Here is a 54,948-nt window from a genome sequence, read left to right as displayed (position 1 = left end):
GCGGCACCAGTGCGACGCCCATGCCGGCCGACACGAGGCTGACGATCGTCTGCATCTGGATCGCCTCCTGGCCGATGCGTGGGGTTTCGCCCGCCGCGCCGTAGCAGCCCGTAATGATGTCATAAAAGCCGGGCGCCAAACGACGCGGAAAGATCACGAGCGGCAACGCGACGACATCGGCGAGATGCACGGGTTCGTCTTCCGGTGCATCGGACGCCGCGGCCGGCATCGCGACCACCAGCGGCTCGCGCACGACGGGCAGGTATGACAGCCCGACCGCGTGACGCGGCGGCACGGGCGGAATGACGAGCCCCGCGTCGATGCGGCCTGCGACGAGTTCGTCGATCTGAACGTCGCTCGTCGCCTCGGCGAGTTGCAGGCGCACCTGCGGATAGCGCGCGCCGAACGCGCGCAGCAGCGACGGCAGCAGCCCGTAATCGGCGGTCGACACGAACGCAAGCGACAGCGAGCCGGCCTCGCCGCGCGCGAGCCGCCGTGCGAGCGGCGGCAGCGCATCGGCCGACGCAAGCAGCCGGCGCACGTCGGGCAACAGCGCCGCGCCGACCGCCGTCAGCGCCACCGACCGCTTGGTGCGGACGAACAGCGCGACGCCGAGCGCATCCTCGAGCGCCCGGATCGCCTGCGACAGCGGCGGTTGCGTCATCGACAGGCGCTCGGCCGCGCGGCCGAAATGGCGCTCGTCGGCGACGGTCGCGAAATAGCGCCACTGGCGCAGGTCGGGTGTCGGATCGGCCATGCTGCACTCATTCGGAGAACAACTTAATAAGGGACAAATAATATACTGGACATCCCAATCCGGAAACTCCATTCTTGTTTCATCCGAACCGGTGCGCCGCTCCCGGGCGTGCCCAGACAACGATGGAGTCCCCCATGCCGTACAACCGTCGCTCGAAGCACATCACGCAAGGCGTGGCCCGTTCGCCGAACCGCTCGATGTATTACGCACTCGGCTACCAGAAGGACGATTTCGACAAGCCGATGGTCGGCATCGCGAACGGCCACTCGACCATCACGCCATGCAATTCCGGCCTGCAGCGCCTGTCGGACGCGGCCGTCGCGGCCGTGAAGGCGTCCGGCGCGAACCCCCAGATCTTCGGCACGCCGACGATTTCGGACGGCATGTCGATGGGCACCGAAGGCATGAAGTATTCGCTCGTGTCGCGCGAGGTGATCGCCGACTGCATCGAGACCTGCGTGCAGGGGCAATGGATGGACGGCGTGGTTGTGGTCGGCGGCTGCGACAAGAACATGCCCGGCGGCATGATCGCGCTCGCGCGGCTGAACGTGCCGGGCATCTACGTGTACGGCGGCACGATCCGCCCCGGCCACTGGAAAGGCCAGGACCTGACGATCGTGTCGTCGTTCGAGGCCGTCGGCGAATTCACCGCGGGCCGGATGTCGCAGGAGGATTTCGAAGGCGTCGAGCAGAACGCGTGCCCGACGTCGGGTTCGTGCGGCGGCATGTACACCGCGAACACGATGAGTTCGTCGTTCGAGGCGCTCGGGATGTCGCTGCTGTACTCGTCGACGATGGCGAACCCGGACCAGGAGAAAGTCGACTCGGCCGCCGAATCGGCGCGCGTGCTCGTCGAGGCGGTGAAGCGCGACCTGAAGCCGCGCGACATCATCACGAAGGCGTCGATCGAGAACGCGGTGTCGGTGATCATGGCGACGGGCGGCTCGACCAACGCGGTGCTGCACTATCTCGCGATCGCACACGCGGCCGAGGTCGACTGGACGATCGACGACTTCGAGCGCATCCGCAAGCGCGTGCCCGTGATCTGCGACCTGAAGCCGTCGGGCCGGTACGTCGCGACCGACCTGCACCAGGCCGGCGGGATTCCGCAGGTGCTGAAGATCCTGCTCGATGCGGGGCTGCTGCACGGCGACTGCATGACGATCACTGGCCGCACGATCGCCGACGAACTGAAGGACGTGCCGAGCGTGCCGCGCGCCGACCAGGACGTGATCTTCCCGATCGACCACGCGCTGTACAAGGAAGGCCACCTTGCGATCCTGAAAGGCAATCTCGCGGAAGACGGCGCGGTCGCGAAGATCTCCGGCCTGAAGAACCCGGTGATCACGGGCCCGGCGCGCGTGTTCGACGACGAGCAGAGCGCGATGGACGCGATCCTCGGCGACCGGATCCGCGCGGGCGACATACTCGTGCTGCGTTACCTCGGCCCGCAAGGCGGCCCCGGTATGCCGGAAATGCTCGCGCCGACGTCCGCGATCATCGGCAAGGGGCTCGGCGAATCGGTCGGTTTCATTACCGACGGGCGCTTCTCGGGCGGCACCTGGGGCATGGTGGTCGGCCACGTCGCGCCCGAAGCGTTCGTCGGCGGCACGATCGCGCTCGTGCAGGAAGGCGACTCGATCACGATCGATGCGCACCGGCTGCTGCTGCAGGTGAACGTCGACGATGCGGAGCTCGCGCGCCGCCGCGCCGCGTGGCGACAGCCGGCGCCACGCTACACGCGTGGCGTGCTCGCGAAATTCGCGGCCCTCGCCCGGCCCGCGAACAAGGGCGCCGTCACGGGTTGAGGCTGGTTCCCGGCAAAATGCGACCCCAATATATAGGGCCGCCGGGGGAACGCCCAAAACGTGCTTTCCCTTTGCTTTTATAATGCGCGGACCATGAAGCCGGCCGTCCCCGCCGGTGGAGAACCGCATGAAACAGACGATATTGCGCGCCCTGCTCGTGACGCTGCTGACCGGCAGCGCGGCGGCGGCGCGCGCCGACCAGGCCGACGGGCTCGCGCTGGCGCAGCGCAAGAACTGCATGGCCTGCCACGCGGTCGGCAAACCGCTGATGGGTCCGTCGTTCCGCGACATCGCCGGCAAGTATGCGGCGCGCGGCGACGCCGTCGATTACCTGGCCCAATCGATCGTGAAAGGCAGTGTCGGCGTCTGGGGCAGCGTGCCGATGCCCGCCAATACGCAACTGACGAACGCGGAAGCCCATACGCTCGCGCAATGGGTGCTGTCGCTGCGCTGAACCGGATGCCCTGAACGGGGATAACCGCCGTCTCGGGCTCCGCAGACGCAGACAGGCGGGCCCGCAACGGCTGACCGGTTCCTCACCGGCAGCCTCGCCGGCACTTGCCGGAACCGCACCCTATTTTTCGTTGGAACGGCCGCGCGTTCAGCCAGAATGACCGGCGCGACGGCGCGCGATCTCTTCATCGACCGCGTCGCGCACCCAATCCATGACCTCGGTTTCCAGCGCCAGCGCCACTTCGCGCGTGATCTGGCCGACGAGCCAGGCCGAATGCTCATGCAGCGCGTCGCGACAGCGCGCCTCGATGGCCTCGCGCCCTGCTCCGGTCAGATAGTTCGTCAGGCGATTGCGCAGGCGCTCGGCGATATGCTGCGCATCTTCCGGCGTCAGTCCGGCGGCTGCCGGCACTTCCAGCCGCGACGCTACGGCCGGTACGACTGCGTGCGGCATCGCCGTTTCAGACGCCAGCCCGGCCGCTTCGCGCGCAACCGCGGCGAACACGTGCTGCGGCACCTCGTCGCCGGCCAGCGACGACCGTAGCGGCGCGCTCATCGCCGCCGCATCTTCAGCGACCACATGCTCCGCGGCACCGGGTTCGGCCGGCGCATCGGTCTCGCCTGCAGCAGCCGCACCCTCAGCCACATCACCCGACAGCTCGAACGTCGGCACATGCAGTGTCGGCACGGGTTCGATCACGACGAATTCAGGGTCGGCTTCGGTGTTCGCGGGATCGGCCGACGCCGCGCTCGCGGTGCCCGGCGCAATCACGTCGGCCAGCATCGGAATCGCCGCGCTGTCGGGCGGCTGCGACACGTCGGGCGCGGGCGAACGCGCCGGCACCGGCTTGCCCGGCACCAGCACGTCGGTGAGGGTCGGAATCGAGGATGAATCGGCTTGTGTCACGGGAACACTCCGTCGACGGTTGCGGCTAGCTGCCCTGCTTGTAATTGTTCAGCGCGTATCCGCGGTCGCGGTAGAACCGGTAGCGGTCGCGGCCCGCGGCCAGCTCGTCCGGCGCATTGCCGACCACTTCGAGCAGGCGCTCGAAGCGGGCGAACTGCGCGGGCACGGCCGCGCCGAGGTTCAGCAGCACGTGATGATGCGGCGCTTTGTCGAGATCGGCAGCCAGCACGATCGGCGTACCGGCCGCATGCTCGCTGTCGACGCCGCAATGCGGGATGAAATCGAGCGGCGAGAACGTCCAGAGCCGCTCGTCGAGCGCGCGCAGGCGCGCGGGCTCGGCGAGCACGACGACCGGCTGCCCGGCCTGGTAGGCCTTGCGCAGCAACCGGCACGCGTACGCTAGCGAATCGCCGACGTTCGAATGGAAATCGATCCGCGTCATTGCCCGCGTACCCGCATCGTCGTTCGCTCAGCCATCACTGGCCGGCGCGGTCGATCAGGAACTGCGCGAGCAGCGGCACCGGACGGCCCGTCGCCCCCTTCGCGGCGCCACCCTTCCACGCGGTGCCCGCGATGTCGAGGTGAGCCCACGGATAGCTGTCGGTGAAGCGCGACAGGAAGCACGCGGCCGTCACGGCGCCCGCCGGGCGCCCGCCGATGTTCGCGATGTCCGCGAAGTTCGACTTCAGTTGATCCTGGTACTCGTCGTCGAGCGGCATGCGCCACGCCGGGTCGTTCGCCTCGCGCGACGCGTCGAGCAGTTCGCCCGCGAGCGCGTCGTCCTTCGAGAACAGGCCGCTGTTGTGGCCGCCGAGCGCGATCACGCACGCGCCCGTCAGCGTCGCGACGTCGATCACGGCGGCCGGCTTGAAGCGCTCGGCATACGTGAGCGCGTCGCACAGGATCAGGCGGCCTTCGGCGTCGGTGTTCAGCACCTCGATCGTCAGGCCCTTCATGCTGGTGACGACGTCGCCCGGCTTCGTCGCGTTGCCGCCCGGCATGTTCTCGCAGGTCGGCACGATCGCGACGACGTTGATCTTCAGGCCCATCTCGGCGACCGCACGGATCGTGCCGAGCACGGAACCGGCACCGCACATGTCGTACTTCATCTCGTCCATGCCCTCGCCCGGCTTCAGCGAGATGCCGCCCGTATCGAACGTGATGCCCTTGCCGACCAGCACGACCGGCGCGGCCTTCGCGGCGGCGCCCTGGTAGTGCAGCACGATGAACTGCGGCGGCTCGACCGACGCGCGCGCAACCGACAGGAACGAGCCCATCTTCAGCGCCTGGATCTGCTTGAGCCCGAGGACTTCCGCCTTCAGGCCCCAATCCTTCGCGATCTTCTTCGCGGTGTTGCCGAGATAGGTCGGCGTGCAGACGTTGCCGGGCAGATTGCCGAGGTCGCGGGTGAGATCCATCCCGTTCGCGAGCGCGACGGCCTGCTTGACCGCGACCTTCGCGGCCTTTTCGTCGGACGGATCGACGCTGAACACGACACGCTTGAGCGTGTGCGACGCCGGCTCCGGCTTGCTCTTCATCTGCGTGAAGCGATAGGTCTCGTTGCGCAGTGCCAGAATGGCCGCGCGCACACCCCAGTCGGAGCTGCGTTCGTCGACCGGCAGTTGCGCGAGCGTGAACGTGACCTGGACGACCTTGGTCGCCAGCAGCGCGCGCCAGGCGGCCGTGACCGCGTCGTTATAGGCCTTCTGGTTGAACGCATCCTGCTTGCCGAGACCGACGAGCAGCACGCGCGACGCGCCGATGCCCGATACTTCGTGCAGGAACAGCGTCTTGCCGCGCTTGCCGTCCATGTCGCCGGCCTTCACCACGCGCGAGATCAGCCCCTTGGTGGCCGTGTCGATGTCGAGCGCCGCGCCGGAAAGCGTTTGCGCCTCGAAGATGCCGAGCACGATGCAGTCGGATTTCCCGGTCAGGAACCCCTTGGCCTCGCCTTTGCTCCAATCACAGCCTTTTATGCTAAAGTCCATCGCGCTTGTCCTCGGATAAAATCTGGGCTAAGGATGAAAGCCGCAATTATCCGCTATTTTTCCCGTGGCGGCGCGAGCGCTCCACCACGCGTGCGCAGCCTCCCGCCCTCTTCTCATCAAGAATGATCTTCGAACGCTCCCTCCAGCGCGAGCTTGCGTATACGGCTGGCGCCGTGTTCATGGTGCTGCTCACGATCATGCTCACGACGATGATGATCCGCATCGTCGGCTATGCCGCGTCCGGTGAAATCGATCCGCGGGACGTGCTCGTGCTGATCGGCCTGACCGTGATCGGCTACCTCGCCGTGATGCTCGTCGTCACGTTGTTCGTGTCGATCCTGTTCGTGCTGACCCGGTGGTACCGGGACTCCGAAATGGTGGTATGGCTCGCGTCTGGCGTGAGCCTCACGCGCCTCATCAAGCCGATCGGCGTGTTCGCCACGCCGATCATCCTGCTGATCGCCTTCTTCGCCTTCGTCGGCTGGCCGTGGTCGAACCAGCAGAGCAAGATGATCAGGGCACGCTTCCAGCAGCGCGACGAAATCTCGCTGCTCGCACCGGGCCAGTTCCGCGAGTCGGCCACGAACCACCGCGTGTTCTTCATCGAGAAGATGACGCCCGACCAGAGCAAGGTGCAAAACGTGTTCGTCACGTCGACCGAGAACGGCAAGGTCAACGTCGTCGTGTCGCAGACGGGTCACACGGAAACGCGGGACGGCAGCCGTTTCGTCGTCCTGGAAAACGGCCGCCGCTACGACGGCACGCCCGGCCAGCCGAACTTCAAGATCATGGAGTTCGAGCGCTACGGCGTGAAGATCACCAGCACGCCCGTCGTCAACGTGCCGACCACCAACAGCATGCCGACGCTCGACCTGCTTCGTAACCCGACGCGCGACAACCTCGCGGAATTCGCGTGGCGCGCGGGGCTGCCGCTGATCGCGCTCAACCTGATGGTGCTCGGCATCCCGCTCGCATACCAGAACCCGCGCCGCAGCCGCACGATCAACCTCGTGATGGCCGTGCTGATCTACCTCACGTACTCGAACCTGCTGAACGTCGTGCAGGCGCAGATCGAGCAGGGCAAGATGTCGTTCGGCGTCGGCCTGATCGGCCTGCATGCGCTCGTCGCGGTGATCGTCGCCGTCATCTTCTGGTTGCGCGTGCGCAATCGTCCGCTGTTTACACGCGCGCTGTTCGGCCGCTCGGGAGCATGATCGATGCGGCTCTATGAAAAATACTTCGCGCGACAGATCTACGTCACGTTCGTCTTCATCCTGTTCGCATTCTCGGGCCTGTTCTTCTTCTTCGACCTGATCAGCGAACTGAACTCGGTCGGGCACGGCAACTACAAGTTCGGTTACGCGGTGCTGCGCGTCGCGCTGCAGACCCCGTCGCGCTTCTACGAGATCATCCCGGTCGCCGCGCTGATCAGCGCGATCTACGTGTTCGCGCAGATGGCCGCGAACTCGGAATTCACGATCTTCCGTGTGTCGGGCCTCGCGACCAACCAGGCGTTGCGCTCGCTGCTGAAGATCGGCATACCGCTCGTGATCATCACCTACCTGATCGGCGAATTCGTCGGCCCATACGCCGACCAGCTGTCCGAACGCGTGCGGCTGCAGGCGCTCGGCGCGTCGGTGTCGTCGAACTTCCAGTCGGGCGTGTGGGTGAAGGACACGCTCGCGGCCCGCGATAACGGCGAGCAGGTCACGCGCTTCGTCAACGTCGGCAGCCTGTCGCCCGACTCGACGATCAGCAACGTGCGCATCTACGAGTTCGATTCGAAATTCCAGCTGCAGAACGTGCGGATCGCAAAGACGGGCCGCTACGAGCCGCCCGGCCACTGGCTGCTGACCGACGTCACCGAGACCGAACTGACGCCGATCAAGCCGATCAGCGGCCAGCCGCCCGACGCGCTGAACCCCGTCTACCGGTCGCAGCAGGTTTCGCTACCCGAATACCGGCTGCGTTCGGACCTGACGCCGCAGATCCTGTCGGTGCTGCTCGTGTCGCCGGAGCGCATGTCGATCATCAACCTGTTCCGCTACATCCAGCACTTGCGTGAAAACCAGCAGGACACGCAGCGCTACGACATCGCGCTGTGGCGCAAGCTGCTGTATCCGTTCGCGGTGTTCGTGATGCTCGTGCTGTCGCTGCCGTTCGCGTACCTGCACACGCGTGCGGGCGTGGTCGGCGTGAAGGTGTTCGGCGGCATCATGCTCGGCATGAGCTTCCAGCTGCTCAATACGCTGTTCTCGCACATCGGCACGCTGAACACGTGGCCCGCGCCGCTGACGGCCGCGACACCGGGCCTCATCTATCTCGCGCTCGGCCTGTTCGCGCTCAAGTGGGTCGACCGGCACTGAGTGCCGCGTCATGACGGAGGCTTCGACATGAGTTCGCACGGCATCGTCCTGTTCGGCCACGGCGCCCGCGACCCGCGCTGGGCCGAGCCGTTCGAGCGGCTCGCCGCGCGGCTGCGCGCGGCCGGCTCCCCTGCCGCGCACGTGTCGCTCGCGTTCCTCGAACTGATGACGCCGTCGCTCGGTGAAGCCGTCGCCGCGCAGGTCGCGGCCGGCTGCACGCACATCACCGTGGTGCCCGTGTTCTTCGGCCAGGGCGGCCATGTCCGCCGCGACCTGCCGCAGCTCGTCGATGCATGCCGCGCCGCGCATCCCGGCGTCGAGATCCGCTGCGCGACGGCCGTCGGCGAAGACGACGGCGTGCTCGACGCGATCGCACGTTATTGCGTCGACCAGATCGGCGGCGACGCGTAAGCAACGCGTTCAAGGCACACAAAGAAAAAGCGCCGGCTTCCGCCAGCGCTTTTTTCATTTCGGACTGCGGTGGAATCCCGCTCAGGCGGCATCCCGCAACGGATCGCCCGCGTTCGCCTGCCGTGCGCGCTCGGCGAACGCGTCGCCGATCATCAGCAGGCTCGGTTCCGCGGGATCGAGCCACGCCTGCGCGTCGCCGGCCGCCATCTGCGCGAGCGTCAGCGTCAGCGAGCGCTCACGCGCGGTGCTGCACGCCTCGACAATCGCCACCGGCGTCGCCGGCGCACGGCCGGCGTCGATCAGTTCCTGCGCGATGCCGGGCGCGCTGTCGCGGCCCATGTAGTAGACGATCGAATCGGCGCGCGCGGCTTCGCGAATCTCGTCGCTGCCCGGCGCTCGGCTGTGGGTCGCGAACGCGACGCTGCGCGACACGCCGCGCAACGTCAGCGAACGCTTCAGCGTCGCCGCGCCGGCCAGCGCCGCGGTGATGCCCGGCACGACCTCGTAGTCGATGCCGGCCGCCTCGAGCGCGCGCATTTCCTCTTCCGCGCGGCCGAACAGCATCGGGTCGCCGCCCTTCAGCCGCACGACGCACGCGTGCTCGCGCGCCGCGTCGACGATCTGCTTGTTGATGAAGTGCTGCGCGGTCGAGCGCTGCCCGCAGCGCTTGCCGACCGCGATCCGGCGCGCGTTCGGCGCATAGTCGAGCATCGCGGGCTCGACGAGAGCGTCGTGCAGCACGACATCGGCCTGCGCGAGCAGCCGCGCGCCGCGCACCGTGATGAGGTCGGCCGCGCCCGGCCCTGCTCCGATCAGATACACCTTGCCCATGATTGTCACTTCGCTTGTCCTGCGGACGGCGGCGACCGGCCCGCGCCGCCGTGGGGCGGCGCGGTGCGCCGCGCGGTTTGCCGATTACGCCGAAAACGCCCGGATCATGCCTGCGGCGACCGTGTGGTGCGTCGCCTCGTCGATCAGCACGAACGCGCCCGTACCCGGATGCGCGTCGTACGTGTCGCAGACGATCGGCTTCTGCAGCGTCAGCGCGACGCGGCCGATGTCGTTCATCTTCAGCTCGTGACGGTCGGTCGCATGCGACAGCGTATGCACGTCGAGCACCTGCTTGACCGCGCCGATCTTCGCGAACACCGTGCTGGTGGTCTGCTTCAGCAAGTACTTGCGCTGCGGCGACAGCGGCGTTTCGTCGAACCAGCACAGGTCGGCCTCGAGCTTCTTGGCCGGCTCGACGGGTTCGGCGGTCGTGACGAACATGTCGCCGCGCGACACGTCGACATCTTCCTCGAGACGGATCGTCACCGCCTGGCCCGCGAACGCGTGCGCGACGGACGCGGTACCGCCCGGCACCGGCGCGACGATCTCGGCGACCGTTGCGGTACGGTTCGACGGCAGCACGACGATCTCGTCGCCGACCTTCACCTCGCCCGACTCGATACGGCCCATGTAGCCGCGGAAATCGTCGGCCGAGCTGCCGTCCTGGCGCGCGACCCACTGCACCGGGAAGCGCAGCGCGTCATGCGCCTGCGTCTCGACCGGCAGCGACTCGAGCACGTCGAGGAGCGGCTCGCCCGCGTACCACGGCATGCGCTCGCTCGCGCCGACGATGTTGTCGCCCTTCAGCGCCGACACCGGCACGAAGCGCACGTCGGTGAGGTTGAGCTGCTTCGCGAGTGCGACGTACGCGTCGCGGATCTCGTTGAAGCGCGCTTCGCTGTAATCGACGAGGTCCATCTTGTTGATCGCGACGATCACGTGCTGCAGGCCGAGCAGCTTGACGATCGCGCTGTGGCGCTTGGTTTGCGGCAGCAGTTGCACGACGCCGTTCTCGACCGTGATGCGCGTCGCATCGATCAGGACGATCGCCGCGTGCGCGGTCGACGCGCCCGTCACCATGTTGCGCGTGTACTGCTCGTGGCCCGGCGTGTCGGCGATGATGAACTTGCGCTTCGCGGTCGCGAAGTAGCGGTACGCGACGTCGATCGTGATGCCCTGCTCGCGCTCGGCCTCGAGGCCGTCGGTCAGCAGCGCGAGGTCGAGCTCGTCGCCGACCGTGCGCTTGTTCTTCGCGCGCGACAGCGCGGACAACTGGTCGGACAGCACGGCCTTGCTGTCGTACAGCAGGCGGCCGATCAGCGTACTCTTGCCGTCGTCGACGCTGCCTGCGGTGATGAAACGCAACACGCCGAGGTCTTCGGTATTTTCGATGATGCTCATGATGTGAATGTCCTCGTGTGCTTCAGAAATAACCTTGCTTCTTGCGCGTTTCCATCGCGGCTTCCGACGCCTGGTCGTCCATCCGGGTCGCGCCGCGCTCGGTGATCTCGGTCACCGCCGTCTCGGCGATGATCTTCTCGAGGTCGTCCGCGTCGCTCTCGACCGGGCACGTGCAACTGATGTCGCCGACCGTACGGAAGCGCACCTGCGCGAGCTCGCTCGTCTCGCCCTCGCGCATCGGCGTGAGCGGCGTGACGGGCACCAGCAGCCCGTTGCGGCGCACGATCTCGCGCTCGTGTGCGTAGTAGATCGACGGCAGTTCGAGGTTCTCGCGCGCGATGTACTGCCACACGTCGAGTTCCGTCCAGTTCGAGATCGGGAACACGCGCAGGTGCTCGCCCTTGTGCAGGCGTGCGTTGTACAGGCTCCACAGTTCCGGGCGCTGCGCCTTCGGGTCCCACTGGCCGAATTCGTCGCGGAACGAGAAGATGCGTTCCTTCGCGCGCGCCTTCTCTTCGTCGCGGCGTGCGCCGCCGATCATCGCGGTGTAGCCGTATTGCTCGATCGTCTCGAGCAGCGTGACGGCTTGCGCGGCGTTGCGCGAATCGGTCTCGCGGCGCAGCACGACGGTGCCGCGCTTGATCGAATCCTCGACGTGGCCGACCACCAGCTCGGCGCCGAGCTCTTGCGCGCGGCGGTCGCGGAAGTCGATCACTTCGTCGTAGTTGTGACCCGTGTCGATGTGCACGAGCGGGAACGGCAGCGTCGTCTTGCGGTTCGCGCCGAGGCCGAACGCCTTCAGTGCGAGGTGCAGCACGACGACCGAATCCTTGCCGCCCGAGAACAACAGCGCCGGCTTGCTGCATTCGGCGACCAGTTCGCGCAGGATGTGGATCGACTCGGCTTCGAGCCAGTCGAGGTGGCCCATGCGGCTGTCGGCACCGGTGGGCGGGGCAAAGGCGGATTGCTCGAGCGTCGTGCTCATGATTTCAGTCCTTCTCTTCTGGGTTCGTGCCGCCCGCTGTCGCAGGCGGCCCAAGATTCAGCTTTTTGTAAGGTATTCAGTGCGCGGCGCCGGCTTCGGCGGTCGCGGGAATCGGCGTGATCGTGATGTGCAGGCCGCATTCCTTCGTGTCGCGCGATTCCCACCACCAGCGGCCCGCGCGGCTGTCCTCGCCGGGGCGGATCGCGCGTGTACACGGCTCGCAGCCGATGCTCGGGTAGCCGCGCGCATGCAGCGGGTTCACCGGCACGTCAAACGCGCCAAGGTACGCCCAGACGTCGGCTTCGGTCCAGTCGGCGAGCGGATTGTACTTCGCGATCCCGCGCGCTTCGTCCTGCTCTTCCTCGTGCAGCTCGGCACGCGTGACCGACTGCTCGCGACGCTGGCCCGTGACCCACGCGTCGACCTCGGCCAGCGCACGGTTCAGCGGCTCGACCTTGCGGATGTGGCAGCACGACTTGCGCAGCTCGACGCTCTCGTAGAACGCGTTCAGGCCGTGCTCGGCGACGTACTGATCGATCGCATCCTGCTGCGGATGGAACTGCTCGATCTCGTAGCCGTAGCGCTCGCGCACACGGTCGATCATGCCCAGCGTTTCCGCGTGCAGCCGGCCCGTGTTCAGCGAGAAGATGCCGATCGACACGCCCTTCGACAGGATCGCGTGCGTGAGCAGCATGTCTTCCGCCGCGAGGCTGCTCGCGAACTTCACCTTCTCGTGACGTGCGCCGATCTGCGCGAGCAGCGCGTCGAGGCGCTCGACCTTCGCGGCGAGTTCCGGCGTCAGCGCGGTGGCGGTCGCGGTGCTCATGCGCCCACCTTGGCATCGGCCGTGGCGGCGCGGCGGCGGAACAGCGGCACCGGCTCGTCGAACGCACCCTGGTAACGCTGCGTGAATTCCGTGAATGCATTCAGCGCGTCGTGGATATCCTTGTCGGCGCGCACCGCGAACGCGTCGAAACCGCAACGCGACATGTACAGCAGCTGGTCGCGCAGCACGTCGCCGATCGAACGCAGCTCGCCCTTCCAGCCGTAGCGCTCGCGCAGCAGGCGACCGATGCTGTAGCCGCGGCCGTCCGCGAAGCGCGGGAAATCGACGGCGATCAGCGAAATCGCACCGAAATCGGCCACGAGATCGGCCGGCTCGCTGTCCGGCGCGAGCCACACGCCGAGCTCGTCCCGCGTCTTCGCGGCGACGAGCGCCGAGCGCTCGGCCTGCCACAACGCGAACGGCACCAGCACCTTGCCGGCCGGCAATGCGTCGACCGCGGGCAGCGCACCGTCTTCCGCCGCGCGCACGACCTGCCATGCGTCGTCGATCACTGCGCGGTTCTTGATAATCGAAGCCATCTGCAAATTCCTTCTACCCGGTTGGTTAGGCGTTCACTGCCTGGCGCGCCGCATACACGCGCTCCTTGAACGGTGCGATGCCGATGCGGTCGTACGTGTCGACGAAGCGCTCGCCGTCGATGCGCGCATCGACGAACGTGTCGATCAGCTTCGCGATCACGTCCGGCACTTCTTCCGCCGAGAACGACGGCCCGATCACGCGGCCGAGGCGCGCGCCGTTGCGGCCCGTGCCCTGCTCGCCGCCGAGCGACACCTGGTACCACTCGGCACCGTCCTTGTCGACGCCGAGGATGCCGATGTTGCCGACGTGGTGGTGACCGCACGAGTTCATGCAACCGGAAATGTTCAGCGACAGGTCGCCGAGGTCATACACATAGTCGAGATCGTCGAAACGCTGCTGGATCGCCAGCGCGATCGGGATCGACTTCGCGTTCGCGAGCGAGCAGAAATCGCCGCCCGGGCACGCGATGATGTCGGTCAGCAGGCCAATGTTCGGCGTCGCGAAACCGGCCGCCTTCGCCTTTTCCCACACCGCGAACAGGTCGCGCTTCTTCACGTTCGCGAGAATCAGGTTCTGCTCGTGCGACACGCGCAGCTCGCCGAACGAATAAGCGTCGGCCCAGTCGGCGACCAACTCCATCTGCTGATCGGTCGCGTCGCCCGGCGCCACGCGGTGATCCTTCAGCGACAGCGTGACGGCTGCGTAGCCCGGCACCTTGTGCGGCGCGACGTTGCGCTCGACCCAGCGCGCGAACGCCTTGTTTTCGAGCAGGTGCTGTTCGAACGATGCGTCGGTGTCGGCCAGCTTCTCGTAGACGGGCGGCTTGAAATACTGCGACACGCGGTCGACTTCCGCCTGCGTGAGCGTCGACGGGCCGTCCTTCAGGTGCTGCCACTCCTCCTCGACCTGCTGCGCGAACTTCGCGGGCGACAGCGCCTTCACGAGGATCTTGATGCGCGCCTTATACAGGTTGTCGCGGCGGCCGAAGCGGTTGTACACGCGCAGCACGGCTTCGCAGTAGGTGAGCAGGTGCTGCCACGGCAGATCTTCCTTGATCACCGCGCCGACGATCGGCGTACGGCCGAGGCCGCCGCCCGCGAGGATGCTCGCGACCACTTCGCCCTGCGCGTTCTTCTTCAGGTACACGCCGAGGTCGTGGATCTGCACGGCCGCGCGATCGTCCTTCGAGCCCGACACCGCGATCTTGAACTTGCGCGGCAGCCATGCGAATTCGGGGTGGAACGTCGACCACTGGCGCAGGATTTCCGACCACGGACGCGGATCGATCTCCTCGTCCTGCGCAACGCCGGCGAACTGGTCGGCCGTGATGTTGCGGATGCAGTTGCCCGAGGTCTGGATGCCGTGCATCTGCACCGACGCGAGCTTCGCGAGGATCTCGGGCGTGTCTTCGAGCTCGATCCAGTTGAACTGGATGTTCGAGCGGGTCGAGAAATGGCCGTAGCCGCGGTCGTGTTCGCGGGCGATGCGCGCCAATATCCGGAGCTGGTCGCTGCGCAGGTTGCCGTACGGAATCGCGATGCGGTGCATGTACGCGTGGCGCTGCATGTACAGGCCGTTCTGCAGACGCAGCGGACGGAACTCGTCTTCGCTCAGCTCGCCCGACAGGCGGCGGCGCACCTGATCGCGGTACTGCGCGACACGCTCGTCGACGATCGTCTGGTCGTATTGGTCGTACTGATACATTCGGGGACCCCAGGGGTTTTCGTGGTGACCGCGCGACGTCCTAGCCACGTCGCGCCCGAATCTCCGTTCTGCCGTCACTGCCCCCATCCGCTGCCGGGTGGATTGCTAATGACGAAAACAGATATCCATATTTGAAAAACTCCGGTGAATCGTAATAAACTCGCCTTATATTTCAAACGACTAAAAAATTCTGTTGATATGCGGAAGGGTTATAAATGAACCTGCACCAATTTCGCTTCGTGCGCGAGGCCGTCCGGCAGAATTTCAACCTCACCGAGGCCGCCAAGGCGCTCTACACGTCGCAACCGGGGGTTTCGAAAGCGATCATCGAGCTCGAGGACGAGCTGGGCGTGGAGATCTTCACGCGGCACGGCAAGCGCGTGCGCTCGCTCACCGAGCCGGGCAGGATCATCCTCGCGTCGGTCGAGCGGATCCTGCAGGAGGTTGAAAGCCTTAAAAGGGTCGGAAAAGATTATGCCGCGCAGGACCAGGGCAACCTGACCATCGCGGCCACCCACACGCAGGCCCGCTACTCGCTGCCGGCCGCGATCGCCGAATTCAAGAAGCGCTTCCCGAAGGTGCACCTGTCGATCCTGCAGGGCAGCCCGACGCAGGTGGCCGAGATGGTGATCCACGACCAGGCCGATCTCGCGATCGCGACCGAGGCGATCTCCGACTACAAGGAACTCGTGTCGCTGCCCTGCTTCCAGTGGCATCACGCGGCCGTCGTGCCGGCCGACCATCCGCTGCTCGAACGCAAGCCGCCGTCGCTCGACGATCTCGCGCAGTACCCGCTGATCACGTACGACGACGCGTTCGCGGGCCGCAAGAAGATCAACCAGGCGTTCGCGCTGCGCGGGCTGTCGCCGGACATCGTCCTCGAGGCGATCGACGCCGACGTGATCAAAACCTATGTCGAGCTCGGCCTCGGCGTCGGGATCATGGCCGACATCGCGTTTAACCCCGAGCGCGACCGCAACCTGCGGCTGATCCCGGTCGGCCACCTGTTCGGCAGCAACGTGACGCGCGTCGCGCTCAAGCAGGGCGCCTACCTGCGCAGCTATGTGTATACGCTCGTCGAACTGCTGTCGCCGACGCTGAACCGCAAGCTGATCGAGCAGGCGCTCAAGGGCGAATCCGAATCGTACGAGCTTTGAGCAGCGTGTATAAACACAGGGGGCGCATATCGCGCCCCTTTTTGTTGCCCGACGGAGATTCCCGCATGACGCTCCCCGCCCTGCTGCGCCGCGCCGCCGGCGCCGTCCTCGCGCTCGCCTGCGCGGCCGCGCATGCCGACCTGAAGGTCGGCGTCGACCTGTCGTCGACCGGCCCGGCCGCCGTGATCGGCATCACGAGCAAGAACGCGATCCTGATGTGGCCGAAGACGATCGCGGGGCAGCCCGTGCAGGTGACGGTGCTCGACGATGCATCCGACCCGGGCACGGCCGTGCGCAACATCCGCAAGCTGGTCGACGAGGATCACGTCGACGTCGTGGTCGGGCCCAACATCACGCCGGCCGCGCTCGCGGCGCTCGACGCGGTGGCCGCCGGGCAGACGCCGATGATCACGCTGGTCGGCTCCGGCGCGATCGTCGAGCCGCAGGAAGGCGCGCGGACCTGGGCGTTCAAGATGGCGCAGAGCGACAGCGCGATGGCCGACGTGATGACGCGCACCATGTCGAATCGCGGCGTGAAGACGGTCGGCTTCATCGGCTTCGCGGACAGCTACGGCGACAGCTGGCTGAACGAGTTCACGCGCTTTGCAGACCTGCGCAAGATCCGCGTCGTCGCGACCGAGCGCTTCAACCGCACCGACGCGAGCGTCACGGGCCAGGCGCTGAAGCTGATCGCGGCGAAGCCCGACGCGATCCTGATCGCGGGCTCAGGCACGCCGGCCGTGCTGCCGCAACGCACGCTGATCGAACGCGGCTACAAGGGCCCGATCTACCAGACACACGGAATCGCGACGCCGGAATTCATCAAGCTGGGCGGCAAGGACGTCGACGGGACGCTGTTCCCGACCCAGCCGGTGGTCGTCGCGCGCACGCTGCCGGCCGACCATCCGGCCCGCAAGGCCGCGCTCGCGTTCGTCGACGCGTACGAGGCGAAGTACGGCGCCGGCACGGTCACGCAGTTCGCCGGCGATGCTGCGGGCGTGTACCCGCGCCTCGCCGACGCGGTCGGCCGCGCGCTGAAGACCGCGCAGCCCGGCACGCCCGCGTTCCGCGCGGCGCTGCGGCACGAACTCGAACGCGCACACGAACTCGTCGTGCCGAACGGCGTCGTCAACACGAGCGACAAGGATCATGTTGGGCTCGATCAACGCGCAAGCGTGATGGGAATCGTGAAACAGGGCCGGTTCGTCTACCTGAGCCAGTGACCGGCAAGGCCGGCAAACCAGTGGCTTGCCCGGTGCGGGGATTTCAGCCATAATCCGCGTTTCGCCGCGCACGAACACCTGCGCGGTCACGAACAAGCCCAGGTGGTGAAATTGGTAGACGCAGGGGACTCAAAATCCCCCGCCGCAAGGCGTGCCGGTTCGATTCCGGCCCTGGGCACCAGTATTTCGCAGCGTCATGCGCTGCCCGCTCGAAACCCGCGCAAGCACCTCGCTTCGCGGGTTTTTTGTTTTTCGCCGCGCCCACCGCAACACGTGTCCCGCCAGCCGGTCCAAGCATCAGGGATGCCGAGCACGGAGGCCGCCCATGTCCATGCGCACGATTTCACGCCCGATCTGCCGCCGCGTGCTTGCCGCGGTTCTGTTGCTGATGCTGGGCGGATGCGACGTACTGAGCGCGCCGCCGGTGCCCGACTGGCCGGGGCCGCATGCGCCCTATCCGTTCCCGGACAACGTCCCCCATCGCACCGAATGACCCGACGGCCGCCCGGCCGCCTTTCGCGGTGCGGACTCAGGCCATCAGCTCGCGGACGAAGTCGAGAAACACCCGCACCTTCGCGGACACGAGGTTCGACGCGTGGTGATACGCATAAAGCGGAAACGTCTCGTCCGCCCATTCCGGCAGCAACTGCACCAGCCGCCCGTCGGCAAGGATGTCCCGCGCGTAGAGTTCCAGCAGCTGCGCGACGCCCGCGCCGCCGAGGCACGCGCCGAGCAGCGCGCCCGTGTCGTTGACCATCAGCCGGCCGCCGGCCTCGAACGGCACCACCTCGTTGCCGCGCTGGAACACCCATTCGAACGGCCGCCCCGTGACCGGATCGCGGATCAGCACGCAACGATGCCCGTCCGCGAGATCGTGCGGATGCCGCGGTTCGCCGTGACGCGCGACATAGGCCGCCGACGCGCAGGTGAGCACGCGCGTCTCGAGCAGCAGCCGCGCACGGTATGACGACGGCTCCGGAACGCCGAAACGCACCGCCACGTCGAAGCCGTCGGCGACGAGATCGCCCATCCGGTCACGCACGCTGATTTCGACGGACAGTTCCGGGAAGCGGTCGAGAAACTCCGCCATCCGCGGCGCCAGCACGGAGTGGCCGAAGGTGCCGTCCACGTTGACCCGCAACCGCCCCCTGACGCGCGCCCTGGAACGGCCGGCGTCGACCGCCGCCTCCTCGATGCCGGCCAGCAGCGGCGCGACCGCCTCGTAAAAGCGCCGCCCTTCGTCGGTCAACGTGATCGCGCGCGCCGTCCGGTTGAAGATCCGGATGCCGACGCGCTCTTCCAGCCGCGCGACGGCGCGGCTCACGGCCGGCTGCGTCAACCCCATCGCCTCGCCCGCGCGCGCGAAGGTGCCGGCCTCGATCACCGCCGAGAGCACGCCGATACCGCTCAGGAGTCTGCTGTCGAATGCCATGAGACATACTTTTAGTCATTCTTGATCTGATCATTATTCATTATTTTTATTGATAGAGGGCGCCTACATTAGTCCTGTCGCCGGCTCGCACGGCACTCACGAACCAAGGAGCAGGACATGAGCACATCGGAACAGGTCGCCCTCGTCACGGGTTCATCGCGTGGCATCGGCGCGGAAATCGCCCGCCGTCTCGCCCGGGACGGTTTCAGGGTCGTCGTCAACTATGCCGGTAGCGCCGGCCCCGCTCAGGAAGTGGTCGACGCGATCGTCGCCGGCGGCGGCGAAGCCATCGCGGTGCAGGCGGACGTCGCCGACCCGGCGGCGACCGCCGCGCTGTTCGACACGGCCGAGCGCGCGTTCGGTCGCGTCGACGTGGTCGTCAACAGTGCGGGCGTCATGAAGCTCGCCGCGATCGCCGACGTCGACGACACGTCCTTCGACCAGACGGTCGCAATCAACCTGAAGGGTACGTTCAACGTCAGCCGCGAGGCGGCGAAGCGCCTGCGCGACGGCGGCCGCATCGTCAACCTGTCGTCGAGCGTGATCGGCATGCGCCTGCCGACCTATGGCGTGTACATCGCGACCAAGGCGGCCGTCGAGGGTATGACGCAGGTCCTTGCCCAGGAGATGCGCGGCCGCGGCATCAGCGTGAACGCGGTCGCACCGGGGCCGGTCGCGACCGAGCTGTTCCTGCACGGCAAGAGCCCCGAACTCGTCGACCGGATGGCGAAAATGAATCCGCTGGAGCGGCTCGGCCAGCCCGCGGACATCGCCGGCGTCGTCGCGTTCCTCGCCGGCCCCGACGGCGCGTGGGTCAACGGCCAGATCCTGCGCGCCAACGGCGGCATGTGCTGACGGACCGCGCGAAAGGGCAACCAGCCGCGGCCCGTCCCCCTGTTACCGGAGATCAATCATGAAGGAAGTCATTCTCGTCACGGGTGCGTCCAGCGGCTTCGGCCTGCTGACGGCCCAGGCACTCGCCCGCGCCGGCCACACGGTCTACGCGTCGATGCGCGAAAGCGCCGGCCGCAACGCGCCGCGCGCCGCCGCGATCGCGGCCTATGCGCAGGAACACGGCGTCGACCTGCGCACCGTTGAGCTCGACGTCGGCGACGACGCGTCCGTCGATGCCGCGATCGACCGCGTAATCGCGGACAACGGCCGCGTCGACACCATCGTCCACAACGCCGGCCACATGGTGTTCGGCCCGGCCGAAGCGTTCACGCCCGAACAACTGGCGCAGCTGTACGACATCAACGTCGTGTCGACCCAGCGCGTGAACCGGGCGGCGCTGCCGCATCTGCGCCGCCAGGGCCGCGGCCTGCTCGTCTGGGTATCGTCCTCGTCGGCGCGCGGCGGCACGCCGCCGTTCCTCGCCCCCTACTTCGCCGCGAAGGCCGCGATGGATTCGCTCGCGGTGTCCTATGCGGCCGAACTCGCCCGCTGGGGCATCGAAACGTCGATCGTCGTGCCGGGCGCATTCACCCGGGGCACAAACCACTTCGTGCACGCGGGCAAGCCGGCCGATGCCGCCGTGCAGGCGGCCTATGACAGCGGACCGTACGCGGGCGTCGCCGATCAAGCGCTGCAGGGCCTCGCCGCGCTCGAACCCGCGGGCGCCGATGCCGGCACCGTCGCGACGGCGATTGCCGATCTCGTCGCCGCGCCGCCCGGCAAGCGCCCGTACCGCGTATTCGTCGATCCGTCGCAGGACGGCGCGGAGGAAGTGTTCCGCGTCGGCGATCGGATCCGCCGCGAGATGTTCCGCAACATCGGCCTCGACGACCTGCTTGCACCCCGCGTCGGCGGTTGAGCCGCCCCCGCGCGCCGGGCCCGCCGGCTCGCGCGTCAGTCGCGCTCGCAGAACCCGAGGATCGCGTCCGCGACCGCCGCCGACGCCTCGTGCTGCGGAAAATGCCCGACGCCGTCCAGCACCTGCCGCGCGTAGCGCCCCGCAAAGTACCGTTCGCGCCCGGCCGAGCTGTCCGGGTGGTTGACGGCATCCGCGCCGCCGTGCAGCACGAGCGTCGGCACCGACAGCACGGGCGACGGATTCAGCCGCGCGTCGTCGTCGGCATAGGCCGGCGCACCCGGCGCGAAACCCCAGCGATGCCGGTACGAATGCAGCACGACGTCGATCCAGTCGGGCCCGTCAAACGCGGCAGCGGCCGCATCGAAATCGCTGTCGCGATACCAGCCGGGCGGCGACCACGTGTCCCACATCAGGCGGGCGAACGCGCGGCGATCGTCGCGCAGCGCCTGTTCGCCGCGCGGCGTCGCCATGAACCAGTGATACCAGTAGTTGCGCGCCTGCTGCAGCGACAGCGGTTGACCGGGATCGTTGGTGCCGTACCCGACCGACAGCATCACGAGATGCGATGCGACGCCCTCGCGCAGCCCACAGGCGTTCGCGACCGCGCGGGCGCCCCAGTCGTGCCCCACCAGCACGGGCCGCTCGACGCCGAGCACATCGACGAATTCGAGCAGGTCGCGCCCGAGCGCCGCGAGCTGGCCGCTGCGGGGCGTGGATGCGTCGCGAAAGCGCGTCGGCGCAAAGCCGCGCAGCGCGGGCGCGAGCACGCGGTAGCCGCGCTCGGCAAGCGCCGCGGCCACGTGCTCCCAGCCGACCGGGCTGTCCGGCCAGCCGTGCAGCAGCACGGCCACGCGTGTGCCGCGCGGGTTCCATTCGAGATAGGCGATATCGAGCGACGCGGTCGTCGCATGCGCATAGGTAGGCATCGTGCTCTCCGTGGGGTCAACCTGTTGCACGATGGTAGGCCGGCCTTTCATCACGATTCACGGAGTATCATGATTCATTCTTCAAATCTTGCGTTGAATTGACCGATGGAACCGCTGACCGATCCCGCGTCGACCTCGCTCGACATCGCGCTGCTGCGCACCTTCCTCGAAGTCGTCGACAGCCGCGGGTTCGCGCCGGCCGCGGAGCGCCTCGCGCTGACGCCGTCCGCCGTCAGCGGCCACATCAAGCGGCTCGAACAGGCGGCCGGCACGGTGCTGCTGGCGCGCACGACGCGCCGTATCGCGCTCACGCCGGCCGGCGACACGCTGTACGTGTACGCGCGCAACATCGTCGACATGGAGCGCGAAGTGCGCGCGAGGCTGCGCGGCGCGCCGGCGCACGGGCGGCTGCGCGTCGGCGCATCGGAGGATTTCGCGGGGGCTTGGCTGCCGCAGGTGCTGCGCACGTTCCGCGACCGCTACCCGCGTACGGCGATCGAGCTGAAGGTCGGGATCACCGCCGTGCTGCTGCGCGAACAGACGCTCGGCCGGCTCGACGTCGTCTTCGGCAAGCAGTGCCGGCAGGTCGACGCGCCGGGCGAGCTGCTGTGGGAAGAACCACTCGTGTGGGCGTTCGCAGCGGATCGCCCGCTCGACGCCGGTGGCGAAGTGCCGCTCGCGCTGTTTCCGGAACCCTGCGTCTATCGCGAGGCCGCCGTCGCGGCGCTCGCCGCCGCGCTGCGGCCGTTCCGCGTGCTGTTCGAGAGCAGCAGCATGGCAGGCTGCGTATCGGCCGCACTCGCGGGCTTCGCGGTCACCGCGCTGGCGCGCAGCCAGTTGCGCGACGGACTGCGTGTGTGCGGATCGCAGGACGGGCTGCCCGCGCTGCCGGCCGCGCGCTTCTACGCGTTCGCGGCGAAACCGGACGGCGCCGGCGCGGCGTTGATCGATGCGGTGCGGGAAACCGGGCGCGGCCGGCAATTCGCGGCGCTGCCCGACTGAAAAAAGCGCGGCACCGCATCACGCAAACCGGCGGCCCGGTCAGTCGCCCTCCGCGCCCGCCCCCGCTCCGGTCCCCGTCAACGCGTCCGCCATCAACTCCCCGAACCACTCGATAAATGCATTGAGCCGGCGCGACCGGTGCCGCCGGTGCGGATACACAGCCGACACGTCCATCGGCGCGGCGCGGTAGCCGGGCATCACGTCGATGAGTGCGCCGCTGTCCAGCAGATGCGCGACGTCGAAGCGCGGAATCTGGATCAGCCCCATTCCAGCGATGCAGCCGGCGATATAGGTTTCGGCGTTGTTGACGATCACGCGGCTCGGCAGCGTCAGCGTGTGCTGCCCGCCGTCCGCGCAGTATTCCCACCCGAGTTCGCGCCCCGTCGTCGGCGACGCATAGCCGATCGCCCAGTGCCCGTGCGCGAGCGCATCCGGATGCTCGGGCACGCCGTATTCGCGCAGGTAGTCGGGGCTCGCGCAGTTGATCAGCGTGAACTGCCCGAGCGGCCGCACGACGAGGCTGCTGTCCGCCAGCCGCCCGACGCGAATCGCGCAGTCGACGCCCTCCTGCACCAGGTCGATCGAGCGGTCCGTCGAGCCGAGCGACAGCTGCAGCTTCGGGTGGCGGCGAAACAGCGACGGCAGCGCGGGCGCGATCACGCGGCGCGCGATCCGGCTCGGCACGTCGACGTTCAGCCGCCCGATCACGTCGCGATCGCGGCGGCGGAACAGGCGGTCGAGTTCGTCGGCCTCGGCGAGCAGGCGCCGGCCGCGTTCGAGCAGCAGCGCGCCATCGGCGGTCAGCTGCACCTGGCGCGTCGTGCGGTGCAGGAGGCGCGTGCCGAGCCCCGTCTCCAGTTGCTGGACGGCCGCCGACACGGTCGCGCGCGGCACGTCGAGCGCATGCGCGGCCTTGATGAAGCTGCCCATCTCGGCAACCTGCAGGAAGATTCTGACCTGATCCAGCTTGTCCATCGGCGGGGAACATGGGTTCGGACGACCGGCGCCAGCGCCCGTCGCGCATCGCGGCGGAGGCCTGCGGCACAGAGAAAACGGGTGCGCGGCCTCGCGGCTGCGCGCCCGTTCATTGTCCACGCAATCGAGCCATTGCGGTGCGCCACGCGCCCGCGACGGCCGCCTGCGTTGGCGCTTACTTGGTCGTATAACCGCCGTTGATCAGGATCGTCTGGCCGGTGATCCACCAGCCGTCGGTCACGAGATGGCGGATGAACGGCACGACGTCCTCGATGTCGGTCAGGCCCGTCTTGCTGAACGGCGACAGCGCGGCCGCCGTCTTGTGATACGCGACCGCATCGGCGCCTTCGGCCGGATAGAAGAACGGCGTGTCCATCGGGCCCGGCCCGACGGCCGTCACCGAGATTCCGCGTGCGCCGTATTCCTTCGACGCCGCGCGCGTGAAGTGCTCGACCGGCGCCTTCGACCCTTCGTACGCCGCATAGAACGGCGTGAACGCGCCGAGCAGCGACGTCACGAGCGTGACGAGCTTGCCGTGATCCTCGAGGTGCCGCCCTGCTTCCTTGATGAAGAAGAACGCCGACTTGCTGTTGACCGCGAACATCTCGTCGTATTCGGCCTCGCTGATCTCGGTGAACGGTTTCTTCAGCACCTTGCCGACCGTGTTGATCGCGATGTCGATCCTGCCGAAGCGCTGCTTCGCGTCGTCGAACAGCTTCTCGACCGCGGCGGCCGTCGTCAGGTCGGCCTGGAACGTCGCTGCGTCGGCGCCGGCCGCGCGCACCGCGGCGGCCGTCTCCTCGGCCTGCGCCTGCGACGCCGCGCTGTTGTAGTGAATCGCCACCGCCTTCGCGCCGTGGCTCGCCAGGTCCCGCGCGATCAAGCCGCCAAGATTCTTTGCGCCGCCTGCGATCAGGACGACCTTGTCTGCGAGCGTGTGAGTTGCCACGGTTGACTCCTTTTTTCGTTGAACGAAGCTAGGAGTGTAGGCACGCGCGACGCGCCGGTCAGCCGGTCGCGGCTGGATGGATTATCCAGAAAAACGATCCAATCGGAATCGTGCAATGTGGGTTGCCGTACCGACAACGGCACCGGAATTCGCTACAGACGGTGTGGCCGCCGGCGCAGTTCAGCGCGCGTACAGCGCTGCGTCAATCTTGCCGAGCAGCCACTGCATGCCGGCCAGATGCTGCTGGTCGTGGCTGCACAGGTAATGGACGAGCCCGCGCACGGTCAGCGATCCGTAGCCGTCGAACTCGCCGGTGCGCGCGAACTGTTCGGGCGTGAGGCTCGACAGGAGGTCCAGCGTTTCGCGTCGCGCTTCGCGGATCGCCGCGAGCACGTCGGATGCATATGCGTCGTTGTAGCGGCGCTCGATCGCGAGTGCGTCGCCGTCGATCGACACGAGCAGCGGCCGATCCTCATCGAGCATCCGCCGCAGCCGCACGTGATAACCGTCGATCTCGATGTCGCGCACGTGGCAGAGCTGCCCGAGCGGCGAGAAGTGCTCGCTCGGAATCCCGGCCCAGTCGTCGGGCGTCCATCGCGCGTAGCCGTCGGGCACGGCGGCGAAATGGGCTTCGAGCAGACGGGGGAAATCGGCGAGTGCGTCGAGCGTCGTCGGATTCATGCGGGAAACTCCCTGTCGGATAGAGCAGCGGCAGCCCTGGCACGGGCCTGCCGCCACCGTTGCGTTACTTCACGCTGAAGCCATATGCGCCCTGCGTGCGGTGTCCGTCGGTGGCGACGGCCACCCATTTCACCGTATAGGCGCCCGTGCCGACCGCCGTGAGCGGCGCCGTCATCCGCTTGCGGTTCGACGCGTCGATGCGCGCGTTGCCGTCCGACACCGTCTTGCCGTCACCGTCGACGACGACGATCGAGCTGAACGCCGGCTCCAGCGGCTCGGTGAAGTCGATCGTGACGGCGGCCGGTGCGGCAGCCACCGCCGCGCCCGCCGCCGGATCGCTCTTCGCGACATGCGCATGCGCGAACGCGGCCGACGAAACGGTCGCGGCAAGGACGACGGCGGCAGCCTTGCGGCCGAACGGGAACGAATCGAAAGGCATGGACTTTCCGTGAAGAATGAAGGGGCGCCGCACCCCGCGCGGCGTTCCGGCAGCTTACCAGCGCAGGCGCGTTCATGCCGGTCGCGCGCGGCTTGATAGAATGCGCGCGCTATGGATCTCGAAAGCATTCTCTACACCCAGGGCTTCGGCTCGCGCCGCCAGTGCCGCGGCCTGATCGAAGCGGGCCGCGTCGCCGTCGCGGGCGCCAGCGCGACCGACCCCGACGCCCCGTTCGATACCGACGGCCTCGTATTCTCGGTCGACGATACGGCATGGCCGTTCCACACGCACGCGTATCTCGCGCTCAACAAGCCGGCCGGCTACGAGTGTTCGCGCGATCCGCAACACCACGCGAGCGTGTTCAGCCTGCTGCCCGCGCCGCTCGTCGCGCGCGGCGTGCAGTGCGTCGGGCGTCTCGACCAGGACACGACGGGCCTGCTGCTGCTGTCCGACGACGGCCAGTTCGTGCACGCGTACACGTCGCCGAAACGCAAGGTGCCGAAGACCTACGTGGCAACCGTGCGCCACCCGCTCGACGACGCGCAGCTGCACGCGCTGCGCACCGGCGTGCAGCTCCACGGCGAGCCGAAACCGATCGCGGCGGTCGCCGCCGACGCGCGCGACACCCACGCGCTCGCGCTGACCGTCCTCGAGGGCAAATATCATCAAGTGAAACGCATGGTTGCGGCGGCGAGCAACCGCGTCGAGCTGCTGCACCGCGAAAGCATCGGCGGCTTCGCGTTGCCGGGCGACCTCGAACCGGGCGCGTGGCGCTGGCTCGATGACGCCGACCTTTCAGCGCTACGCAATCCCGTCAAAACCCTGTAAGGGAAAATCCGCACGACCGTTCGGAGTCCGGCCGCCTCTCCGCCGCACGATCCCCCGCTATACTCGAATCACAAGCTGTACGAGCAGCGATGCAGGGGAGACATCATGAACATCAACCATTCTTTCGAACTGTCGTACGTGACGATCGCGTTCGCGGTCGTCGGTGTCATCGTGATCGGCGGCCTGCTGGCCGCGATGCACATGAAGCACAAATATCATCCGAACCTGATTGGCGCGCTGATCGGCGCGCTGCTGTGCTTCCTGCTGATCGAGGCGTTACCGGCGCTGACTTGACGCGCTGCCCGGCGCGAGCGTTTGAAGGAAATCGTCTACGGTCGGATATCGCAACGTCACGCACAATTCGGCCTTGAGCCGTGCGTTGGACAAGCGCCGCGACTCGCGCATGAATGACAGCAGCGTCGGTTCGAGCTGGCGTTCGGCGTCCGCGCGGCTGACGCGCGGCGGCATCGGCAGGCCGAGCGCCTGCGCGACACGGTCGAAATACTCCCCCATCCGCAGTTCGCTGTCGTCCGACGCATGCACGGCGCGCGCCGGCCTGCCGCGCTCGGCCGCGCGGCGCAGGATCGCCGCGAGATCGTCCGCGTGGATGTGGTTCGTGTAGACGTCGTCGGCCGCGTCGAGCGCCGGCGTGCCGCGCTCGAGCCGTGCAACCGGCAGACGGTTCGCCGCGTAGATGCCGGGAATGCGCACGATGCGTGCGGACAGCACGCCGCGCGTGGTCGCCGCACGCAGTTGCCGCTCGGCCGACACGCGCCGGAACGCGCGCGGATTCGCGGGGCGCAGCGGGTGCGTTTCGTCGATGCGCGCGCCGCCGCAGTCGCCATATACGCCCGTCGTGCTGGCGTAGACGAGCCTCGGCGCGCGAAGGCCGTCGGGTACAATACGCGCTGCCCGAACGGGCGAGCCGGCCTGTCGGGCAGCGGCGCGCAGCGTTCGGAGCCGGCCGACCGCCGGTGCCGGCGGCACCGCTGGCCGTCGAGCGGGAACGGTCGTTGCGGCAATCAGCGCACGCGTGCGCCGGTCGTCGCGGCCATCGGACTGCGGCGGCGCGAGATGCAGGATCGTGCGGGCAAGACCCGCGAGACGGCCGAGCGTCGCCGGGCGGTCGAGATCGCCGACGATCGGCGTCGCGCCCGCGGCGCGCAGTTCGTCGCGGCGGGCCGGGTGGCTCGTCAGCGCGAAGATCCGCAGGTTGCGGCGCGTGTCGCGCCATTGCGCGACGCAGCGCATGCCGACGTCGCCGCAGCCGACGATCAGTGCGCGCGGCCGGCGCAGGATTCGTGTCGCGATCATGTTGGTTGCGAAATCAGTAGCCACCGTTGCGCGACGCGCAACGGGTTTGCATTGTAGCTGCCGTGCTCGACATGCACGGTCCCCACATTTTGTTCTAGTTTGGTTCTATGGCATTCAACGTCACTCTCAAGCAAAGCGGCCGGCAATTCCAGGTCGAGTCGGACGAAACCGTGCTGGCGGCCGCGCTGCGCCAGAACGTCCATCTGCCGTACGGCTGCAAGAACGGCGCGTGCGGCTCCTGCAAAGGCCAGATCGTGTCGGGCCAGATCGAACAGGGCCCGCACGCCGCGTCGGCGCTGTCCAACGACGAGCGCACGCGCGGCCTCGCGCTGCTGTGCTGCTCGAAGGCGCAATGCGATCTCGAGATCGACGTGCGCGAGATCGCCGGCGTCGACGGCGTGCAGGTCAAGAAGCTGCCGTGCCGGATCGCCGCGCTCGAACGCAAGGCCGACGACGTGATGGTCGTGAAACTGCAGTTGCCGGCCAACGAACGCTTGCAGTATCTCGCGGGCCAGTACGTCGAGTTCATCCTGAAGGACGGCTCGCGCCGCAGCTACTCGATGGCGAACGCGCCGCACGAGGAAGGCCCGATCGAGCTGCACATCCGCCACATGCCGGGCGGCAAGTTCACCGATCACGTGTTCGGCCCGATGAAGGAGCGCGACATCCTGCGCTTCGAAGGCCCGCTCGGCACGTTCTTCCTGCGCGAGGATTCCGACAAGCCGATCGTGCTGCTCGCGTCCGGCACCGGCTTCGCGCCGATCAAGGCGATCATCGAGCACGTGAAGCACATGGGCATCACGCGCCCGATGACGCTCTACTGGGGTGCCCGACGCAAGAAGGACATCTACCTCGGCGAGCTCGCCGAGCAGTGGGCGCGCGAGATCCCGAACTTCAAGTACGTGCCGGTGCTCTCCGAGCCGGACAGCGGCGACCAGTGGACCGGCCGCACGGGCTTCGTCCATCGCGCGGTGATCGAAGACCTGCCCGATCTGTCGGGCCACCAGGTGTACGCATGCGGCGCACCGGTGATGGTCGAATCCGCGCAGCGCGACTTCACGCAGCACCACGCGCTGCCGGCCGACGAGTTCTTCGCGGACTCGTTCACGAGCGCCGCCGATCTCGCCCACCCGGTCTGAGTACCGCGCACCCGCGCCGCGCGCCGCGATGTCACATCCGTGGCATCGCGGCGGTTTACAGTGGGGCGCGGGATGCCTTATGCTTGCGCACATGAACCGCTTCCTGTCCGCTCTTCGACGTCGCCGCTCGCCGCTCCGCCCGGATGCCGCAGGCTCGTCACGGACTCGCGCGTAACACCACTCCGCTTCACCGGTTACGCACAAGCTGTTCGACCCACCAGCCACGGCCTTCCGTGGCTTTTTTATTGCCCGTTTCCCTTTCAACGTCCGCTGGAGTCTGCTGCCATGCCCCTGAACGATTATCCGATCGACTCGCTGATGTACATCACGAACCGCCCCGACATCGTGTTTACGCACGGCAAGGGTTCGTGGCTCTACGATCACACCGGCAAGCGCTATCTGGACTTCATCCAGGGCTGGGCCGTCAACAGCCTCGGCCACTGCAACGACGGCGTCGTCGAAGCGCTGAAGAAGCAGGCGGAAACGCTGCTGAACCCGTCGCCGGCGTTCTACAACGAACCTATGGCCAAGCTCGCGGGCCTGCTCACGCAGCACAGCGTGTTCGACAAGGTGTTCTTCACGAACAGCGGCGCCGAGGCGAACGAAGGCGCGATCAAGCTCGCGCGCAAGTGGGGCCGCAAGTTCCGCAACGGCGCGTACGAGATCATCACGTTCGACCACAGCTTCCACGGCCGCACGCTCGCGACGATGTCGGCCAGCGGCAAGCCGGGCTGGGACACGATCTACGCGCCGCAGGTGCCGGGTTTCCCGAAGGCCGAGCTGAACAACATCAACTCGGTCGAGAAGCTGATCACCGACAAGACCGTCGCCGTGATGCTCGAGCCGATCCAGGGCGAAGGCGGCGTGATTCCGGCGACGCCCGAATTCATGCGCGAGCTGCGCGCGCTGACCAGGCAGCACAACCTGCTGCTGATCGTCGACGAAGTGCAGAGCGGCTGCGGTCGTGCGGGCACGCTGTTCGCGTACGAACTCGCCGACATCGAGCCGGACGTCATGACGCTCGGCAAGGGTATCGGCAGCGGCGTGCCGCTCGCGGCGCTGCTGTCGAAGGCCGAGGTCGCGGTGTTCGAAGCCGGCGACCAGGGCGGCACGTACAACGGCAACCCGCTGATGACGGCGGCCGGTTATTCGGTGATCTCGCAGCTCGTCGCGCCCGGCTTCCTCGAAGGCGTGCGCGCCCGCGGCGAATACCTGAAGCGCAAGCTGCTCGAACTGTCGGAGGAGCGCGGCTTCGAGGGCGAACGCGGCGAAGGCCTGCTGCGCGCGCTGCTGCTCGGCAAGGACATCGGCCCGCAGATCGTCGAGAAGGCGCGCGACATGCAGCCCGACGGCCTGCTGCTGAACGCCGCGCGGCCGAACCTGCTGCGCTTCATGCCCGCGCTGAACGTGACGACCGAAGAAATCGACCAGATGATGGCGATGCTGCGGTCGATCCTCGACACGCTCTAAGGAGACCGCCACGATGGATGCCGCCGCCGATGCTGTCGCTATCCGCCCGTTCGAACGCGCCGACACCGATGCCGTGCTCACGGTATGGCGCGACGCGTTCCCGCAGTACGAAGAAGCCGACGCACCGCCGCATCGCGATCCGCTGCGATCGATCGAGCTGAAGCTTGCGACGCAGCCCGAGCTGTTCTTCGTCGCGACCAGCGGCGCGCGCGTCGTCGGCACGCTGATGGCGGGTTTCGACGGCCATCGCGGCTGGCTCTATTCGTTCGGCGTCGCGAACGACGCGCGGCGGCTCGGCGTCGGCCGCGCTCTGATCGCGCACGCGGAAAGCGCGCTCGCCGCACGCGGCTGCCTGAAGATCAACCTGCAGGTGCTGCCCGGCAACGACGACGCGTGCCGCTTCTATGCGGCACTCGGTTATCGCGTCGAGGAGCGCATCTCGTTCGGCAAGATGCTGCCGGCCGCGTGATGCAGCCGCCAGCGGCCTATATCAGCGCGTGATCGGCCCCGCGCCCGGCAGCGGATTGCCGAGCGCGTCGGTCGGCACGGCCTGCTGTTCGAACGCCGCGAAATACGCGGCCCACTGCGTATCGCTCACGCGCACGATCAGCGCGCCGTCCTGCCATACGTCGTTGTGGTCGTTATGGTCGTCGCCCGCGCGATGCAGGTAGTTCGGGCCCGTCGAACCCTGGTTCATGTGCGTGTCGTGGATCCCGTTGCCTTCCGCATAGGTGCGGCCGAACACGACGACGTCGAGGCCCTGCGACTGCGCGGTGCTCACGAGCCGCAGTAGCGACGGAATCGGCTCCGGATTCTCGGTGCCGTCCATCACCGCACTCGCGCGCCATGCGCCCGTCTCGTTCAGGATGTCGCTGCGCAGGTAGTCGAGCGCGGGCAGCGCGGTCTGCCCCGTGAGGTCGGTGTAGCCTTCGGCCGCGGCCGCGAGCATCTGCGTGACGGGATGGTGGAAATCGTAGACGAGCTTGTAGTTCAACAGGTCGTCCGCGTCGCTCGTGCCGACGTTGATCGCGACATCCCAGTCGCCGGCTGGCAGCGCCAGCGTCAGGTGGATGTGATATTGAATCTCGCTGCCGTGCGGCGAGCCCTTCAACTGCGCCACCGACGTCACCTTCGCCTTCACGAAACCGTAATCCAGACTCATGCGTGTGTTCTCCGTGTGCCGATGGGCCGTCGATGGTAGGCGGCCCGCGTGTCGGTTTGAGGGCGGCCGGCATCGGACGGCCGGTGTCGGGCGACCGGCATCGGGCGGCCGGTGTCGGACGACTGGCATCGGGCTGCCCCCATCGTTTCCCGCGCCGCATGCACGGCGCAACTGTCGAATGGAGTCGCCTCCGCGCGCACAGTTCGACCCGAATCGCCGAACACGAAAAAAAAGGCTGTCACGGCATTCCGTGACAGCCTTTCGAAAGCCCTGGTGCGGCGCGCGCGGCATCTGCCGCTACGCGTCACCGGGCCCGCTCATTCACTCGCTCATTCGCCCAGATACGCGGCACGCACCTTCGGATCGTCGAGCATCTGCTTCGCATCGCCTTCCATCGTGACCATGCCCGAGTCCATCACGTAGCCGCGGTCGGCCGCCTGCAGTGCAAGTCGTGCGTTCTGTTCGACGAGCAGCACCGTGATGCCCTCCTTCGAGATCTCGCGCACCACTTCGAAGATCTTCTCGACCATGATCGGCGACAGCCCCATCGACGGCTCGTCGAGCAGCAGCAGCTTCGGCTTCGACAGGATCGCGCGCGACATCGCCAGCATCTGCTGCTCGCCGCCCGACAGCGTGCCCGCGAGCTGCGTCGCCCGTTCCTTCAGGCGCGGGAAGAAGCCGAACATGCGGTCGACGTCCTTCTTGATCTGGTCGTTGTCGTTGCGCAGGTACGCGCCCATCTGCATGTTCTCGATGATCGACATCCGCGCGAAGATCCCGCGGCCTTCCGGCACCATCGCGAGGCCGCGCTTGAGCAGTTCGTGCGACGGCACGCCCTTGATCGACTTGCCGTCGTACTCGATGTCGCCCGCCGAATACGGCTTGAGACCCGTGATCGCCTTCATCGTCGTGGTCTTGCCTGCACCGTTCGCGCCGATCAGCGTCACGAGCTCGCCCTGACGGACTTCCATGTCAACGCCCTTGACGGCCTGGATGCCGCCGTAGTTGACCTGCAAGCCCTTGATTTTCAACATTGCCGCTGCCATCAGTGCACCCCTGCGCCGAGATATGCCTCAATCACCTTCGGATTCTTCTGCACGTCCTGCGGCAGACCCTCGGCGATCACCTTGCCGTAATCGAGCACCGTCATCCGGTTGCACAAGTGCATCACGAGCTTCACGTCGTGCTCGATCAGCAGAATCGTGCGGCCGTCCGAACGGATCTTGTCGAGCAGGCGCGTGAGTTCGACCTTCTCGGTCGCGTTCATCCCGGCCGCCGGCTCGTCGAGCGCGAGCAGCTTCGGGTCGGTCGCCAGCGCGCGCGCGATCTCGAGACGGCGCTGGTGGCCGTACGACAGGTTGCGCGACGTGTAGTCGGCGTACTGCAGCACGCCGACATACTCGAGCAGCTCGATCGCGCGCTCCTTGATCTCGCGCTCCTCCTGGCGTTCGGCCGGCGTCTGGAACACCGCGCCGAGCAGACCGTGCTTGGTCCGCACGTGGCGGCCCACCATCACGTTCTCGAGGGCCGTCATCCCGCCGAACAGGCGGATGTTCTGGAAGGTGCGCGCAATGCCGGCCTTCGCCACCTGGTGCACCGCCGTCGGCGTGTAGTTCTGGCCGTCGAGCTTGAAATCGCCGGAATCCGGCGTGTACAGGCCCGTGATCACGTTGAAGAACGTCGTCTTGCCGGCGCCGTTCGGGCCGATCAGGCCGTAGATCTCGCCTTCCTTGATCTGCAGGCCGACGTCGGAAAGTGCCTGCAGGCCGCCGAAGCGCTTGTTCACGCCCTGCACGGACAGTCGGATTTGCTTGTCGCTCATGTGTATATCCTCTGTGTCCGTAGGTTAGGCGCGCACCGGCTTCTTGCTGGCGCGCTTCGCCAGTTTCGCGATCTTGTCCTCATGCTTCGGCGCGGGCCACAGGCCTTCCGAGCGATACAGCATGATGATCACCATCGCGAGGCCGTACAGCGCCTGTCGGATCACTTCCGTATCGACGATGTCATGACCGAACAGCGCATGCTGCAGCGGGCTCATCGTCGAGCGCAGGAATTCCGGGAAGATCGCGAGCAGCACCGCACCCAGGATCACGCCCGGGATATGGCCCATGCCGCCGAGCACCACGCAGGCCAGCACGACGATCGATTCCCAGAACGTGAACGACTCGGGCGACACGAAGCCCTGGAACGAACCGAACATCGCGCCCGACAGGCCGCCGAACGACGCGCCCATCGCGAACGCGAGCAGCTTCACGTTACGGGTGTTGATGCCCATCGCCTTTGCCGCGATCTCGTCCTCGCGGATCGCCGCCCATGCGCGGCCGATGCGCGAGTGCTGCAGACGCGTACACGTCCAGATCACCAGCAGCGAGCACAGCACGAACAGGTAGTAGTACATGTAGACCGACGGCAGCTGGAGGCCGAACAGCGAGTGCGTCTGCGACAGGTTGAAGCCGCCGACATGTACCGGATCGATGCCCGTGATCCCCTTCGGGCCGTTGGTGATGTTCACCGGACGGTCGAGGTTGTTCATGAAGATCCGGACGATTTCGCCGAAGCCGAGCGTGACGATCGCCAGGTAGTCGCCGCGCAGTCGCAGCGTCGGTGCGCCGAGCAGGATCCCGAAGGTCGCCGCGAGCGCCATCGCGATCGGCACGATGATCAGGAACGGGATGTGCAATCCGCCGGGCGCGAGGGCCGCGATCCACTCGAACTGCGACGTCAGGTGCGGCGAGCTCAGCAATGCCGCCGTGTACGCGCCCACCGCGTAGAACGCGATGTAGCCCAGGTCGAGCAGGCCGGCGAAGCCGACCACGACGTTCAGGCCGAGCGCGAGCATCACGTACAGCATCGCGAAGTCGAGCACACGGACCCAGTAGTTGCCGCCGGCCGAGCCGATGATGATCGGCGCGGCGATCACGAACGCAGCGGTCAGGACGCCGATGATGACGGTCTTGGTGGTGTTGCGCTCTTCGACGAGCGACGTCGAGGATTCGATCGGTTGAATGGATGTCATGTTGTTTGCTCCCTTCCGTTACGCGCGATCCGCGACACGTTCGCCCAGCAGGCCCGACGGACGAAACACCAGCACGATGATCAGCACGATGAAGGCGAACACGTCCTGGTAGTTACTGCCGAATACGCCACCCGTGAGGTTGCCGATGTAGCCGGCACCGAGCTGCTCGATCAGGCCGAGCAGCACGCCGCCGACCATTGCGCCACCGAGGTTGCCGATCCCGCCCAGCACCGCGGCGGTGAACGCCTTCATGCCGGGAATGAAGCCCATGTAGAAGTGCACGTTGCCGTATTCGGACGCGATCATCACACCGGCCAGCGCGGCGAGCGCGGAGCCGATCATGAACGTCGCGGAAATCACGAAGTTCGGGTTCACGCCCATCAGGCTCGCGGTGTTCGGGCTTTCGGCGATCGCGCGCATCGCGCGGCCGAGCTTGGTCTTGTGCACGAGCAGCAGCAGGCCGCCCATCACGATGAACGCCACCGCGATGATCACGATTTCAGTCACCGAGATCACGGCGCCGGGCGTCGTGTCGGTGGCCTTGATCACGTTGATCGGATCGGTCGGCAGCAATTGCGGGAACGGCAGCGGGTTGCGCGACCAGATGATCATCGCGGCCGTCTGCAGCAGGATCGACACGCCGATCGCGGTGATCAGCGGCGCGAGGCGCGGCGCGCGGCGCAGCGGCCGGTAGGCGACCCGCTCGATCGTGAAGCCGACGAACGCACAGACGACGGCGGCGATGCCCAGGCCGATCGCCAGCGTCGCGACGTTGCCGAGTCCGGGGAAATGGTTCTGCAGCACGGTAATGGCTGACAGGGCGACCATCGCGCCAATCATCAGCACGTCGCCGTGCGCGAAGTTGATGATGCCGAGAATGCCGTACACCATCGTGTAACCCAACGCGATGATGGCGTACACACTGCCGAGCACCAGTCCGTTGAGAACCTGCTGGACGAAAATATCCATTTAAAGCTCCTTGGCCCGTGCTGCCGGAGGACGTTGCGCCCCGCGGGTAAGCGAGGAATCGCGCCTTCTCGGCGACACTGCGAGTACTAGTCGATACCGGTAAGGGTGGATCGTCCCGGCGCGCGCCGCCCGGCCTGTACGGCCGGACCTGCCGCCGGAGCGGATACAAAAACGGCACCGCACTGTCCCGGTGCCGTCATGAGTCCCGTCGCTAAATCGTCACGACATCGAGGACGGTGTTCGTGGCCTCCTTGAAGTCGTACGACAGCATGCTGAAACGGCCGGCGCCCGGTTGCCCGGCGCCCGTGCCTTTTTCCATCCGGAGCGATGCAGGCATCGCACCCGGGCAAATCAGGTTCCGCGCCGCGTCGCCCGGCAAGGCATCGCGAAGGTTGCGCCCGACTGTCGTCGGAACCGCAGCGGAATCCGTCACACGAACCAGAGCGCGCGCCGCGACACGATCGGTCGCGGCGGCATGCTGTTTCGTCGATTCGAAATGAAGGGGGGCCGGCGACATCCGCACGTTGCCGGCATCGCCGTGACCGGCGGCCCGCGGCGACGCAACCTGCATGCCCGCTGCCGGACCGGCCGTCAGGCCAAGCGCGTTGATTTCGTCGATCGTCAAACGTGCCCCGTTTTCCTTGTCCTTGCCCAATTGCGCGATACGGCATGCCGATGGCAACGCACGACCGGTTCCGGCGACGCGCACGCCGCTGACCGGCGGTGACGCGAGCACCGCTGCCTCCCTACCCGCCTCGTCGTCGCTCTTTTTGCTGCGACCGGCAATCATTGCAACCGGTGCGGCGACGGACACGGCGTAAGCCAACTTCACATGCATTGAATGGTCTCCCGCGCCTTGCCAAAAACCGATTTCAAAGCCATTCAGACCTGAAAACGGGCGCATTGTAACTCCATTTATAGGCCGCCAATAATCCTGATTCGATGGGGTTTTCCTGCATTGCAACCAATTTTGAGAGACGGTCCGGAACGGCGAGAGCAACCGGGTTGCACCGCGATTATGAATTACGGTTGCAATTACAATTTCTATACGCAAAAAAAAGCGCGCCCGGAGGCGCGCTTTGGTGTTCCGCAGGTGCGATGCGGCAATCAGGCGGCGGGCGGCAGGTTCAACCCGCGCGGCAGCGGAAACGACACGTTTTCCTCGATGCCGTCGAGCGCGCGGACATTGCGCACGCCGAGCTCGCGCAGCCGCGCGATCACGGCCTGGGCGAGCACTTCGGGCGCCGACGCGCCGGCCGTCACGCCGATGCGACGCTTGCCGGCGACCCATGCCGGATCGATCTGGTCCGGCGCATCGACCATGTACGCGTCCACGCCGCGCTTCTCGGCCACTTCGCGCAAGCGGCTCGAATTCGAGCTGTTCGGACTCCCGACGACGATCACGACATCGCACTGCGGCGCCATGAACTTCACCGCGTCCTGACGGTTCTGCGTCGCGTAGCAGATGTCCTGCTTCTTCGGCTCGCGGATCTTCGGATATTTCGCTTTCAGCGCCGCGATGATCTCGGCCGCATCGTCGACGGACAGCGTCGTCTGCGTGACGAGCGCGATGCGCTCGGGATCGGCGAGCTCGAGCTTCTGCACGTCTTCGACGCTCTCGACGAGATGCATGCCGCGCTCGACCTGCCCCATCGTGCCTTCGACTTCAGGATGGCCCTTGTGCCCGATCATGACGATGTCGACGCCGTCCTGGCGCATCTTCGCCACCTCGACGTGCACCTTCGTGACGAGCGGGCAGGTTGCGTCGTAAATGCGCAGCCCGCGCACGTCGGCCTCGTCGCGCACGGCCTTCGACACGCCGTGTGCACTGAAGATCACGGTGTTGCCGGCCGGCACTTCCTCGAGTTCCTCGACGAAGATCGCGCCTTTCTTCTTCAGATCCTCGACCACGTACTTGTTGTGGACGATCTCGTGGCGGACATAGATCGGCGCACCGTGCATCGCGATCGCGCGCTCGACGATCTCGATCGCGCGGTCGACGCCTGCGCAGAAACCGCGCGGCTGGGCCAGCAGGATTTCGGCATCGGCGGCAACGGTCTGCCCGGACAGCGTGTCGGTGGTACTCATGATTACAGGATTCCGATGATTTTCACTTCGAACGTGAGCGCCTGGCCCGCGAGCGGATGATTGAAGTCGAACAGCGCGGAGGTCTCGCTGACTTCCTTCAGCACCCCCGCGTACCGGCCACCGTCCGGCGCGTTGAACTCGATCAGCTCGCCCGGCGTGAAATCGTCGCCGACCATCCCGTTCTCGCGCAGCGTCGACAGCGTCACGCGCTGGAGCATGTCGGGATTACGGGGACCGAACGCCTGTTCGGGCGTTAGCTGAAAAGTCGAGTGGTCGCCGACCCTGAGCCCCATCAAAATCTGTTCCAGCGAGGGCGCCAGTTGCCCCGCGCCCAGCAACAGCGTGGCCGGCTTGTCGGAGAAGGTGTTGACGATGTCGGCGCCGTCGGCCAGTGCCAGCCGGTAATGCAACGTGACGTGGGAACCGGGCTTCACTTCGGATAGATCGATGAGGCTCATGAATTACTCGTTCAGTCGGCGCCCGAAACGGCCGAAAGGCCCGGCGCAAAGCCAATATTGTAAGTCACCTGAGCGCGCAAGGCGGAAAGTGCGACGACGTCGCGCACACCGCCCGCCGCCAATGGAGTTTCGACCATGCTGTCACCGTGCCCCACCCTGCCGCCGGCCGAATGCCGCGACACCGCCGATGCGCCGGCCGATCCGGCCCGCCGCAACCGTGCTGGCGGGCCGCGCAAGCGCCGCCCGCCGAACTGGCAGCCCCATCTGCCGCGCGAACGGCTGCTGGAGCGCGGGCCGGCTGCGTTGACGGACGCCGAATTGATCGCGCTGGTGCTCGGCACGGGCGGCGGCGGGCACGACGTGTTCGTCAGCGCCCGCGCGCTGCTCGAACGGTTCGGCGACTCGCTGCGCCGGATGCTCGATGCCGATCCCGACGAATTCGAAACGCATCCCGGCATCGGCGTCGCGCGATCGGCGCGGCTGATCGCGGTGACCGAACTCGTGCGGCGCGCGCTTGCCGAAAAGGCGCCCGAACGGATGCAGATCGGCTCCCCGGGCGCGGTCGAGGATTTTTTGCGGCTCATGATCGGCACGCGCCCGTACGAAGTGTTCGTCACGTTGTATCTCGATGCCCGTCACGGCCTCATCGATACGGAAGAAAGCGCGCGCGGCTCGCTGACGCGCATGGCCGTCTACCCGCGCGAGATCGTGCGCCGCGCGCTGAAGCAGAACGCCGCGGCGCTGATCGTCGCGCACAACCACCCGTCGGGCGCGGTGCAGCCGAGCGCGGAAGACCGCCGCCTGACCCGCTCGCTGCGCGACGCCCTGCAACTCGTCGACGTGCAGTTGCTCGATCACGTCGTCGTCGGCACCAGCGACACTTTTTCGTTCGCGCGTGCCGGTTGGTTGTAGACTGTGGCGCGGCGGCCCGCCCCAGGGCGCCGCAACGACGATTCGAAATTAGGTTTGATTTTCCTGAACTTTTTCTGCTAGAATCGCCGTCTGTATTTTTTCCAACCAGTTCTAGCCATCGAAGGGCCTTGTCTGTAAGGGCTACGGCGTTCTGAGTGCAGCCATGGATCACGTGGCGGTGCGATGGAACCTTCACCGGCGATCGAACCCCGAATTTAGCGTATTAGGAGTGCTCTCATGGCACGCGTATGCCAAGTAACTGGGAAAGCGCCGATGAGCGGCAACAACGTTTCCCACGCCAACAACAAGACCAAGCGTCGCTTCCTGCCGAACCTGCAAAACCGCCGGTTCTGGGTAGAGAGCGAAAACCGCTGGGTGCGCCTGCGCGTCTCGAACGCCGGCCTGCGCCTGATCGACAAGAACGGCATCGATTCCGTGCTCGCTGACCTGCGCGCACGCGGCGAAGCCTAAGCCCAAGGAGCACAATCATGGCAAAAGGCGCACGCGACAAGATCAAGCTCGAGTCGACCGCTGGCACGGGTCACTTCTACACGACCACGAAGAACAAGCGCAACATGCCGGAAAAGATGGCGATCAAGAAGTTCGATCCCGTCGTCCGCAAGCATGTGGAATACAAAGAAACCAAGATCAAGTAATCTCCGGTTTCTGCCAGCCTGACGGCGAAAGAAAAGCCCCGCACATGCGGGGCTTTTTGTTTTGCGCGCACGCTCGTGCCCGACGCGGTATGCTCTCCCCTTTCCGCGGCCACGGCCGCCGGAACGCACAAGATCAAAAGCGTAATGATGGAGATGCAGCATGAAATTCGACGTGGCGATCGTCGGCAGCGGCCTGGCAGGGCTGTCGGTCGCACTCAATCTGGCCAGCACGCGACGCGTCGCGCTGATCGCGAAACGTTCGATGATGGAGGGCGCAAGCGATAACGCGCAGGGCGGCATCGCGGCCGTCCTCGATTCGGCGGACAGCATCGAGAACCACGTCGACGACACGCTGGTCGCCGGCGGCGGCCTGTGCGACGAAGGCGCGACGCGCTACATCGTCGAACACGGCCGCGAAGCGATCGAATGGCTGATCTCGCAAGGCGTGCCGTTCACGAAGGACGACGCGGCCGAACTCGGTTTCCATCTGACGCGCGAAGGCGGCCACAGTCACCGCCGGATCATCCACGCGGCCGACGCGACCGGCCATGCGGTGCTCGCGACGCTGTCGGAGCGCGCGCGCCAGCATCCGAACATCACGTTCTTCGAAAACCATCACGCGATCGACCTGATCACGTCGGACCGGCTCGGCCTGCCCGGCCGCCGCTGTCACGGCCTGTATGCGCTCGACGTCGACAACGACCGCACGATCACGATCGAGGCGCCGCATACGGTGCTCGCAACGGGCGGCGCCGGCAAGGTCTACCTGTACACGACGAACCCCGACACGGCGACCGGCGACGGCATCGCGATGGCGTGGCGCGCGGGCTGCCGCGTGTCGAACATGGAATTCATCCAGTTCCACCCGACCTGCCTGTTCCATCCATATGCGAAATCGTTCCTGATTTCCGAGGCCGTGCGCGGCGAAGGCGGCCTGCTGAAGCTGCCGGACGGTACGCGCTTCATGCCCGCGCACGATGCGCGCGCCGAGCTTGCGCCGCGCGACATCGTCGCGCGCGCGATCGACTTCGAGATCAAGAAGCGCGGGATCGACTGCGTGTATCTCGACATCAGCCATCAGCCGGAAGCGTTCCTGCGCGAACACTTCCCGACGATCCACGCGCGCTGCCTCGAATTCGGCATCGACATCGCGAAGCAGCCGATCCCCGTCGTGCCGGCCGCGCACTACACGTGCGGCGGCGTCGTGACCGATCTCGCCGGGCGCACCGATCTCGCGGGCCTGTATGCGGTCGGCGAAACGTCGTACACGGGGCTGCACGGCGCGAACCGGCTCGCGAGCAACTCGCTGCTCGAATGCCTCGTGATCGGCCGCGCGGCGGCCGAGGCGATCGAGGCGGCCGGCTTCGATACCGAAACGCTGGCGACGCTGCCCGCGTGGGACGAAAGCCGTGTGTCGGATGCGGACGAGGAAGTCGTCGTCGCGCACAACTGGGACGAGCTGCGCCGCCTGATGTGGAACTACGTCGGCATCGTGCGTACCGACAAGCGCCTCGAACGCGCCAAGCACCGGCTGTCGCTGCTGCGCGACGAGATCCACGAGTACTACGCAAACTTCCGCGTGACGCGCGACCTGCTCGAACTGCGCAATCTCGTCGACGTCGCGACGCTGATCGTGAAGAGCGCGCACTCGCGCCGCGAAAGCCGCGGATTGCACTACAGCCGCGACTGGCCGCACACGCTGCCGAAGGCGCTGCCGAGCGTACTCACGCCGCGCGCGCGCCGCTGAGCGGCACGCCCTTCCCGGCTTCGGCCGCACAAGAAAAAAGCCGTTGGCGTTTGCGCGCCAACGGCTTTTTCGTCTGATCGTTTAACGCTCGGTCAGTCGACGATTCGCATCGAATAGTCCGTCGCGCGCACGTCCTTCGTCAGTGCGCCGATCGAGATGCGATCGACGCCGGTCTCCGCGAACGCGCGCACCGTATCGAAATTGACGCCGCCGGACACTTCGAGCACGGCCTTGCCATCCGTCACGCGCACGGCTTCACGCATCATGTCGAGCGTGAAGTTGTCGAGCAGAATCGACTGCGCGCGATGCGCAAGCGCCGTGTCGAGCTGCGCAAGCGTCTCGACCTCGACCTGCACGGGCACGCCCGACTGCAGCGCGAACGCCGCGTCGAGCGCCTCGCCGACGCCGCCCGCCGCCGCGATGTGGTTCTCCTTGATCAGGATGCCGTCATACAGCGCGAGACGCTGGTTTTCGCCGCCGCCGACGCGCACCGCGTATTTCTGCGCGAGCCGCAGGCCCGGCAGCGTCTTGCGCGTATCGAGGATCTTCGCGCGTGTGCCTTCGACGCGATCGACGTAACGGCGCGTCGCGGTCGCGACGCCCGACAACAGTTGCAGGAAATTCAGCCCGTTGCGCTCGGCCGTCAGCAGCGCGCGCGCCGGCCCCTCGAGTTCGCAGACGGTCGAATCGGGCATCATCCGGTCGCCTTCCCGATAGCGCCATTGCACGACGATCGCCGGATCGATCCGGCCGATAACGGCCTCGAACCACGGTACACCGCACAGCACGGCTTCCTCGCGCACGATGATGCGCGCGCGGCGATGCCCGCCGGCCGGCACGAGCCGCCCGGTCTGGTCGCCGGTGCCGACGTCTTCCGCGATAGCATCGGCCACGTTGCGCGCGATCGCGTCCTCGAATGCCGCGCCGTATTGCTCGCGGACGATGTCGAACAGCGGGGATACTGCGCTCGTCGTACCGCCCCCAAGGACGGCGGCCGCCCTGTCGGCGGAAGCCGTGCATGGGACCGGAGTAAGCGCTGAAGCGCCAACTCCGATCGACAGAGAACGAATGTGAGCGTGCGGGCCGTCCATTACGCAGCCCCCACGTTCGCGAACAGTTGCTGGTCGCGCTGCAGATCGCCGCTCGCCTGCACGCGCTTTTTCTGCGCGGCCGCGAAATCGAGCATCCGGTCGATCGGCAGACGCGCGCGCTCGCCGATCGCGGGATCGACGAAGATCTCGTTGTGACCGCGTTCGAGCACGTCGGCAAGGTTCGCGAGACCGTTCATCGCCATCCACGGGCAGTGCGCGCAGCTCTTGCAGGTCGCGCTGTTGCCGGCCGTCGGCGCCGCGATGAAGGTCTTGCCGGGCGCCGCGAGCTGCATCTTGTGCAGGATGCCGAGATCGGTCGCGACGATGAAACGCGTCGCGTCGAACTTGACGGCCGCGTCGATCAGTTGCGTGGTCGAGCCGACGACATCGGCCTGCGCGACGACGTTTTCCGGCGATTCGGGATGGACGAGCACCTTCGCGTCCGGATATTCGGCACGCAGCAGATCGAGCTCGATACCCTTGAACTCGTCGTGCACGAGGCACGAGCCCTGCCACAGCAGCATGTCCGCGCCGGTTTTCTTCTGAATATAGCTGCCGAGATGGCGATCGGGCGCCCAGATGATCTTCTCGCCGCGCGCGTGCAGGTCGGCAACGATCTCGAGGCCGATCGACGACGTGACCATCCAGTCCGCGCGTGCCTTCACGGCTGCGCTGGTGTTCGCGTAGACCACCACGGTGCGGTCGGGATGCGCATCGCAAAACGCCGAGAATTCATCGACCGGACAGCCGAGGTCGAGCGAACAGGTCGCGTCGAGATCGGGCATCAGGATCCGCTTGTTCGGACTCAGGATCTTCGCGGTTTCGCCCATGAAGCGCACGCCGGCGACGACCAGCGTCTGCGCGTCGTGATCGCGGCCGAAGCGGGCCATTTCGAGCGAATCGGCAACGCAGCCGCCCGTTTCGTCGGCCAACTCCTGCAATTCGGCATCCACGTAGTAGTGCGCGACCAGCACGGCCTTTTCACGCACGAGCAACGCCTTGATGCGCGCCTTCAGCGCGGCGCGCTCCTCGGGGGACGGCGTATCGGGTACTTTTGCCCATGCCTGTCCGACACCGCAGACCGCGCCTGCCGCGATCGGACGGTCGTACTCGACGGGTTTGATCGTCGATTGCATCTCCATATCTCCTGTCGGCGGGAGTGGGTGCTCCAGCACTTGCTCCCCCGCCCAATGCTTCGCGGTCGACCGACGTGAGCGCTTCAGCACTGACTCCGGATCCATGCAAAGCTCAACCCTGCCGACGGCCACCTCGAAAACCGCCGGCTCAAATGAAAAAACCCCGCCAACGCGGGGTTTGTGACGTCCTTAGATTCTAATCGATTTCGAATCAGGCGTAGCGACGCAGGCGTGTCGCGAATTCCTGCAGCGCCTTGATGCCGCTTTGTTCTGCGCGATGGCACCAATCCTGCAATTGCGCGAGAAGCTGTTCGCGCGACGCGGTCGAGCGATCCCAGATCGCGGCGAGATCCTGGCGCAACTGGAAGTACGTGTGCAGCTTCTGGCTGTTCGCGAAGATTTCCGGCAGCAGCTTCTTCTGCGGCTCGTCGAGGCCGTCGGCGTCCTTGTGGAACCACTTGCGCGCGCCGCGCATCAGCTGGTACTTCTCGCTCGAACCGAGTTCCTTCAGGTGCGCGAGCTCCTGGGCGTACGCACGCTTCACGGCCTTGCCGTAGCGCGCCATCACTTCGTAGCGGTTCGACAACACGGCCTGCAGCGTTTCCTGGTCGAGCACCGTCTTCGGCTTGTTCAGGCGCGGCGTCGGTGCGACCTTCTTCACCTTCGCGAGACCGAACGCCGACATGATGCGGATGTACATCCAGCCGATGTCGAACTCGTACCACTTGTTCGACAGCTTCGCCGACGTCGCGAACGTGTGGTGGTTGTTGTGCAGTTCTTCGCCGCCGATCACGATGCCCCACGGGAACAGGTTCGTGCTCGCGTCGGCCGAATTGAAGTTGCGATAACCCCAGAAGTGACCGAAGCCGTTGACGACACCAGCCGCCCAGAACGGAATCCAGACCATCTGCACGGCCCACACGGTCAGACCGAGCACGCCGAACAGCGCGACGTCGATCACCATCATGATGCTGATGCCGAGGATCGGGTACTTCGAGTAGAGATTGCGTTCGATCCAGTCGCTCGGCGTGCCGTGACCAAACTTGCGCATCGTCTCTTCGTTCTTCGCTTCCGCGCGATACAGCTCGGCGCCTTCGAGGAACACCTTCCAGATGCCGCGCGTCTGCGGGCTGTGCGGATCTTCCTCGGTCTCGCACTTCGCGTGGTGCTTGCGGTGAATCGCGGCCCACTGGCCCGTCAGCATGCCGGTCGTCATCCACAGCCAGAGGCGGAAGAAGTGGCTCGCGATCGGATGCAGCTCCAGCGCGCGGTGCGCCTGGCAGCGGTGCAGGTAGACCGTCACGCCGATGATCGTGACGTGCGTGACGGCAAGCGCGAACAGCGCGACCTGCCACCACGAGAAATGCAGGAGCCCGTGGGAAAGAAAATCGAGCAGGGAATTCAACAAGGCAGTTACCTGTGATGAGATGAGTGCGACGCCGGCTCGCGCAGGCGTCAGAAAAATGAAAGCATACCGCGTGTAGACCTGAATTTTACTTCAACCGTTCCAAGTCTTTGTAAAAAATGAATATTTTCTTGCCCTGACGCAACAAGGGCAGTCCAGAGGCGGACTTGGAATGGCCCGCGATCCGGTTTCGACCGCGGGGTCGGTACGATTGCGCGCCTACGCGGCCGGCGCGCGCCCGTCCGCCACGCCGTTGCCGGCCGCCGGACCGCCGGCCGCCGGATCGTGCGGGGCCACGGCACCCGCCGCGGGAAAGCCGTCCGGCAACCCGACGACGCGCACTTCGCGCTGCGGAAACGGAATCGAGATCCCGTGCTCGCTGAACAGCCGCCAGATGTTGCGGTTCACGGTCGAACGCACGCCCGACGTGCCTTTCGCCGAATCCTCGATCCAGAAGCCGAGCTCGAGGTCGATCCCGTCCGCGCCGAAGCTCACCAGATACGGGGTCGGCGCGGGCTCGGCCAGCACGCGCGGCACGCCCTTCGCGGCATCGGCGAGCAATGTGAGCGCATGCTCGACATCGCTCGTGTACGCGACCTGCACCGCGACCTTCGCGTAACCGCGCGTCAGGTACGACGACTGGTTCTGCACGACGTCGGTGATCAGCTTCTCGTTCGGGATCAGCGTCTCGTTGCCGTCGAGGCCGCGCACGACCGTGTAGCGCGTGCGGATCTGCGTGACGACGCCCTGCAGCCCGCCGACGCTGATCGCGTCGCCGAGCCGCAGCGAGCGGTCGAGCAGGATGATGAAGCCCGATACGTAGTTGCTCGCGACCTTCTGCAGCCCGAAGCCGAGGCCGACGCCCACCGCGCCGCCGAACACGCCGAGCACCGTCACGTCGATGCCGACGAGCGACAGCCCGATCAGGATCGCCGCGAACACGAGCAGCGCGCGGCCGACCCGCGACAGCACGACCTTCAGGTTCGCATCGAGCGTGCTCGCACGCGTGAGGCGATCCTCGAGCACCGAGCCGAGCCACATCGCGACCATCAGCGTCACGCAGACCCACAGCGCGCCGGAGATCAGCGACAGCAGCGTCAGGTGCGCATTGGCGACGCGGAACTGCACGCTGTCGAGCCAGCCGAGCACGTCGCGCTGGATGCCGAGCACGGTCAGCACCATCGCGGCCCACACGATGGTCGATACGATCTTCTCGACGATCGACAGCCACGCATGCGTGTGGCCATCTCGCGCGAACACGCGCCGCGCGAAGAAGAACAGCACGTAGATCAGCCCGATGCCGAACAGCGGCACGAGCGCGAGCGACAGCAGCGACGTCGACATGAACGGGTCGAACGCGAGCTGCGCGGCGCCCGCGAAGACGCCCCCGAATAACGGGAACAACGCGCGCTTCAGGCTTTGCGCGCCCGCGCCGGGCGCGCGTCCGGCCGCCCGGCGGCGCGCATCGATGCGGCCGTGCACGAAGCGCGCGGCCACCCACGCGAAACACAGCGCGCCGACGAGGATCGCCGCCTGCCAGATCATCACCGGCTGGTGGAAATCGCGAATCACCGACGCCAGCCGGTGCGACAGCAGGCGGCTTTGCAGATTCTCCATCGTCCGTCCGGCCTGTCGTTACTGCACGCGGCGTTCGAGCACCGCGGCGAAGAAGCCGTCGGTCGCGTGACGATGCGGCCACAGCGACAGGTAGTCGCCGGTCTCGAGCTCGATGCGCTGGTCGGCCAGCACCTTCTGCGCCGGCACCAGCACGAACTCGGGATGATCGGCCAGGAACTGTTCGACGATGCGCTCGTTCTCGGCGTCGAGCACGCTGCAGGTCGCATAGATGAGCCGGCCGCCCTTCTTCACGAGGCGCGCGGCGCTCGCGAGAATCGACGCCTGCTTCGGCGTCAGCTCGTCGATCGCGGTGCGCGACTGGCGCCACTTCAGGTCCGGATTGCGACGCAGCGTGCCGAGGCCGCTGCACGGCGCGTCGACCAGCACGCGGTCGATCTTGCCGGCGAGCCGCTTGATCTTCGCGTCATGCTCGCTGTCGATCAGCACCGGGTTCACGTTCGACAGCCCGCTGCGCGCGAGGCGCGGCTTCAGCTTCGCGAGGCGCTTTTCCGACACGTCGAACGCATAGAGGCGCCCGGTCGAGCGCATCATCGCGCCCAGCGCGAGCGTCTTGCCGCCGGCGCCCGCGCAGAAATCGACGACCATCTCGCCACGGCGCGGCGCGACGAGCGAACACAGCAGCTGGCTGCCTTCGTCCTGCACCTCGATCTGGCCTTCCTCGAACAGCTTCAGGCGCGTCAGCGCCGGCTTGCCGACGACGCGCACGCCGAACGGCGCGAACGGCATCGCGCCCGCGTCGATACCGTTCGCGCGCAGCGCGTCGATCACCTGGTCGCGGGTCGCCTTCTGCGCGTTGGCACGCAGGTCGAGCGGCGCCGGGTAGTTCAGCGCGGCGGCGAGCTGCGCGAGTTCCTCGGCGTCGAATCGGGCCGACAGCGCCTGGTGGATCCAGTCGGGCAGGTTCGTGCGCACGCGCACCGGCAGGCTCGCCGGATCGATCTTCGACACGTGCTCGAGCCACGCGGACTCGGTGTCGGACAAAAACGGCCGCAGCGCGTTACGGCCGGCCGTCTGCATCAGGCCGAGCAGCGTGAGACGCCGCGCGGGCGTGCCCGTGCCGCTCTCGGCCAGGTGCGAAAACTCCATCTTGCGGCGCAGCACCGCGAAGACCGCCTCGGCGATCACGCCGCGCTCGGCATGCCCGAGCTTCGGGTGCGCGCGGAAGAACCGGCTCGTCGTCGCGTCGGCGGGGCCGGCGAACTTCAGCACCTCGGCCAGCAGGGTCTCGGTCTGGCCAATCAGGAATCCGTGCAGCTTCATACACCCTCACTCGTTTCGGTTTGCGGTTGATCCGCGAAAATCCAGCGTGCTTCTTCCGGCGCCACGACGGCACGGCCGTTCTCGAGGCGCAAGCGCCCCTCGACGAACCAGCGCACCGCGCGCGGATACAACACGTGCTCGACCGTCAGCACGCGCTGCGCGAGCGCGGCCGCGTCGTCGCCCGTACGCACGGGCACCGCGCCCTGCGCGACGATCGCGCCGCTGTCGAGTTCGGGAATCACGAAGTGAACGGTCACGCCGTGCAGCGCGACGCCCGCATCGAGCGCCTGCTGGTGCGTGTGAATCCCCTTGAAGCTCGGCAGCAGCGACGGGTGGACATTCAGCAACCGACCCTCATATCGTCTGACGAATGCCGGCGTGAGGATGCGCATGAAGCCTGCGAGGACGACGAGATCGGGCGCGAAACGGTCGATCTCCGCGGCAAGTGCCGCGTCGAAGCTGTCGCGGCCATCGAACGAACGGTGGTCGACCACCGCGGTCGCCACCCCGTGCGACGCGGCAAAAGCCAGGCCGGCCGCATCGGGCCGGTTGGCGATCACGGCGGCAACCTCGGCAGGCCAGCGTTCCTGCGCGCACGCGCGGACAATGGCCTCCATGTTGCTGCCGCGACCGGAAATCAGGATCACGAGTTTTTTCATCCGCGAATTTTACCATTCGCCCCCGCGTTTCCCGCCTTCTCGGCCGCCGGCCCGCCCGAACGTTTATAATCTTCTGCTTTGCGGCATCCCACCGCCCATTCCCCGACGCTGCATCCGCTATCGTGAAAGTCTTCCGCGGCCTGCCCAACGCCGAGAGCCGCGCCCCGTGCGCGCTGACGATCGGCAACTTCGACGGTGTCCATCGCGGCCACCAGGCCCTGCTCGCGCGCGTGCGCGCGGCAGCGGACGCGCGCGGCCTGCCCGTGTGCGTGATGACTTTCGAGCCGCATCCGCGCGAATTCTTCAATCCGGCCGGCGCGCCGCCGCGCATCGCGATGCTGCGCGACAAGCTCGAGGCGCTGCGTGAACACGGTGTCGACCGCGTCGTCGTCGAGCACTTCAATCACACGTTCGCCAGCCAGTCGCCCGAAGCGTTCGTCGAGCGCACGCTCGTCGGCGGGCTGCATACGCGCTGGATGATGGTCGGCGACGATTTCTGCTATGGCGCGAAGCGCGCGGGCACCTTCGACACGCTGAAGGCGGCCGGCGAGCAGCACGGCTTCGAGGTCGAGCAGATGGGCACGGTGGCCGGCAGCGACGGCACGCGCATCTCGAGCTCGGGCGTGCGCGCCGCGCTCGCGGCGGGCGATCTCGACGGCGCCGCGCAGGCGCTCGGCCACGGTTATGCGATCAGCGGGCACGTCGCGCACGGGCTCAAGCTCGGCCGCGACCTCGGCTTCCCGACACTGAACCTGCCGATCGCGCACAAGCGGCCGGCACTCGCGGGCATCTTCGTCGTGCAGGTGCACGGCCTCGGTCCCGACCCGCTGCCGGGCGTCGCGAGCCTCGGCCTGCGCCCGACCGTCGACGATTCGGGCCGCGTGCTGCTCGAGGTCCACCTGCTCGACTGGCACGGCGATGCGTACGGCAAGCTCATCCGCGTCGAATTCCTGAAGAAGCTGCGCGACGAGGCGAAGTTCGACGATCTCGAGGCGCTGTCGCGCGCGATCGCACTGGACGTCGCAAATGCGCGCGCGTATTTCGTCGAGCGCGACCGTGCGCCGGGCAGCCGCGCGACGGGTTTCGCGACGTCGGCAACCGACCGAATTAGCTGATCCGGACGGCGGCGCCCCGCGCGCCGCACCCTCGCGCCGCTCACTCGCGCGCATCCCCGATTCACGACGCTCGCGCGTCTCCCGATTTGATAGCGATCCCATCATGAGCAACAAGAAAGCCGATTCGAAACCGCAGGCCAAGTATCCGGTCAACCTGCTCGACACGCCGTTCCCGATGCGCGGCGACCTGCCCAAGCGCGAGCCGCAGTGGGTCAAGGAATGGGAAGAGCGCGGCCTCTACGACAAGATCCGCGCGGCCAGCAAGGGCCGGCCGAAGTTCATCCTGCACGACGGCCCCCCGTATGCGAACGGCGACATCCACCTCGGCCATGCCGTCAACAAGATCCTGAAGGACATCGTCGTCAAGTCGCGCAACATGGCCGGCTTCGACGCGCCGTACGTGCCGGGCTGGGATTGCCACGGGATGCCGATCGAGATCCAGATCGAGAAGCAGTTCGGCAAGTCGCTGCCGGCGGCCGAAGTGATGAGCAAGGCACGCGCGTACGCGACCGAGCAGATCGAGAAGCAGAAGGTCGGCTTCAAGCGCCTCGGCGTGCTCGGCGACTGGGCCAACCCGTACAAGACGATGAACTTCGTCAACGAGGCGGAAGAGCTCCGCGCGCTCGGCAAGATCATCGAGAAGGGTTACGTGTATCGCGGGCTGAAGCCGGTGAACTGGTGCTTCGACTGCGGCTCGGCGCTCGCGGAAGCGGAAGTCGAGTACAAGGACCGCACCGACCCGACGATCGACGTGATGTTCGCGTTCGCGGAACCGGAAAAGACCGCGCAGGCGTTCGGCCTGCCGGCGCTGCCGCGCGCCGAAGGCGGCATCGTGATCTGGACCACCACGCCGTGGACGATCCCGGCGAACCAGGCGCTGAACCTTCATCCGGAAATCGTCTACGCGCTGGTCGACACCGAGCGCGGGCTGCTGATCATCGCGGAAGAGCGCGTTGCCGCGTGCATGGCAGAGTTCAAGCTGACGGGCCGCGTCGTCGCGACCGCGCCCGGCGTGAAGCTCGCGAACCTGCGGTTCCACCACCCGCTCGCATCGGCCCACCCCGGCTACAAGCGCACCGCGCCCGTCTACCTCGGCGACTACGTGACGACCGACACCGGCACCGGCGTCGTGCACTCGTCGCCCGCGTACGGCATCGAGGACTTCATGTCCTGCAAGGCGCACGGGATGACCGATTCGGACTTCATCAACCCGGTGATGGGCGACGGCCGTTATATCGAATCGCTGCCGCTGTTCGGCGGCCTGTCGATCTGGGACGCGAACCCGAAGATCGTCGAAGCGCTGAACGCCGCCGGCTCGCTGCTGCGCAGCGAGAAGTACACGCACAGCTACATGCACTGCTGGCGCCACAAGACGCCGATCATCTACCGCGCGACGTCGCAGTGGTTCGCCGGCATGGACGTGACGCCGCGCGACGGCAGCAAGACGCTGCGCGAAACGGCGCTCGAAGGCATCGACGCGACCGCGTTCTACCCGTCGTGGGGCAAGCAGCGCCTGTTCAGCATGATCGCGAACCGTCCCGACTGGACGCTGTCGCGCCAGCGCCAGTGGGGCGTGCCGATGGCGTTCTTCGTGCACAAGGAAACCGGCGAGCTGCATCCGCGCACGCTCGAACTGCTCGAGGAAGTCGCGAAGCGCGTCGAGCAGTCGGGCATCGAGGCATGGCAGACGCTCGATCCGCGCGAGCTGATCGGCGACGACGCGAACCTGTACGAAAAGAACCGCGACACGCTCGACGTGTGGTTCGACTCGGGCACGACGCACTGGCACGTGCTGCGCGGCTCGCACAAGGATCAGCTGCAGTTCCCGGCCGACCTGTACCTCGAAGGCTCGGACCAGCATCGCGGCTGGTTCCACTCGTCGCTGCTGACCGCGTCGATGATCGACGGCCGCGCACCGTACAAGGGCCTGCTCACGCACGGCTTCACGGTCGACGGCGAAGGCCGCAAGATGAGCAAGTCGCTCGGCAACGGCATCGACCCGCATGAAGTCGCGAACCGCCTCGGCGCGGAAATCATCCGCCTGTGGATCGCGTCGACCGACTATTCGGGCGAGCTCGCGATCTCCGAGGAAATCCTGAAGCGCGTGACCGAAGGTTATCGCCGCATCCGCAACACGCTGCGCTTCCTGCTCGCGAACCTGTCGGATTTCGACTTCGCGCAGCACGCGGTGCCCGTCGACGAATGGCTCGAGATCGACCGTTATGCGGTCGCGTTCTCGGAGCAACTGCAGACGGAACTGCTCGGCCACTACGAGAAGTACGAATTCCACCCGGTCGTCGCGAAACTGCAGACGTACTGCTCGGAAGATCTCGGCGGCTTCTACCTCGACGTGCTGAAGGACCGCCTGTACACCAGCGCGGCCGATTCGCGCGCACGCCGCTCCGCGCAGACGGCGCTGTATCACCTGACGCACGGCCTGCTGCGCGTGCTCGCGCCGTTCCTGTCGTTCACGGCGGAAGAAGCATGGAAGGTGTTCCAGCCGGCCGGCGAAACGATCTTCACGGAAACGTACTACGCATACCCGGAAGTCGCCGGCTCGGTCGCGCTGATCGAGAAGTGGGCGCTGCTGCGCGACGTGCGCGGCAATGTGACGAAGGCGCTCGAGGAAGCACGCACCGCGAACCGCATCGGTTCGTCGCTGCAGGCCGAAGTGGCCGTGCACGCGAGCGGCGCGCGCTACGACGCGCTCACGAGCCTCGGCGAAGACCTGAAGTTCGTGCTGATCACGTCGGCCGCAACCGTCGTCAAGGTCGACGACGAAGCGCAGGAAAGCGTCGACGTGGCCGCATCGAAGTACCAGAAGTGCGAACGCTGCTGGCACTACCGCGAGGATGTCGGCGCGCACGCCGATCATCCGACGCTGTGCGGCCGCTGCTTCTCGAACCTGTTTGAAAACGGCGAAATCCGGAGCGCTGCTTAACTATGGCGAAAACCCTGTCGAAACCGGCCAGCGGCGCGCTTGCGCCCTGGCTCGGCATTTCGCTGATCGTGATCCTGTTCGATCAGTTGTCGAAGATCGCAATCCTGAAGACGTTCGCGTATGGCGCGCAGCATGCGCTGACGTCGTTCTTCAATCTCGTGCTGGTGTACAACCGCGGCGCCGCGTTCGGTTTCCTGTCGACCGCGAGCGGCTGGCAGCGCTGGGCGTTCACCGCGCTCGGGATCGGCGCGACGCTCGTGATCTGCTTCCTGCTGAAGCGCCATGGCCACCAGCGGCTGTTCAGCGTGTCGCTCGCACTGATCCTCGGCGGTGCGCTCGGCAACGTGATTGACCGGCTCGTCTACGGTCACGTGATCGACTTCCTCGATTTCCACCTCGGCGCCTGGCATTTCCCGGCGTTCAACCTCGCCGATTCCGCGATCACGGTCGGCGCGGTGCTGCTGATCTACGACGAACTGCGTCGCGTGCGCGGCTCGCGCTAAGCGCGCATACTCGGCGTCGACGGCCGGCCTCGCGCCGGCCGTCCCGTTTGAACCTTGGAGGCCTGAGTTGGCACACGCAGAACTCGCAGGAAAACACCTCGTTCTCGGCCTGACAGGCGGCATCGCCTGCTACAAGATCGCCGAGCTCACGCGGCTGCTGACCAAAGCCGGCGCGACCGTGCAGGTCGTGATGACGGAAGCCGCCGCCCAGTTCATCACGCCCGTCACGATGCAGGCGCTGTCGGGCCGGCCCGTCTTCACGAGCCAGTGGGACGCGCGCATCGACAACAACATGGCGCACATCGACCTGTCGCGCGAAGCCGACGCAATCGTGATCGCGCCCGCGTCGACGGACTTCCTCGCGAAGCTCGCGCACGGGTTCGCGGACGATCTGCTGTCGACGCTGTGCGTCGCGCGCGACTGCCCGTTGCTCGTCGTCCCCGCGATGAATCGCCAGATGTGGCAAAACCCGGCCACGCAGCGCAACGCCGCGCAACTGCGCGCGGACGGCGTGTCGGTGCTCGGCCCGGATTCGGGCGCGCAGGCGTGCGGCGAAGTCGGCGACGGCCGCATGCTCGAGCCCGAGGCGATCTATGAAGCGATCGTCGCGCACTTCGCGCCGAAGGTGCTCGCGCACCGGCGCGTGCTGATCACGGCCGGCCCGACGTTCGAACCGCTCGACCCCGTGCGCGGCCTCACGAACCGCTCGAGCGGCAAGATGGGCTTCGCGCTCGCGCGCGCCGCGCAGCAGGCCGGCGCCGACGTGCATCTCGTCGCGGGGCCGGTGGCGCTCGACACGCCGTGGGGCGTCTACCGCCAGGACGTGCAGACCGCGCAGCAGATGTACGACGCGGTGATGCATGCCGTCACCGATGCCGACATCTTCATCGCGGTGGCCGCGGTCGCCGACTGGCGCGTCGACCAGCCGGCCGAGCACAAGATGAAGAAGACGGCCGACCGCAAGATGCCGGCGCTCGCGTTCGTCGAGAACCCCGACATCCTCGCGTCCGTCGCGGCGCTGCCCGATCCGCCGTTCTGTGTGGGGTTCGCGGCCGAAAGCGGCGACCTCGACGTGCACGGCGACGAAAAGCGCAAGCGCAAGAACGTGCCGCTGCTCGTCGGCAATCTCGGCCCGCTGACGTTCGGCCGCGACGACAACGAAGTCGTGCTGTTCGAGGCCGCCGGCCTCACGCGCCTGCCGCGCGCACCGAAGGACGAACTCGCGCATGTGCTCGTCGCGGAAATCGCGAAGCGCCTGCCCGACAACCGCCTGATCTGATCTCCCGTGCGGCGGCCAGCGCCGCCGCGCCCTTCCCGACCGATTCGACGACCGCATGAAACTCGACCTGAAGATTCTCGACGCGCGCATGCGCGACTACCTGCCCGCCTATGCAACCACCGGCAGCGCAGGCCTCGACCTGCGCGCCTGCCTCGACGCGCCGGTGACGCTGCAACCGGGCGAAACGACGCTCGTGCCGACGGGCCTCGCGATCCACCTCGCCGATCCGGGTTATGCGGCGCTGATCCTGCCGCGCTCGGGCCTCGGCCACAAGCACGGCATCGTGCTCGGCAACCTCGTCGGCCTGATCGACTCCGACTACCAGGGCCAGTTGATGATCTCGACGTGGAACCGCGGCCAGACCGAGTTCGTGCTGAACCCGTTCGAGCGGCTCGCGCAGCTCGTGATCGTGCCGGTCGTGCAGGCGCAGTTCAACATCGTCGACGACTTCGCCGAAAGCGATCGCGGCGCAGGCGGATTCGGCAGCACCGGCCGCCACTGAGCGGCACAGCAAAAAAAGGGGCCTCGCGGCCTAATGCCGTTCAGTTAAGCAACTGAACGGCATTTTTGTTTGTGGCGAGAGCCTGT

Annotated in this window: 57 protein-coding genes and 1 tRNA gene (1 of these 58 only partly in view); 26 read left to right on the top strand and 32 right to left on the bottom strand. The window is 66.8% G+C overall.

The window, feature by feature from the left end:
• Window positions 1-757 carry the 5' portion of a LysR substrate-binding domain-containing protein gene (locus tag VL15_RS30090; RefSeq protein WP_048250346.1) on the bottom strand. The gene continues 158 nt to the left of window position 1, outside the view, so 757 of the gene's 915 nt are visible here — the first part of the coding sequence; its start codon is at window positions 755-757; its stop codon lies beyond the left edge, outside the window.
• Window positions 758-891: 134 nt separating this feature from the next.
• Here VL15_RS30090 and ilvD point away from each other — a divergent pair, with 134 nt between their 5' ends.
• A complete protein-coding gene (gene ilvD, locus VL15_RS30085; RefSeq protein WP_048250345.1) occupies window positions 892-2,565 on the top strand; it encodes a dihydroxy-acid dehydratase in 1,674 nt (557 codons plus the stop codon).
• Between the two features lie 127 nt (window positions 2,566-2,692).
• Window positions 2,693-3,019, top strand: coding sequence for a c-type cytochrome (locus VL15_RS30080; RefSeq protein ID WP_048250344.1), 327 nt, complete (start codon window positions 2,693-2,695; stop codon window positions 3,017-3,019).
• A gap of 147 nt (window positions 3,020-3,166) precedes the next feature.
• Here VL15_RS30080 and VL15_RS30075 read toward each other — a convergent pair whose 3' ends face one another.
• From VL15_RS30075 to VL15_RS30065, 3 genes are read right to left on the bottom strand one after another with little or no spacing between them, the layout of a single operon-like run.
• Window positions 3,167-3,925 carry a DUF2486 family protein gene (locus VL15_RS30075; RefSeq protein WP_048250342.1) on the bottom strand — a complete coding sequence of 253 codons (759 nt, stop codon included), beginning with the start codon at window positions 3,923-3,925 and terminating at the stop codon, window positions 3,167-3,169.
• 25 nt (window positions 3,926-3,950) lie between these two features.
• Window positions 3,951-4,367, bottom strand: coding sequence for a DNA polymerase III subunit chi (locus tag VL15_RS30070; protein ID WP_048250341.1), 417 nt, complete (start codon window positions 4,365-4,367; stop codon window positions 3,951-3,953).
• Between the two features lie 34 nt (window positions 4,368-4,401).
• On the bottom strand, window positions 4,402-5,913 hold the full coding sequence (locus tag VL15_RS30065) for a leucyl aminopeptidase (RefSeq protein ID WP_048250340.1): 1,512 nt from the start codon (window positions 5,911-5,913) through the stop codon (window positions 4,402-4,404).
• 122 nt (window positions 5,914-6,035) lie between these two features.
• Between VL15_RS30065 and lptF the strand changes: the two genes are divergently transcribed.
• Genes lptF through VL15_RS30050 form a run of 3 tightly spaced genes read left to right on the top strand, consistent with a single transcriptional unit; the run spans window position 6,036 to window position 8,690 of the window.
• Window positions 6,036-7,127 (top strand): LPS export ABC transporter permease LptF, encoded by a 1,092-nt coding sequence (lptF, locus tag VL15_RS30060; protein ID WP_048250339.1) that lies wholly within the window; start codon window positions 6,036-6,038, stop codon window positions 7,125-7,127.
• Window positions 7,128-7,130: 3 nt separating this feature from the next.
• Window positions 7,131-8,279 (top strand): LPS export ABC transporter permease LptG, encoded by a 1,149-nt coding sequence (lptG, locus tag VL15_RS30055; RefSeq protein WP_048250338.1) that lies wholly within the window; start codon window positions 7,131-7,133, stop codon window positions 8,277-8,279.
• 27 nt (window positions 8,280-8,306) lie between these two features.
• Window positions 8,307-8,690, top strand: a complete 384-nt coding sequence (locus VL15_RS30050) for a sirohydrochlorin chelatase (RefSeq protein WP_048250337.1) — start codon at window positions 8,307-8,309, stop codon at window positions 8,688-8,690.
• 81 nt (window positions 8,691-8,771) lie between these two features.
• On the opposite strand, the gene cobA is transcribed toward VL15_RS30050, so the two are convergent.
• The 6 genes from cobA to VL15_RS30020 form a co-directional block, all read right to left on the bottom strand.
• On the bottom strand, window positions 8,772-9,521 hold the full coding sequence (cobA, locus tag VL15_RS30045) for a uroporphyrinogen-III C-methyltransferase (protein ID WP_048250336.1): 750 nt from the start codon (window positions 9,519-9,521) through the stop codon (window positions 8,772-8,774).
• Between the two features lie 84 nt (window positions 9,522-9,605).
• Window positions 9,606-10,922, bottom strand: coding sequence for a sulfate adenylyltransferase subunit 1 (locus tag VL15_RS30040; RefSeq protein ID WP_048250335.1), 1,317 nt, complete (start codon window positions 10,920-10,922; stop codon window positions 9,606-9,608).
• 22 nt (window positions 10,923-10,944) lie between these two features.
• On the bottom strand, window positions 10,945-11,907 hold the full coding sequence (gene cysD / locus VL15_RS30035; protein WP_048250334.1) for a sulfate adenylyltransferase subunit CysD: 963 nt from the start codon (window positions 11,905-11,907) through the stop codon (window positions 10,945-10,947).
• A gap of 76 nt (window positions 11,908-11,983) precedes the next feature.
• A complete protein-coding gene (locus tag VL15_RS30030) occupies window positions 11,984-12,733 on the bottom strand; it encodes a phosphoadenylyl-sulfate reductase (protein ID WP_048250333.1) in 750 nt (249 codons plus the stop codon).
• The gene (locus VL15_RS30025) at window positions 12,730-13,272 is read right to left on the bottom strand and encodes a DUF934 domain-containing protein (protein WP_048250332.1); all 543 of its coding nucleotides are present in this window, start codon (window positions 13,270-13,272) and stop codon (window positions 12,730-12,732) included. The genes VL15_RS30030 and VL15_RS30025 overlap by 4 nt, the downstream gene beginning before the upstream one ends.
• 25 nt (window positions 13,273-13,297) lie before the next feature.
• On the bottom strand, window positions 13,298-14,977 hold the full coding sequence (locus VL15_RS30020; protein ID WP_048250331.1) for a nitrite/sulfite reductase: 1,680 nt from the start codon (window positions 14,975-14,977) through the stop codon (window positions 13,298-13,300).
• Window positions 14,978-15,192: 215 nt separating this feature from the next.
• On the opposite strand from VL15_RS30020, the gene VL15_RS30015 reads away from it, so the two are divergent.
• From VL15_RS30015 to VL15_RS42865, 4 genes are all read left to right on the top strand, one after another.
• Window positions 15,193-16,134, top strand: coding sequence for a CysB family HTH-type transcriptional regulator (locus VL15_RS30015; protein WP_034178788.1), 942 nt, complete (start codon window positions 15,193-15,195; stop codon window positions 16,132-16,134).
• Between the two features lie 65 nt (window positions 16,135-16,199).
• Window positions 16,200-17,357 carry an ABC transporter substrate-binding protein gene (locus tag VL15_RS30010; RefSeq protein ID WP_048250330.1) on the top strand — a complete coding sequence of 386 codons (1,158 nt, stop codon included), beginning with the start codon at window positions 16,200-16,202 and terminating at the stop codon, window positions 17,355-17,357.
• 96 nt (window positions 17,358-17,453) lie between these two features.
• Window positions 17,454-17,538, top strand: a tRNA-Leu gene (locus VL15_RS30005).
• A gap of 144 nt (window positions 17,539-17,682) precedes the next feature.
• Window positions 17,683-17,850, top strand: coding sequence for a hypothetical protein (locus VL15_RS42865; protein ID WP_196319640.1), 168 nt, complete (start codon window positions 17,683-17,685; stop codon window positions 17,848-17,850).
• 36 nt (window positions 17,851-17,886) lie between these two features.
• Here the strand turns inward: VL15_RS42865 and VL15_RS30000 are convergent, their stop codons facing one another.
• Entirely contained in the window at window positions 17,887-18,789 is a 903-nt protein-coding gene (locus tag VL15_RS30000; RefSeq protein ID WP_048250329.1) for a LysR family transcriptional regulator, read from the bottom strand.
• A 117-nt stretch (window positions 18,790-18,906) separates the two neighbouring features.
• On the opposite strand from VL15_RS30000, the gene VL15_RS29995 reads away from it, so the two are divergent.
• Together VL15_RS29995 and VL15_RS29990 are read left to right on the top strand one after the other, a co-directional pair.
• Entirely contained in the window at window positions 18,907-19,644 is a 738-nt protein-coding gene (locus tag VL15_RS29995) for an SDR family oxidoreductase (protein ID WP_048250328.1), read from the top strand.
• Between the two features lie 58 nt (window positions 19,645-19,702).
• Window positions 19,703-20,602, top strand: coding sequence for an SDR family oxidoreductase (locus tag VL15_RS29990; protein WP_048250327.1), 900 nt, complete (start codon window positions 19,703-19,705; stop codon window positions 20,600-20,602).
• A gap of 35 nt (window positions 20,603-20,637) precedes the next feature.
• On the opposite strand, the gene VL15_RS29985 is transcribed toward VL15_RS29990, so the two are convergent.
• Window positions 20,638-21,528 (bottom strand): alpha/beta fold hydrolase, encoded by an 891-nt coding sequence (locus VL15_RS29985; RefSeq protein WP_048250326.1) that lies wholly within the window; start codon window positions 21,526-21,528, stop codon window positions 20,638-20,640.
• A gap of 105 nt (window positions 21,529-21,633) precedes the next feature.
• Between VL15_RS29985 and VL15_RS29980 the strand changes: the two genes are divergently transcribed.
• A complete protein-coding gene (locus VL15_RS29980) occupies window positions 21,634-22,530 on the top strand; it encodes a LysR substrate-binding domain-containing protein (RefSeq protein WP_048250325.1) in 897 nt (298 codons plus the stop codon).
• A 39-nt stretch (window positions 22,531-22,569) separates the two neighbouring features.
• Here VL15_RS29980 and VL15_RS29975 read toward each other — a convergent pair whose 3' ends face one another.
• From VL15_RS29975 to copC, 4 genes are all read right to left on the bottom strand, one after another.
• Window positions 22,570-23,505, bottom strand: coding sequence for a LysR family transcriptional regulator (locus tag VL15_RS29975; RefSeq protein ID WP_048250324.1), 936 nt, complete (start codon window positions 23,503-23,505; stop codon window positions 22,570-22,572).
• Window positions 23,506-23,680: 175 nt separating this feature from the next.
• Entirely contained in the window at window positions 23,681-24,454 is a 774-nt protein-coding gene (locus VL15_RS29970; RefSeq protein WP_048250323.1) for an SDR family oxidoreductase, read from the bottom strand.
• 180 nt (window positions 24,455-24,634) lie between these two features.
• The gene (locus tag VL15_RS29965) at window positions 24,635-25,135 is read right to left on the bottom strand and encodes a DinB family protein (protein WP_048250322.1); all 501 of its coding nucleotides are present in this window, start codon (window positions 25,133-25,135) and stop codon (window positions 24,635-24,637) included.
• Between the two features lie 64 nt (window positions 25,136-25,199).
• The gene (gene copC, locus VL15_RS29960; RefSeq protein WP_048250321.1) at window positions 25,200-25,574 is read right to left on the bottom strand and encodes a copper homeostasis periplasmic binding protein CopC; all 375 of its coding nucleotides are present in this window, start codon (window positions 25,572-25,574) and stop codon (window positions 25,200-25,202) included.
• A 111-nt stretch (window positions 25,575-25,685) separates the two neighbouring features.
• On the opposite strand from copC, the gene VL15_RS29955 reads away from it, so the two are divergent.
• Window positions 25,686-26,402, top strand: a complete 717-nt coding sequence (locus VL15_RS29955) for a pseudouridine synthase (RefSeq protein WP_048250320.1) — start codon at window positions 25,686-25,688, stop codon at window positions 26,400-26,402.
• A 105-nt stretch (window positions 26,403-26,507) separates the two neighbouring features.
• Window positions 26,508-26,696: a hypothetical protein gene (locus VL15_RS29950; protein ID WP_048250319.1), complete on the top strand. Its 189-nt coding sequence runs from the start codon at window positions 26,508-26,510 to the stop codon at window positions 26,694-26,696.
• Here the strand turns inward: VL15_RS29950 and VL15_RS29945 are convergent.
• Window positions 26,679-27,716, bottom strand: coding sequence for an NAD-dependent epimerase/dehydratase family protein (locus VL15_RS29945; protein ID WP_048250317.1), 1,038 nt, complete (start codon window positions 27,714-27,716; stop codon window positions 26,679-26,681). The two genes, VL15_RS29950 and VL15_RS29945, sit on opposite strands and share 18 nt — an antisense overlap.
• A 107-nt stretch (window positions 27,717-27,823) precedes the next feature.
• On the opposite strand from VL15_RS29945, the gene VL15_RS29940 reads away from it, so the two are divergent.
• From VL15_RS29940 to VL15_RS29930, 3 genes are all read left to right on the top strand, one after another.
• Entirely contained in the window at window positions 27,824-28,855 is a 1,032-nt protein-coding gene (locus VL15_RS29940; RefSeq protein ID WP_048250316.1) for a CDP-6-deoxy-delta-3,4-glucoseen reductase, read from the top strand.
• Window positions 28,856-29,140: 285 nt separating this feature from the next.
• Entirely contained in the window at window positions 29,141-30,325 is a 1,185-nt protein-coding gene (locus VL15_RS29935; RefSeq protein ID WP_048250314.1) for an acetylornithine transaminase, read from the top strand.
• A 13-nt stretch (window positions 30,326-30,338) separates the two neighbouring features.
• Window positions 30,339-30,794, top strand: a complete 456-nt coding sequence (locus VL15_RS29930; RefSeq protein WP_048250313.1) for a GNAT family acetyltransferase — start codon at window positions 30,339-30,341, stop codon at window positions 30,792-30,794.
• Between the two features lie 21 nt (window positions 30,795-30,815).
• Here VL15_RS29930 and VL15_RS29925 read toward each other — a convergent pair whose 3' ends face one another.
• The 9 genes from VL15_RS29925 to VL15_RS43635 form a co-directional block, all read right to left on the bottom strand.
• The gene (locus VL15_RS29925) at window positions 30,816-31,487 is read right to left on the bottom strand and encodes a DUF2278 family protein (RefSeq protein WP_048250312.1); all 672 of its coding nucleotides are present in this window, start codon (window positions 31,485-31,487) and stop codon (window positions 30,816-30,818) included.
• A 329-nt stretch (window positions 31,488-31,816) separates the two neighbouring features.
• On the bottom strand, window positions 31,817-32,533 hold the full coding sequence (locus tag VL15_RS29920) for an ABC transporter ATP-binding protein (protein WP_048250310.1): 717 nt from the start codon (window positions 32,531-32,533) through the stop codon (window positions 31,817-31,819).
• Entirely contained in the window at window positions 32,533-33,309 is a 777-nt protein-coding gene (locus VL15_RS29915; protein WP_048250308.1) for an ABC transporter ATP-binding protein, read from the bottom strand. Before VL15_RS29915 ends, VL15_RS29920 begins: the two co-directional genes overlap by 1 nt.
• Window positions 33,310-33,333: 24 nt before the next feature.
• On the bottom strand, window positions 33,334-34,503 hold the full coding sequence (locus VL15_RS29910) for an ABC transporter permease subunit (protein ID WP_048250307.1): 1,170 nt from the start codon (window positions 34,501-34,503) through the stop codon (window positions 33,334-33,336).
• A gap of 18 nt (window positions 34,504-34,521) precedes the next feature.
• A complete protein-coding gene (locus tag VL15_RS29905; RefSeq protein WP_048250306.1) occupies window positions 34,522-35,472 on the bottom strand; it encodes a branched-chain amino acid ABC transporter permease in 951 nt (316 codons plus the stop codon).
• A 211-nt stretch (window positions 35,473-35,683) separates the two neighbouring features.
• A complete protein-coding gene (locus VL15_RS29900) occupies window positions 35,684-36,376 on the bottom strand; it encodes an amino acid-binding protein (RefSeq protein ID WP_230684561.1) in 693 nt (230 codons plus the stop codon).
• Between the two features lie 203 nt (window positions 36,377-36,579).
• Window positions 36,580-37,560 carry a 4-hydroxy-3-methylbut-2-enyl diphosphate reductase gene (gene ispH, locus VL15_RS29895; protein ID WP_034178810.1) on the bottom strand — a complete coding sequence of 327 codons (981 nt, stop codon included), beginning with the start codon at window positions 37,558-37,560 and terminating at the stop codon, window positions 36,580-36,582.
• 2 nt (window positions 37,561-37,562) lie between these two features.
• The gene (locus VL15_RS29890; RefSeq protein WP_048250304.1) at window positions 37,563-38,018 is read right to left on the bottom strand and encodes an FKBP-type peptidyl-prolyl cis-trans isomerase; all 456 of its coding nucleotides are present in this window, start codon (window positions 38,016-38,018) and stop codon (window positions 37,563-37,565) included.
• An 11-nt stretch (window positions 38,019-38,029) separates the two neighbouring features.
• On the bottom strand, window positions 38,030-38,155 hold the full coding sequence (locus tag VL15_RS43635; RefSeq protein ID WP_268991240.1) for a hypothetical protein: 126 nt from the start codon (window positions 38,153-38,155) through the stop codon (window positions 38,030-38,032).
• Here VL15_RS43635 and radC point away from each other — a divergent pair.
• The 4 genes from radC to nadB all read left to right on the top strand — a co-directional run bounded on the left by radC (window position 38,154) and on the right by nadB (window position 41,333).
• Window positions 38,154-38,930, top strand: a complete 777-nt coding sequence (gene radC, locus VL15_RS29885) for a RadC family protein (RefSeq protein ID WP_048250303.1) — start codon at window positions 38,154-38,156, stop codon at window positions 38,928-38,930. The two genes, VL15_RS43635 and radC, sit on opposite strands and share 2 nt — an antisense overlap.
• Before the next feature lie 237 nt (window positions 38,931-39,167).
• Window positions 39,168-39,401, top strand: a complete 234-nt coding sequence (rpmB, locus tag VL15_RS29880) for a 50S ribosomal protein L28 (RefSeq protein ID WP_004186391.1) — start codon at window positions 39,168-39,170, stop codon at window positions 39,399-39,401.
• A gap of 17 nt (window positions 39,402-39,418) precedes the next feature.
• Window positions 39,419-39,586, top strand: a complete 168-nt coding sequence (gene rpmG / locus VL15_RS29875; RefSeq protein WP_006478046.1) for a 50S ribosomal protein L33 — start codon at window positions 39,419-39,421, stop codon at window positions 39,584-39,586.
• Between the two features lie 160 nt (window positions 39,587-39,746).
• Window positions 39,747-41,333: an L-aspartate oxidase gene (gene nadB / locus VL15_RS29870; RefSeq protein WP_048250302.1), complete on the top strand. Its 1,587-nt coding sequence runs from the start codon at window positions 39,747-39,749 to the stop codon at window positions 41,331-41,333.
• Between the two features lie 92 nt (window positions 41,334-41,425).
• Here nadB and nadC read toward each other — a convergent pair whose 3' ends face one another.
• From nadC to purN, 6 genes are all read right to left on the bottom strand, one after another.
• Window positions 41,426-42,424, bottom strand: a complete 999-nt coding sequence (nadC, locus tag VL15_RS29865; RefSeq protein ID WP_080971000.1) for a carboxylating nicotinate-nucleotide diphosphorylase — start codon at window positions 42,422-42,424, stop codon at window positions 41,426-41,428.
• Window positions 42,424-43,560: a quinolinate synthase NadA gene (gene nadA / locus VL15_RS29860; RefSeq protein ID WP_048250380.1), complete on the bottom strand. Its 1,137-nt coding sequence runs from the start codon at window positions 43,558-43,560 to the stop codon at window positions 42,424-42,426. Before nadA ends, nadC begins: the two co-directional genes overlap by 1 nt.
• A 211-nt stretch (window positions 43,561-43,771) precedes the next feature.
• Window positions 43,772-44,968 (bottom strand): acyl-CoA desaturase, encoded by a 1,197-nt coding sequence (locus VL15_RS29855; RefSeq protein ID WP_048250301.1) that lies wholly within the window; start codon window positions 44,966-44,968, stop codon window positions 43,772-43,774.
• Between the two features lie 216 nt (window positions 44,969-45,184).
• Window positions 45,185-46,582, bottom strand: a complete 1,398-nt coding sequence (locus tag VL15_RS29850) for a mechanosensitive ion channel family protein (protein WP_048250300.1) — start codon at window positions 46,580-46,582, stop codon at window positions 45,185-45,187.
• Between the two features lie 18 nt (window positions 46,583-46,600).
• Window positions 46,601-47,863, bottom strand: a complete 1,263-nt coding sequence (locus VL15_RS29845) for an RsmB/NOP family class I SAM-dependent RNA methyltransferase (RefSeq protein ID WP_048250299.1) — start codon at window positions 47,861-47,863, stop codon at window positions 46,601-46,603.
• On the bottom strand, window positions 47,860-48,522 hold the full coding sequence (purN, locus tag VL15_RS29840; RefSeq protein ID WP_048250298.1) for a phosphoribosylglycinamide formyltransferase: 663 nt from the start codon (window positions 48,520-48,522) through the stop codon (window positions 47,860-47,862). The genes VL15_RS29845 and purN overlap by 4 nt, the downstream gene beginning before the upstream one ends.
• A gap of 122 nt (window positions 48,523-48,644) precedes the next feature.
• Here purN and VL15_RS29835 point away from each other — a divergent pair, with 122 nt between their 5' ends.
• The 5 genes from VL15_RS29835 to dut all read left to right on the top strand — a co-directional run bounded on the left by VL15_RS29835 (window position 48,645) and on the right by dut (window position 54,862).
• Entirely contained in the window at window positions 48,645-49,637 is a 993-nt protein-coding gene (locus VL15_RS29835; protein WP_048250297.1) for a bifunctional riboflavin kinase/FAD synthetase, read from the top strand.
• A 103-nt stretch (window positions 49,638-49,740) separates the two neighbouring features.
• Entirely contained in the window at window positions 49,741-52,578 is a 2,838-nt protein-coding gene (ileS, locus tag VL15_RS29830; RefSeq protein WP_048250296.1) for an isoleucine--tRNA ligase, read from the top strand.
• A 2-nt stretch (window positions 52,579-52,580) separates the two neighbouring features.
• Window positions 52,581-53,081: a signal peptidase II gene (gene lspA, locus VL15_RS29825; RefSeq protein ID WP_047898830.1), complete on the top strand. Its 501-nt coding sequence runs from the start codon at window positions 52,581-52,583 to the stop codon at window positions 53,079-53,081.
• 67 nt (window positions 53,082-53,148) lie between these two features.
• Window positions 53,149-54,360 carry a bifunctional phosphopantothenoylcysteine decarboxylase/phosphopantothenate--cysteine ligase CoaBC gene (coaBC, locus tag VL15_RS29820; protein WP_048250295.1) on the top strand — a complete coding sequence of 404 codons (1,212 nt, stop codon included), beginning with the start codon at window positions 53,149-53,151 and terminating at the stop codon, window positions 54,358-54,360.
• A gap of 55 nt (window positions 54,361-54,415) precedes the next feature.
• Window positions 54,416-54,862 carry a dUTP diphosphatase gene (gene dut, locus VL15_RS29815; RefSeq protein ID WP_034178823.1) on the top strand — a complete coding sequence of 149 codons (447 nt, stop codon included), beginning with the start codon at window positions 54,416-54,418 and terminating at the stop codon, window positions 54,860-54,862.
• The last annotated feature ends 86 nt before the right edge of the window (window positions 54,863-54,948 follow it).

The organism is Burkholderia cepacia, from assembly GCF_001039005.1.
GTDB lineage: Bacteria > Pseudomonadota > Gammaproteobacteria > Burkholderiales > Burkholderiaceae > Burkholderia > Burkholderia theae.
This window is presented reverse-complemented; position numbering and strand designations above follow the sequence as displayed.

What these genes read in the sequence shown, in the direction of transcription:
- ilvD (WP_048250345.1), top strand. Translation starts at nt 892, where the DNA reads ATGCCGTACAACCGTCGCTCGAAGCACATCACGCAAGGCGTGGCCCGT.
- VL15_RS30080 (WP_048250344.1), top strand. Translation starts at nt 2,693, where the DNA reads ATGAAACAGACGATATTGCGCGCCCTGCTCGTGACGCTGCTGACCGGC.
- VL15_RS30070 (WP_048250341.1), bottom strand. Translation starts at nt 4,367, where the DNA reads ATGACGCGGATCGATTTCCATTCGAACGTCGGCGATTCGCTAGCGTAC.
- VL15_RS30065 (WP_048250340.1), bottom strand. Translation starts at nt 5,913, where the DNA reads ATGGACTTTAGCATAAAAGGCTGTGATTGGAGCAAAGGCGAGGCCAAG.
- lptF (WP_048250339.1), top strand. Translation starts at nt 6,036, where the DNA reads ATGATCTTCGAACGCTCCCTCCAGCGCGAGCTTGCGTATACGGCTGGC.
- lptG (WP_048250338.1), top strand. Translation starts at nt 7,131, where the DNA reads ATGCGGCTCTATGAAAAATACTTCGCGCGACAGATCTACGTCACGTTC.
- VL15_RS30050 (WP_048250337.1), top strand. Translation starts at nt 8,307, where the DNA reads ATGAGTTCGCACGGCATCGTCCTGTTCGGCCACGGCGCCCGCGACCCG.
- cobA (WP_048250336.1), bottom strand. Translation starts at nt 9,521, where the DNA reads ATGGGCAAGGTGTATCTGATCGGAGCAGGGCCGGGCGCGGCCGACCTC.
- VL15_RS30040 (WP_048250335.1), bottom strand. Translation starts at nt 10,922, where the DNA reads ATGAGCATCATCGAAAATACCGAAGACCTCGGCGTGTTGCGTTTCATC.
- cysD (WP_048250334.1), bottom strand. Translation starts at nt 11,907, where the DNA reads ATGAGCACGACGCTCGAGCAATCCGCCTTTGCCCCGCCCACCGGTGCC.
- VL15_RS30030 (WP_048250333.1), bottom strand. Translation starts at nt 12,733, where the DNA reads ATGAGCACCGCGACCGCCACCGCGCTGACGCCGGAACTCGCCGCGAAG.
- VL15_RS30025 (WP_048250332.1), bottom strand. Translation starts at nt 13,272, where the DNA reads ATGGCTTCGATTATCAAGAACCGCGCAGTGATCGACGACGCATGGCAG.
- VL15_RS30020 (WP_048250331.1), bottom strand. Translation starts at nt 14,977, where the DNA reads ATGTATCAGTACGACCAATACGACCAGACGATCGTCGACGAGCGTGTC.
- VL15_RS30015 (WP_034178788.1), top strand. Translation starts at nt 15,193, where the DNA reads ATGAACCTGCACCAATTTCGCTTCGTGCGCGAGGCCGTCCGGCAGAAT.
- VL15_RS30010 (WP_048250330.1), top strand. Translation starts at nt 16,200, where the DNA reads ATGACGCTCCCCGCCCTGCTGCGCCGCGCCGCCGGCGCCGTCCTCGCG.
- VL15_RS42865 (WP_196319640.1), top strand. Translation starts at nt 17,683, where the DNA reads ATGTCCATGCGCACGATTTCACGCCCGATCTGCCGCCGCGTGCTTGCC.
- VL15_RS30000 (WP_048250329.1), bottom strand. Translation starts at nt 18,789, where the DNA reads ATGGCATTCGACAGCAGACTCCTGAGCGGTATCGGCGTGCTCTCGGCG.
- VL15_RS29995 (WP_048250328.1), top strand. Translation starts at nt 18,907, where the DNA reads ATGAGCACATCGGAACAGGTCGCCCTCGTCACGGGTTCATCGCGTGGC.
- VL15_RS29990 (WP_048250327.1), top strand. Translation starts at nt 19,703, where the DNA reads ATGAAGGAAGTCATTCTCGTCACGGGTGCGTCCAGCGGCTTCGGCCTG.
- VL15_RS29985 (WP_048250326.1), bottom strand. Translation starts at nt 21,528, where the DNA reads ATGCCTACCTATGCGCATGCGACGACCGCGTCGCTCGATATCGCCTAT.
- VL15_RS29980 (WP_048250325.1), top strand. Translation starts at nt 21,634, where the DNA reads ATGGAACCGCTGACCGATCCCGCGTCGACCTCGCTCGACATCGCGCTG.
- VL15_RS29975 (WP_048250324.1), bottom strand. Translation starts at nt 23,505, where the DNA reads ATGGACAAGCTGGATCAGGTCAGAATCTTCCTGCAGGTTGCCGAGATG.
- VL15_RS29965 (WP_048250322.1), bottom strand. Translation starts at nt 25,135, where the DNA reads ATGAATCCGACGACGCTCGACGCACTCGCCGATTTCCCCCGTCTGCTC.
- copC (WP_048250321.1), bottom strand. Translation starts at nt 25,574, where the DNA reads ATGCCTTTCGATTCGTTCCCGTTCGGCCGCAAGGCTGCCGCCGTCGTC.
- VL15_RS29955 (WP_048250320.1), top strand. Translation starts at nt 25,686, where the DNA reads ATGGATCTCGAAAGCATTCTCTACACCCAGGGCTTCGGCTCGCGCCGC.
- VL15_RS29950 (WP_048250319.1), top strand. Translation starts at nt 26,508, where the DNA reads ATGAACATCAACCATTCTTTCGAACTGTCGTACGTGACGATCGCGTTC.
- VL15_RS29945 (WP_048250317.1), bottom strand. Translation starts at nt 27,716, where the DNA reads ATGATCGCGACACGAATCCTGCGCCGGCCGCGCGCACTGATCGTCGGC.
- VL15_RS29940 (WP_048250316.1), top strand. Translation starts at nt 27,824, where the DNA reads ATGGCATTCAACGTCACTCTCAAGCAAAGCGGCCGGCAATTCCAGGTC.
- VL15_RS29935 (WP_048250314.1), top strand. Translation starts at nt 29,141, where the DNA reads ATGCCCCTGAACGATTATCCGATCGACTCGCTGATGTACATCACGAAC.
- VL15_RS29930 (WP_048250313.1), top strand. Translation starts at nt 30,339, where the DNA reads ATGGATGCCGCCGCCGATGCTGTCGCTATCCGCCCGTTCGAACGCGCC.
- VL15_RS29925 (WP_048250312.1), bottom strand. Translation starts at nt 31,487, where the DNA reads ATGAGTCTGGATTACGGTTTCGTGAAGGCGAAGGTGACGTCGGTGGCG.
- VL15_RS29920 (WP_048250310.1), bottom strand. Translation starts at nt 32,533, where the DNA reads ATGGCAGCGGCAATGTTGAAAATCAAGGGCTTGCAGGTCAACTACGGC.
- VL15_RS29915 (WP_048250308.1), bottom strand. Translation starts at nt 33,309, where the DNA reads ATGAGCGACAAGCAAATCCGACTGTCCGTGCAGGGCGTGAACAAGCGC.
- VL15_RS29910 (WP_048250307.1), bottom strand. Translation starts at nt 34,503, where the DNA reads ATGACATCCATTCAACCGATCGAATCCTCGACGTCGCTCGTCGAAGAG.
- VL15_RS29905 (WP_048250306.1), bottom strand. Translation starts at nt 35,472, where the DNA reads ATGGATATTTTCGTCCAGCAGGTTCTCAACGGACTGGTGCTCGGCAGT.
- VL15_RS29900 (WP_230684561.1), bottom strand. Translation starts at nt 36,376, where the DNA reads ATGCGCCCGTTTTCAGGTCTGAATGGCTTTGAAATCGGTTTTTGGCAA.
- ispH (WP_034178810.1), bottom strand. Translation starts at nt 37,560, where the DNA reads ATGAGTACCACCGACACGCTGTCCGGGCAGACCGTTGCCGCCGATGCC.
- VL15_RS29890 (WP_048250304.1), bottom strand. Translation starts at nt 38,018, where the DNA reads ATGAGCCTCATCGATCTATCCGAAGTGAAGCCCGGTTCCCACGTCACG.
- radC (WP_048250303.1), top strand. Translation starts at nt 38,154, where the DNA reads ATGCTGTCACCGTGCCCCACCCTGCCGCCGGCCGAATGCCGCGACACC.
- VL15_RS43635 (WP_268991240.1), bottom strand. Translation starts at nt 38,155, where the DNA reads ATGGTCGAAACTCCATTGGCGGCGGGCGGTGTGCGCGACGTCGTCGCA.
- rpmB (WP_004186391.1), top strand. Translation starts at nt 39,168, where the DNA reads ATGGCACGCGTATGCCAAGTAACTGGGAAAGCGCCGATGAGCGGCAAC.
- rpmG (WP_006478046.1), top strand. Translation starts at nt 39,419, where the DNA reads ATGGCAAAAGGCGCACGCGACAAGATCAAGCTCGAGTCGACCGCTGGC.
- nadB (WP_048250302.1), top strand. Translation starts at nt 39,747, where the DNA reads ATGAAATTCGACGTGGCGATCGTCGGCAGCGGCCTGGCAGGGCTGTCG.
- nadC (WP_080971000.1), bottom strand. Translation starts at nt 42,424, where the DNA reads ATGGACGGCCCGCACGCTCACATTCGTTCTCTGTCGATCGGAGTTGGC.
- nadA (WP_048250380.1), bottom strand. Translation starts at nt 43,560, where the DNA reads ATGCAATCGACGATCAAACCCGTCGAGTACGACCGTCCGATCGCGGCA.
- VL15_RS29850 (WP_048250300.1), bottom strand. Translation starts at nt 46,582, where the DNA reads ATGGAGAATCTGCAAAGCCGCCTGCTGTCGCACCGGCTGGCGTCGGTG.
- VL15_RS29845 (WP_048250299.1), bottom strand. Translation starts at nt 47,863, where the DNA reads ATGAAGCTGCACGGATTCCTGATTGGCCAGACCGAGACCCTGCTGGCC.
- purN (WP_048250298.1), bottom strand. Translation starts at nt 48,522, where the DNA reads ATGAAAAAACTCGTGATCCTGATTTCCGGTCGCGGCAGCAACATGGAG.
- ileS (WP_048250296.1), top strand. Translation starts at nt 49,741, where the DNA reads ATGAGCAACAAGAAAGCCGATTCGAAACCGCAGGCCAAGTATCCGGTC.
- lspA (WP_047898830.1), top strand. Translation starts at nt 52,581, where the DNA reads ATGGCGAAAACCCTGTCGAAACCGGCCAGCGGCGCGCTTGCGCCCTGG.
- dut (WP_034178823.1), top strand. Translation starts at nt 54,416, where the DNA reads ATGAAACTCGACCTGAAGATTCTCGACGCGCGCATGCGCGACTACCTG.